This window comes from Cupriavidus sp. USMAA2-4, from assembly GCF_001854305.1.
Taxonomy (GTDB): domain Bacteria; phylum Pseudomonadota; class Gammaproteobacteria; order Burkholderiales; family Burkholderiaceae; genus Cupriavidus; species Cupriavidus malaysiensis.
In genome coordinates this window covers 332,316-388,338 of the sequence record NZ_CP017748.1, presented here as the reverse complement: position 1 = coordinate 388,338, position 56,023 = coordinate 332,316, and the positions used below count along the sequence as shown (strand labels likewise).

Genomic DNA, 56,023 nt, shown 5'->3' with positions numbered 1-56,023 from the left:
GTGCCCGCCCGGGCCGCGGAAGGTGACCTCGTAGCGGTGGCTGCCGGTGCCCAGCGTCAGCACGCGGCCGCCCTCGCCCGGCTCGAGACCGACCATGCCATCCAGGTCGCGGTAGTCGCGGAAGACCGCTTTCATGCCGCGCAGGTTGCCCAGCTCTTCTTCGCCGACGTTGCCGACGAAGACCAGATCTCCCACGGTGCGGACATGGTTGTCGTTGAGCACCTTGAGCCAGGACAGCAGCACGGCCAGGCCGCGCGTGTCATCCGAGACGCCGGGCGCATAGAGCCTGCCGTCGCGCGGCTTGACGGTGACGTCCGTGCCGGCGGGAAAGACCGTGTCGAGATGGGCCGAGATCAGCAGCCTGGGGCCGTTGCCGACGCCCTTGCGCACCCCGATCACATTGCCTTCGGCGTCGATGCGGGCATCGGCCAGCCCGAGTGCCTTCAGGCGCGACAGGAAATACTCGGCACGCGCGTGCTCCTTGAACGGCGGCGCCGGGATCTCGGTCAGGGTGGTCAATTCGCGCAACGTGCGCGCGTCGTCCGCCTTGACGTCCGCCAGCACCTGCTTGAGCAGCGGCGCCGCGCTCAGGGTGGTGTAGGTCTTCTCCACGGCCGGCGAGACCGGCGCCAGCGGGATGTTCTGCGCCTGCGCCGCGGGCACGAGCACGGCAAGCATGGCGAGCGCGGCGAGGGCCGGCGCGCGGCGGGAAGTGGCTGGGGCGATGCGGGGGCAGGCAGGCATGGTGGGCGGCGGCTCCAGGGTGGGGAATGGCGACGACACGCCGGCGAACCCTGGTGGCGGGCCCTGCCGGTACCCGCCTATTCTGCCGCAGCCGGCCGCTTCGGCGCGGCGCCGGCGCCACACCGTTGCGCCGACGGTACAGGCCCTGACAAGTCCGTACCGCCCCCCCTAAGTCGCCTCAGCGCGCCTCAGTGCGCCGCGCGCGGCAGCACAGGCTTCACCAGTTGCCGGTAGCGCGTCAGCGCCCACAGCGGGAAGTAGGCGGTGTAGCCGTGGTACTTCAGGTAGTAGATGCGCGGGAAGCCCGGCGCGTTGTGCGAGGGGTGCCACCACAGCCCGCCCTTCTGCTGGCAGCCGAGCAGGTAATCGATGCCGCGCCGCGCGGCCGGCGCATGCGCCTCGCCCACGGCGAACAGGGCCAGCAGCGCCCAGGCCGTGCAATTGGGCGTGCTCTCGCCGCCGTTGGTCCCCGCCAGATGCGGGGCGAAGTAGGTGTCGTTGGTCTCGCCCCAGCCGCCGTCGGCGTTCTGCACGCGCAACAGCCAGTCCACGGCCTTGCGGATATAGGGCTGGCGCACGTCCTCGCCAACCAGGGCCAGGCCCGCCAGTACGCTCCAGGTGCCATACAGGTAGTTGGTGCCCCAGCGGCCCCACCAGGATCCGTCGGCGCGCTGGGTCCGGCGCAGGTAGTCGACGCAGCGCGCCACCGCGTCGGCATGGCGGGCGCGCTCCCCGCTCAGGCCGAGGGCCAGCAGCACGCGGCCGGACACGTCCTCGGTGGGGGGGTCCAGCAGGGCACCGTGGTCGGCGAAGGGAATGCGGTTCAGGTACTCCCGGTCGCAGTTGGCGTCGAAGGCGCCGAAGCCACCGTTGCGCGACTGCAGGCCGACCATCCACTCCACCGCGCGCTCCACCTGTTGCGCATAGCGCTCGGGCTGGCCCAGGCGCCGGCCGTGCACCGCCAGCATGGCGGCGACCACCGCGCTGTCGTCGATGTCCGGGTAGTACGGGTTGGCGTACTGGAAGGCCCAGCCGCCCGGCTGCACCGTGGCCGGGACGTGGTCGGCCCAGTCGCCGCGCAGGTCCTGCACCTGCCGTTGCGCCAGCCAGTCGTAGGCGCGCTGGATGGCATCGCGGGTACGCTCGCCGCCGCCGGCGTGCTGCAGGGCCATGATGCTCCACGCGGTATCCCATACCGGCGACAGGCAAGGCTGGCAATAGGCCATGCCGTCGGGGCGGTGCACCACCAGCTTGCGGATGGCCGCCAGGCAGGTGGCGCGCCGCGGGTCCGACTTCGGGATGCCGAGCAGCACCATCATCTCGTACCAGTACACCATGGGCGGGAAAATGCCGCCGAGGCCGTCCTCGCCGTTCATGCGCTCGACGCACCAGGCCTGCGCGCGCTCGATGGCGCGCCGCCGCAGCCCGGCGGGGATCATCGGCTCGATGCAGCGGGCCAGCCGGTCGACCACCAGGAAAGCCTTGCGCACCAGCCCCTGGGTCGAAAAATAGCGGCGCTCCTCCTCCGGCGGCGTGACGAACAGCTCGCGGATGCTGACACGGTGCGGATTGGCGGCCTTGGCCCGCATGGAGCACAGCACCGTCAGCGGCACCAGGGTCGAGCGCGCCCAGTAGGCCATCTTGTCGAGGTGCACGGGCATCCAGCGGGGGAACAGGATCAGCTCGACCGGCACGAAGGGAGTGGCGCGCCAGGGCACCTGCTCGAAGGTGGCCAGCAGGATGCGCGTGAAGACGTTGGCGCGCGCCGCCCCGCCGGCGGCGAGGATCGCCTCGCGCGCCTGCACCATGTGCGGCGCGTCGGCGGCATCGCCGGCCGCCTTCAAGGCGAAATAGGCCTTGACGCTGCACGAAATGTCGAGCGCGCCATCGTGGTACTGGTCCCAGCCGCCGTGGCGGTCACGGCGCTGGATGGCGCGCAGGTAGACCGCCATGCGTGCCTGCAGGTCGGTGTCGATTTCATCGGCGAAGTGCATCATCAGGATGTACTCGGCCGTGATGGTGGCATCGGATTCCAGTTCGAAACACCAGTGTCCGTCGTCTTGCTGATGGCCCAGCAGGGCTTCGCGCCCGGCGTCGATGGCCGCGTCCAGGCGGGCTTCGGCGCGCGCCTCGCCGCCATGGCCTGCGCTCGCCGGCCCGCGCACCGGCTCACGCGCCAGTTCCAGGGTCGCGCTCATTGCTGCCCTCCCCGCGTCATCCCGTCGAGCTGGCGCAGCACTTCGGCGCGCAGCGACGGCGGCATCGACTGGTTGCCGAGCAGGTCCGACAGCCACAGCCCGTCTGCCGCCAGCCGGCAGATCATCAGCTGCGCCGCCTGGGCGTCCGGCAAGGGATCGGGGCGCGTGATCTCGGCGATGCGCGGCAGCCAGCGCTCGCGGGTGTCGGCGTCGGTCAGCATCAGCGCCAGCAGCAAGTGCAGATAGCTGGCCGTGGCGGCCTGCGCCGCGTCATGCAGGGTGGCGTGGATATAGGCGCGAGCGGCTCGGCCGGCGGGCTCGGCATCGGCCTCGCTGGCGGTGGCCACATCCTGGCTGAAGGTGTCGACGGCCTCGTCGAAGAGCGCGTCCAACAGGGCCTGCTTGCTGGGGAAATGGTGCTGCAAGCCACCCTTGCTGACACCGGCGCGGGAGGCGACGGCATCCAGGGTGACGGCGCGCAGGCCGGCTTCCAGGGCCAGTTGCGCGGCCGACTGCAGCAACTGCGGGCGCAGCACGTCCGGCTGCTTCTTTCTGCGGTGGGCTTCGGTCATAGCGCGCGATCATACCATCCGGACGGATTGTTTCACCATTGCGGACGAAGCGATGACATGCGCCGGTGCGGCCGCACCGGAACACGCGCCAGGATCAAGCGGCCGTCACCGGATCCTTGCGGCGGAAGGAAGCCTGGGCGGTGGCGATCAGCGTGCCCTGCCCGTCCGTCAGTTCCGCATTGGAGAAGAAGACCCGCCGCCCGCCGCCCACGCGCCGGCCCACCACCTGCATGGGCTCGAGCCGGGCCGAGGCGACGTAGTTGACGTTCAGCGAGATCGTGGTCGCCGCGCGCCGCTGTCCGTTCTCCGGGAACAGGCCGGCATAGCCGGCGGCCGCATCGAGCAGCGTGGCCAGGATGCCGCCCTGCACCACGCCGGTATTGTTGAGATGGCTCGCCTGCGGGGTGAAGGACAGGCGGACGAGGTCAGGCTGCCAGTCGACAATCGCGACTGCCAGGGACTCGAGATAGGGATTCTCCAGGGCGTGGGGGATGCTGGGGGCGTGTGAATCGGACATGAGTCTGCACTGCGGAACGTAGGAAACGGGCCCGACCGGGCACCGGGAGCCCGTATCTTAGCCGCCCTCGCCGGTTCGAGGCGCGCCGCCGCGCACTGGGATGGGCGGCATGGAGCATTCCGGCGCGCCGCAAAGACAAAACCCCTCGCAGCGTTTGCTGTCGAGGGGTTTTGCGGGAGGGAGAGCCTGGCGATGACCTACTTTCACACGGGTAGTCCGCACTATCATCGGCGCAAAGTCGTTTCACGGTCCTGTTCGGGATGGGAAGGGGTGGTTCCGACTCGCTATGGTCACCAGGCATAAGGGGTTGCTGCGCCGGGGTTGAGCCGTCGCAGCGAATAGGGATGTAGTCTTGGTTGTGAGGTATCGGCACCGTTCTGGGCACACGCGATACGTCAACCAGTGAAACACACTGGTTATAGGATCAAGCCTTACGGGCAATTAGTACTGGTTAGCTTAACGCATTACTGCGCTTCCACACCCAGCCTATCAACGTCCTGGTCTCGAACGACCCTTCAAGGAGGTCAAGCCTCCAGGGAATCCTCATCTTCAGGCGAGTTTCCCGCTTAGATGCTTTCAGCGGTTATCTCTTCCGTACATAGCTACCCTGCGATGCCTCTGGCGAGACAACAGGTACACCAGCGGTACGTCCACTCCGGTCCTCTCGTACTAGGAGCAGCCCCCGTCAAGATTCCAACGCCCACGGCAGATAGGGACCAAACTGTCTCACGACGTTTTAAACCCAGCTCACGTACCTCTTTAAATGGCGAACAGCCATACCCTTGGGACCGGCTACAGCCCCAGGATGAGATGAGCCGACATCGAGGTGCCAAACACCGCCGTCGATATGAACTCTTGGGCGGTATCAGCCTGTTATCCCCAGAGTACCTTTTATCCGTTGAGCGATGGCCCTTCCATACAGAACCACCGGATCACTATGTCCTGCTTTCGCACCTGCTCGACTTGTCGGTCTCGCAGTTAAGCACGCTTTTGCCATTGCACTTTAGGTACGATGTCCGACCGTACCAAGCGTACCTTCGAACTCCTCCGTTACACTTTGGGAGGAGACCGCCCCAGTCAAACTGCCTACCATGCACTGTCCCCGACCCGGATTCACGGGCCAAGGTTAGAACCTCAAACAAACCAGGGTGGTATTTCAAGGACGGCTCCACCGGAACTAGCGTCCCGGTTTCAAAGCCTCCCACCTATCCTACACAGATCGGTTCAAAGTCCAATGCAAAGCTACAGTAAAGGTTCATGGGGTCTTTCCGTCTAGCCGCGGGGAGATTGCATCATCACAAACACTTCAACTTCGCTGAGTCTCGGGAGGAGACAGTGTGGCCATCGTTACGCCATTCGTGCAGGTCGGAACTTACCCGACAAGGAATTTCGCTACCTTAGGACCGTTATAGTTACGGCCGCCGTTTACCGGGACTTCAATCAAGAGCTTGCACCCCATCATTTAATCTTCCGGCACCGGGCAGGCGTCACACCCTATACGTCCACTTTCGTGTTTGCAGAGTGCTGTGTTTTTATTAAACAGTCGCAGCCACCAGTTTATTGCAACCCCTTCACCCTTCTGGCGCAGGCCAGTCAAGCTACCAGGGCGTACCTTATCCCGAAGTTACGGTACCAATTTGCCGAGTTCCTTCTCCCGAGTTCTCTCAAGCGCCTTAGAATACTCATCTCGCCCACCTGTGTCGGTTTGCGGTACGGTCTCGTATGACTGAAGCTTAGAGGCTTTTCTTGGAACCACTTCCGATTGCTTCGCGACGCATGGTCGCTCGCCCCACAGCCTTGAATCCTGCGCCCGGATTTGCCTAAGCGCCTTCTCCACTGCAGGGACCGGGACTTCCAACACCCGGACAACCTTCCGCGATCCGTCCCCCCATCGCATCATACGACGGTGCAGGAATATTAACCTGCTTCCCATCAGCTACGCATCTCTGCCTCGCCTTAGGGGCCGACTCACCCTACGCCGATGAACGTTGCGTAGGAAACCTTGGGCTTACGGCGAGGGGGCCTTTCACCCCCTTTATCGCTACTCATGTCAGCATTCGCACTTCTGATACCTCCAGCATCCTTTACAAGACACCTTCACAGGCTTACAGAACGCTCTCCTACCACGCACTTGCGTGCGTCCGCAGCTTCGGTGACTGGCTTAGCCCCGTTACATCTTCCGCGCAGGACGACTCGATCAGTGAGCTATTACGCTTTCTTTAAAGGGTGGCTGCTTCTAAGCCAACCTCCTGACTGTTTTAGCCTTCCCACTTCGTTTCCCACTTAGCCAATCTTTGGGACCTTAGCTGGCGGTCTGGGTTGTTTCCCTCTTGACACCGGACGTTAGCACCCGATGTCTGTCTCCCGTGATTGCACTCTTCGGTATTCGGAGTTTGCTATGGCGGGGTAATCAGCAATAGACCCCCCAACCATGACAGTGCTCTACCCCCGAAGGTGAGACACGAGGCACTACCTAAATAGTTTTCGGAGAGAACCAGCTATTTCCAGATTTGTTTAGCCTTTCACCCCTATCCACAGCTCATCCCCTAGTTTTTCAACACTAGTGGGTTCGGTCCTCCAGTACGTGTTACCGCACCTTCAACCTGGCCATGGATAGATCATCTGGTTTCGGGTCTACACCCAGCGACTGAACGCCCTGTTCGGACTCGCTTTCGCTACGCCTGCCCTAATCGGTTAAGCTTGCCACTGAATGTAAGTCGCTGACCCATTATACAAAAGGTACGCCGTCACCCGTTTCCAGGCTCCGACTGTTTGTATGCATGCGGTTTCAGGATCTATTTCACTCCCCTCCCGGGGTTCTTTTCGCCTTTCCCTCACGGTACTGGTTCACTATCGGTCGATCACGAGTATTTAGCCTTGGAGGATGGTCCCCCCATCTTCAGACAGGATTTCACGTGTCCCGCCCTACTTGTCGTACACCTAGTTCCACAACGCTGTTTTCGCATACAGGGCTATCACCTGCTATGGCCGGGCTTTCCATCCCGTTCTGCTAACAATGCTGCTAAAGAGTACAAGGCTCTTCCCATTTCGTTCGCCACTACTCTGGGAATCTCGGTTGATTTCTGTTCCTGCAGCTACTTAGATGTTTCAGTTCGCCGCGTTCGCTTCCCTTGCCTATGTATTCAGCAAGGGATGACCCATACGGGCCGGGTTTCCCCATTCGGACATCTCCGGATCAAAGCTCGTTTGCCAGCTCCCCGAAGCTTTTCGCAGGCTACCGCGTCCTTCATCGCCTGTGATCGCCAAGGCATCCACCACATGCACTTGTTCGCTTGACCCTATAACGAGTGTGTCTCAAGCTCGCGCTTGAAACGCTCATTACAGGTTGAGTTCTCGCATTTGTGCCGTATTCCAAGTCATCTTTCGATCACTTAAATACTTTGGTTGATACAATCACAACCCGGTATCGTGTTGGTTACTTCAGCCTCTCATCAAGGCTTCACGACACCTTTACTACATCCCATATTGTTAAAGAACAGCCGAATTTCTTCGCTTGGCAATGCCAAATGCAAGCGCTCGATATCAAGCACTTGCATTTGGCCATGTCCTGGCCGCAACAACAAACAACCGATAAGTGTGAGTGCTCGACTCGGAATGCACGCTCTGGAAAGGAGGTGATCCAGCCGCACCTTCCGGTACGGCTACCTTGTTACGACTTCACCCCAGTCATGAACCCTGCCGTGGTAATCGCCCTCCTTGCGGTTAGGCTAACTACTTCTGGCAAAACCCACTCCCATGGTGTGACGGGCGGTGTGTACAAGACCCGGGAACGTATTCACCGCGGCATGCTGATCCGCGATTACTAGCGATTCCAGCTTCACGTAGTCGAGTTGCAGACTACGATCCGGACTACGATGCGTTTTCTGGGATTAGCTCCCCCTCGCGGGTTGGCAACCCTCTGTACGCACCATTGTATGACGTGTGAAGCCCTACCCATAAGGGCCATGAGGACTTGACGTCATCCCCACCTTCCTCCGGTTTGTCACCGGCAGTCTCTCTAGAGTGCCCTTTCGTAGCAACTAGAGACAAGGGTTGCGCTCGTTGCGGGACTTAACCCAACATCTCACGACACGAGCTGACGACAGCCATGCAGCACCTGTGTCCACTTTCCCTTTCGGGCACCTAATGCATCTCTGCTTCGTTAGTGGCATGTCAAGGGTAGGTAAGGTTTTTCGCGTTGCATCGAATTAATCCACATCATCCACCGCTTGTGCGGGTCCCCGTCAATTCCTTTGAGTTTTAATCTTGCGACCGTACTCCCCAGGCGGTCAACTTCACGCGTTAGCTTCGTTACTGAAGAAATGAATCCCCAACAACTAGTTGACATCGTTTAGGGCGTGGACTACCAGGGTATCTAATCCTGTTTGCTCCCCACGCTTTCGTGCATGAGCGTCAGTCACGTCCCAGGGGGCTGCCTTCGCCATCGGTATTCCTCCACATCTCTACGCATTTCACTGCTACACGTGGAATTCTACCCCCCTCTGACGCACTCTAGCCTTGCAGTCACAAGCGCCATTCCCAGGTTGAGCCCGGGGATTTCACGCCTGTCTTACAAAACCGCCTGCGCACGCTTTACGCCCAGTAATTCCGATTAACGCTCGCACCCTACGTATTACCGCGGCTGCTGGCACGTAGTTAGCCGGTGCTTATTCTTCCGGTACCGTCATCCCTCCGGGGTATTAGCCCAAAGGATTTCTTTCCGGACAAAAGTGCTTTACAACCCGAAGGCCTTCTTCACACACGCGGCATTGCTGGATCAGGGTTGCCCCCATTGTCCAAAATTCCCCACTGCTGCCTCCCGTAGGAGTCTGGGCCGTGTCTCAGTCCCAGTGTGGCTGATCGTCCTCTCAGACCAGCTACTGATCGTCGCCTTGGTGAGCCTTTACCTCACCAACTAGCTAATCAGACATCGGCCGCTCCTATTGCGCGAGGCCTTGCGGTCCCCCGCTTTCACCCTCAGGTCGTATGCGGTATTAGCTAATCTTTCGACTAGTTATCCCCCACAACAGGGCACGTTCCGATGTATTACTCACCCGTTCGCCACTCGCCGCCAGACCGAAGTCCGCGCTGCCGTTCGACTTGCATGTGTAAGGCATGCCGCCAGCGTTCAATCTGAGCCAGGATCAAACTCTTCAGTTCAATCTCTGTGTGGTTCCGCGCAGTTGCCTGCGCAAACCTCGCTCTTTCGAGCGGTCGCTCACTCTCAGAAAACTGACTGGCTCCGTCCGAAGACGAAACCAAACATGTTTACTGTGCGAGCACTGATAACTTGCAAGCTAGAAGACCGGGGTCTTCCGCATTCATTATCAAGCACCCACACTTATCGGTGTTTGTTTGTTAAAGAACCACCCTCTCGGGCCACATCCGGCTTTGCCGGTTTGCGTTGCCGCTGCGTTATGTCTGCAGCGAAGGAACGAGACTATAAAGAATTTTTCGAGATCAATCAAGCGATTTCTAGAATTTCTTTATTCGGACGCCGCACTCATTCGAGCCGCGCCAATCCTGCCATTCCCTCCCCGTCACGCGGTGCGCTGCGAGCGAGGGAGCGAATACTAGTCCCTCGATGACTGACTTGCAAGCCGAAAAATGAAAAGCGTCGCTTTTGACACTTGAACGCCGGGACACCGATCCGGGTGAGAACGGCGCCGGCTGGATGTATCCGACGCCAACAAGCACTGCGAGGACATGGTTTCCACTTCCCTCCGAGACAGGACGCCCGGCATGCCTGGCGCGTTCTCGTCGTCTGCACGCTGGCCTTCACCGTCCGCTTCATGGTCTGGATGATGTCCGGCGTCATCGCCCCTCCTGAAGCAGCCTTCGGCCTGAACGCCACCGAGTTCGGCCTGCTCGCTGCCGCCGTACCCCGTCGCCGAAGCGACAGATCCGCCAGGAAAGGCTGACAGCACATCATTGCCTATCGGCATCGGCGGCATCGGCTCCTGCGTGACGTTTCAAAGAGCAGGAAGCTGAATCCGGTCGAGTACCGCCTCAATATCTGAAGAGTCGACCTGAAGGAGCAATGCACTCCGCCAGGATCATTCTCCCGGCTCCTATGATTCAGAGGCGTTCATCGGGCCTTTCAATTGATGCCAGGCTTCTTTTCACGCGATCAAGGCCCTAGTGCACTTCCTGAATGGGCGCTCTCGCATCACGCTCGATCTGCTTGCGCAATGCCGTGAAGCGCTCCTGCACACTCTCCCCAAAGAGAGGATCGGGGCTGCCTGGAACGGTAGCCGCGACTTCCGCCCAGTCCTGCTCGGTCAGCAGTTGCGCTGCGCGCGGCATGACGTGCCTTTCCTCGGTGGAAAGATGATTGCGGTAGTACACGAGATACATGGCCACAGCCGCTTCCAGGGCCGCGCGCGACGTGATCATATCCCGCTCCGCTTCATTGAGACGGCTCAGGAATTCCTCGCCCACCGTGGCAATCACGCGATGCTCTTGCAGAAGCCGGCTGACCACGATCTGCATGCCGGGATCCCGCTCGACGAGCAGGGCGTACGCGACATCCTCGCGCGGATGGTGGACACGATCGCCAAAGTTCCGCATGTAATAGATGATCTCGCCCATCAAACCATAGTTCGGCTGCGCTCCCCGGTGAAAGGCGATCACCTGCTCTTCCAGCAGATCGAGCAGCGTGGAGAAATGGATATGATCGGCATGCCAAACGGCAAGTTGGTCGGTCATGGCGTGCTCCAGGGAGACTGGTCAGGTAAGCGATCCGGCTCGAAGTTAACTCAACAAACCCCGATTTCAACAGTAGTCCCCCGCCACGTTTTGAGGATGATGTAGATCAACAGTGGGCTTCGCTCATTCCCCGCCCACTTCCGCTGGCGCGTTGCCCCTTGCTCGAATGTCGACAGGCATATCGAACTGACGAAGGCTTCCAGCGCAAGCCGCGGGCGCAACAGCATCTTCCGCCCGCGGGCCGCGAATGGGGCAAAGGACAGTGGCCGCGCCGCCAGGCTCGCGGGCTCGCGTAGTGCAATGAAACACCATCGTCTCGAGACCCGGAGACCCGCCACTCCACGACAGGTCCATTGCGCCGGGCCACCTGCTGCGGCCTGCCCCTGGCGTGCCGTCGGCTCGCCACGCTGGTTGCCCGCCACCGCGCCGGCGCCTGGCGGGCACCGGGTCACTGGTCGATCTCGCGCAGCGCGCCGTTCGTTCGCAACGTCGCGGCAAGCACGGCTGGCCGGGTGGTTGCGTTGATCCACCTTCCACTCAGGCGGCACGTGGACATCCCCAACCTTGGCGGCTCCGACGCCCCCACCCACACACGGCAGCGATTTCCCCTTCTGCGCGGCAGCGACGATGGCATCCCTCGATCCCTGGCATCCTCGCACCAAGAATGATCATTTATTACTACGTAATACGTATTGTTTAATACTTTTCGAAACAATCTTTAGACATAATTATGCTTCTGTCTAACTATTGGCACGGATCGAGAGATCCATCATCGTTGCCACGACCGCCGATGGGCTCTCAGCATCCTCCAGCACGTCCTGTGGCTATGACGATCGAGGCCGCGGTGCCTCGCGCATCCCGCTTGAGCACCCGGCCCCGCTCTTCTTCCCTTACTCGGGCTTCACACCCGAATCGCGGATCACGCGCGCCCACAGCCGCGCCTGCCCTTCGATCCAGGCGGCGAACTCCTCCGGCGAATTGCCATAGGGTTCCAGCCCCTGCAGCCTCATCTTCGCCATCACATCGGGCTGCCGGAGGGCATCGGCGATCGCGGCGTTCAGTTTCTGCACCAGATCCCTTGGCGTGCCAGCCGGAGTGAACAGCGGCACCAATCTACGACGAAGACCGGGAGGTCTCCTCATTCCCGCCAGATCCCGCCACCGGCCCGCACAAATTCACCTAGAGTGATGTCTGATGCGGTGCCACATGGACAACAGCCAGGAGAACAACGATGCAACATGGCCTGATTGCTTGGCTGGTGATCGGTGCGGTCGCCGGATGGCTGGCGGGGGTGCTGGTCAAGGGCGGCGGCTTCGGACTGCTGGTCGACATCCTCGTCGGGATCGTCGGCGCCATCGTCGGCGGCTGGTTGGCCGGCCTGCTGGGCATCTCGTTCGGCGGCGGCATGATCGGCTCGATCATCACGGCGGTGATCGGCGCCGTGGTACTGCTCTTCCTCCTCCGGCTGATCAAACGGGCCTAGGCGCCACCGGCGCCGGCCTCAGCGCGATTCCGTCGCGCGGAAGAGCTGCAGCCTATATCGCCGCAGGACATCGCCTGCATCGACCTCGCTCCGCGGGCATCCTGTTGCCGTCATTGCCATTCACGCTGCCTGCCGAAACTGGCAGCAGCGCGTCTTGTCGTGCTTGATTTCGCCTCGATACTGTATATATTTACAGGTACTGTATGGATATACATGCGCGAGGCCATCATGGAACATCTGGTCCGGGTGCAGAACGAATATGACCGCCAGGTCCTGGCCTGGCTGCGCCGACGCATCGGCGACGCGGCGCTGGCCGAGGCTGCCAGGCGGCTCGGCGGCGAACGCAAGCCATATCTGTCCAGCCTCTGCCGCGCGCTGTCGATCCGGCCACCCGCACGCGTGGATTTGCGAGCCGAGGCGCGGCGTGCCGACCTCGCCGTCGGCGAGCGCTACCTGGCGCGCATCCGCACCATCCTCGGCGCATCCGGACAGGCCTCACGGGCCCATTGAGCGCCAATCGGGCGCCCGTGCCGTGCTCCCGGCATCCGGTGTCAGGCCTGCAGCAGTGACGCAACCGGTACCGGTGCGTGATCGAGGTGGAAGCGGCCGACCAGCGCCTCCATCCGCTCGGCCTGCTCCTTCAGCATCGCGGCGGCGGCGGCTGCCTGCTCGACCAGCGAGGCATTCTGCTGCGTCGCCTGGTCCATCTGCACCACGGCCTGGTTGACCTGGGCGATGCCGCCGCTCTGCTCGGCCGAGGCACGGCTGATCTCGGTCATGACGGTGTCGACGCGGGACACCGCCGTGATCGCCTCGCCGATGGTCTGGCTGGCCTGCTCGACCAGTCCGGCGCCGTGCGCCACGCGCTGCGCCGACTGCGCGATCAGCGCGGCGATCTCCTTGGCCGAGGTACCCGCGCGTTGTGCCAGGTTGCGGACCTCGGCCGCCACCACGGCGAAACCGCGCCCGTGCTCGCCCGCCCGGGCCGCCTCGACGGCGGCATTGAGCGCCAGGATATTGGTCTGGAAGGCGATGCCGTCGATCACGCCAGTGATGTCCTCGATGCGGTGGGAGTCGGCCGCGATGTGCCGCATGGTGTCGAGCAGGTGCCGGATCGCGTCGCCGCCACGGCCCGCGACGCCGGCCGCCTCGGCCGCCAGCGTGCTGGCCTCGCCGGCATGGCCGGCATTCTGTTTCACGATGGCGGTCAGCTGTTCCATGCTGGCCGCGGTCTCCTGCAGCGAGGCCGCCTGCTGCTCGGTGCGCTGAGACAGGTCCAGGTTGCCTTGCGCGATCTCTCCCGCAGCCACCAGCACCTGCTCCGCGCCGGCGCGCGTCTCGCGCACGGTGTCCTGCCAGGAGCGCAGCAGGACTTGCAGGTGGCGCCGGATATCGCTGAATTCGTCGCGCCCGCGCACCACCAGTTCGGCGCGCAGGTCGCCCGCGCCGATCCGCTCGACCCAGGCGGCGATCCCGCGCAGGTCTTCGCCCACGCCACGGCAGAAGCCCGCGAACAGGTAGAAAGCGGCGCCGACGGTGAGCAGCGCCAGCGCGCACATCCACGCCAGCTTGTCCTGCACCGCGCCGATACGCGCTTCCAGCATGGCATGGGCACTGGCGCCGAAGGCGCGATTGGTCGCGCCGATGGCGTCGATGGCAGCGGTGGCCTCGTCGAAATACGCCTTGGCCTCGATGCGGATACCGTCGCGGCCCAGCAGCCTGTCCTTCAGGGTCACCGAGAATCCATCGACCGCCGCCAGGCGCGCCTTGGCCGCCTCCACCTCGGCGCGGTAGCCTGGCGCGGCCGCGCTCACGCGCTCGGCGTCGCGCCTGACCGTCTCCACCGCCTCCTGTATCTGCTCGCTGAGCGCGCCCAGCCCGGCCTGCTGCGCGCTCTCGGCGAAACCGCCCTGGCTGATGATGGCGGTACCGCGGCCGCGCGCCAGCGCGGTGAACTCCGCCAGCCTGGGCATGGTCCCGAGCATCAGGTTGATCAGGTAGTACGACCCCGCATCCGGGTCCAGCGCCAGCTCCGAGCGGTCGCCGAGATCGCCCACATAGAGCCGCAGTTGCCTGACCAGTGCGCTGTGCTGCGCGAACAGGGTGGACGCCGGTGCCTGCAGGCCTTCGGTCTTGAGGGTGCGCCATGCCTCTTCGAGGGCGCCGGCCTGGGCATCGAGGCCGAAGCCGCGCGCGTCGGCCGCGAGCTGCGCCGCCTGCTCTCCGGCACGCGCGTCGGCTGCCTCGTAGGTGGCCCGGAAGGCAACGTTGCCTGCCTGCACCGCCGCGGCGGCACCACGCCGGATCTGCACCTGGCGCATCATCTCCAGCGCACGCTCGACCGCGGCGAGCCCGCGCACCTCGGCGCGCGCGGTCTTCAGCTCGGCGAGCGAGGCCTGGAAGACCAGCGACATGGCGCCGGCCAGCGGCAACAGGAACAAGAGTGCAAGCAACAGCAGCTTGCGCGAGATGCTGAGTGCCGCCATCAGGCGCACCGCGGGATTCAACCATCGGGTCATCGTCATGCCTTGATCAAGCCATCGTCGTGGCTTGTATCGGCAGCATCGGAACGAATTGAAGCAGTTTCACCCACACATTTCAGAAATCGTCAAGATGGTGCAAACACATCCCGATTTATGGGCATGAATCCCCATCCAGGTGCGTGCGCCACCTGGATTTTCGGCAATCCGGCGCAGCGCCTGGCGGACTCAGGCCGGCAGCGATTCCACCGCGCGCCAGGCCTGCTCGACCGCGGCGACCAGCGACGGGCTGCCCCCGCTGTCGGCGCCGGCCAGCGCGACATTGCCCACGCCTGCCCGCGCCGCCTGCTGCGCGGCCGTGCCCGCATCATCGCCATCGACGCTGGAAGGCCGGTAGCTGTAGCCGTGCGACCAGCGGTTGACGGTGATGGCCCGCACCAGTTGCGCCGCGCTGCTGCCGGCAGGCGCGAGCAGCCGGTCGAGCTGGGAGCGGATGGCGCGTTCCAGCTCCACGAACGGCGTGCCGAGCAGTAGCGCGCGTCCGGCGCGGAAACGCTCGCGTGCCCGCATGCCGCTGTCCGGCACCGTCGGCACATAGAGCATGTGCAGCACCACCGGGTCCTGCGGTCGCGCGCCGGGGCCGGCCTCCAGCCACAGGTCGCTGTAGGGCAGCGTCGGCGCATGGATACGCCCGGCACCGAGCGCGGCAAAGGCCTGCCAGTTGTCGAGCGCCACCTTGGTGTAGACCAGCGGCGCCTTGACTTCGTCGCGCAGGGCCGCCCGCTGCGCGGCCGGCAGCCCGGGCATCAGGAAGGGCACCATCATGTTGTAGCCGGCCAGCACCACATGGCGGGCCTCCACGCGGTGCAGGTTGCCCTGCCAGCCATAGGTGACGCGCGCGATGTGGCTGCCCGGCTCGACCGCCACGGCGGTGCTGTTCAGGCGCAGCCGCACCGGCGCGCCATCGCGGTCGAGGCGGTCATAATCGAAGCGGGCCTGCGCCAGCGCCCCGGCGCCCGGCGCGACTGCGGGGATCAGGTCCCTTACCAGGCCGCGCGCGATCGACGCATTGCCATCGGCATGGAGCAGCCGGGATGCGGGCGACTTGCCCAGCCGCGCGTCCGGCGGCACCGCCGGCATGCCGGCCCCGGCGGGCAGGCCGATACCCAGCGCATCCCATATGGAGATGCCATCGGCGTCGAGCGCGTAGCTGTCGTTGCTGCGGCTGCGCAGGAAACGCACGCCCGCCAGCCCGAGGCCCGCCTTGTCGCGCAGGAAAAGCGCATAGCGCGTGCGGCGCAGATAGCCTGCCCGGTCGTCGGCCGCCATGCCCGCGAGGTAGTCGGTGCGCCCTTCGGCCAGCCGTGCCAGGGCCTCGCGATCTGCCGCGGGCAGCGGCGCGGCGGCCAGGAAGCGGCGCACCGCGTCGGGCGCCGGCGGCCCGCCCTGCGCGGCCGGGGCCCCGCCGAAGGGCTGGCCGAAAGGATCCCCGGCCACCAGGCGATCCGCGCCGAAGTGCTCGCGATCGAAGAACACCGCCCGCCCGAGTCCCGAGCCTTGCCAGGGCTCCGCCGCGGGCGCACCCGCGCCCGGGGCGAGCCCGATGCCATCGAGCAGCGTGCGCAGCGCGGCGCTGCCGGCGGCGCCGGCCGGCATCTCGGCGCTGCCGCCATAGCTGACCAGCAGGCGGCCGCGCACAGTGAACTCGTTGCGGCGCGCGTGGCCGCCGAAGTCGTCGTGGTTGTCGAGGATCAGGATGCGCGCGCCGGGTCCGTGGCGGCGCTGGTAGAACCAGGCCGCCGCCAGCCCGCTGATGCCGCTGCCGACCACCACGAGGTCATAGGCCTCGCGCGCCATCACACCGGGATAGCGCACCCCTTCGCGCGCCAGGCTGTGCGCCAGCGTGTAGCTGCCGGGCTGGCTGCCGCGCAGGCCGGTCAAGGCCGGGGGATAGCCGGCCCCGCCGTCACCGGCCTGGGCCGCGCGCAGCCAGCCGGGCGTGAACGCCGTGCCCAGCGCGAGCGCGCTGCCGTTGAGAAAGTCTCGTCGCGTGATGGTCATGGCTCGGCTTGGGTGTCAGCGGCTGGCTTCGGCTTCGAGGCGGATGCCCAGGGCAGCGCGCCGCGCCGCGACCTCGCTGTCGCGCACCGGCGCGGCGCGGTTGCCCCAGCCGCCGCGCACGAAGCCCAGCACGTCGGCCAGTTCCTGGTCGTTGAGCGCCCAGCCGTAGCCGGGCATGTGGTAGTCGGTCGCGGCAGTGTCGACGGCCGCGGTCACGGCGCCGCCCAGCAGCAGGTTGACCAGCGAGGACGGATCGGGGTCGAGTACCGCCGGATTGCCCGCCAGCGGCGGGAACACCCGCGCGAAGCCCTTGCCGCCGGCGCCGTGGCAGGGCATGCAGTACTGCCCGTACAGCCGCGCTCCCGGCGCGTCGAAGCGCCCCTGCAGCAGCGCCTGCGCGGTGGCAGGATCGTAGCGGAACGGCGCGCTCTCCCCGCGCACGCCGGGCAGGCTCTTGAGGTAGGCGGCCATCGCGTCCAGGTCCTGCGGCGTCATATGCTGGGTGGAGGCGGCGATCACGCCCGACATGGGCCCGAAGGATGTCGCATGGATATTGCGCCCGGTACGCAGGTATTCAGCGACTTCCTCGCGCGACCAGCCGCCCAGGCCGCTCAGCTTGTCGCCGCGCAGGTTGCCGGCGGACCAGCCCTCGACGCTGGCCCCCGCGAGGAAGCTCTGGCTGCGCTCGTCGCTGCCCTGTTCCGCATGCAGCAGGCCGCGCGGCGTATGGCAGGCGCCGCAATGTCCCACGGCCTGCACCAGGTAGGCGCCGCGGCGCCATTGCGCGTCGCCGCCCGCGACGGCCGCGCGTGGCGACGCCCTGTCCGCCGGCGCTTCGAGGAAGAACAGGTTCCACACCACCAGCAGGGAACGCATGCCGAAGGGCCAGCGCAGCTGCGGCGCGGGCTGGCGCTGGCGCACCGGCCGCACTTCGGCACGCAGGTAGGCGTACAGCGCCGCGACGTCCTCGGCCGTCATGCGCGCGTAGGAGGGATAGGGCATGGCCGGATAGAGCCGCTTGCCGCCACGCGCCACGCCCTGGCGCAGCGCTCGGTCGAACTCGGCCAGCGAGTAGGCGCCGATGCCGGTGTCCGCGTCTGGCGTGATATTGGTCGACGGGATGGTGCCGAGTCCCGTGCGCAGGACCACACCCCCGGCAAACGGCGCGCCGCCCGGCGCCGTGTGGCAGGCCGCGCAGTTGGCGATGCGCGCCAGGTAGCGGCCGCGCGCCACCTGCGCCACCGCATCGGCGGGCGCCGCGGCCGCGCCGTCGCCTGCATGCGCCTGCGGCGCCGCCAGCAGCAGGGCGAGCAGCAGCACCAGCAGGGCGTCAGGAAAATGCTTGCGCAGCAAGGCGCGCAGCGATGGCATGCGCCGCGGTCGGTTTGCCATGGAGTTGTCTCTGCCCCCGGTTCTTCTTGTTATCTTGTCGTCTTGTCCTGCCGCCTTCCGGACCGCCAGCCGCATGCCGCGGGGATGCGGCAGGCCGCCCTCAGGCGTGCGCCACCGCCCAGCGTGCCAGCATCAGCAGGCACAGCACCAGCACGCCGGCCAGGGCGATGCCCGTGGCCAGCAGGTGCACAGGCTTCAGGCTCTGCAGGTCGCGCTGGTGTTCGCTGCCACGGCGCAGGCCGAGAAATCCCCACAGTACGGCGCTGACCAGTCTCAACGGATGCATGACGGCTCCTTGTTCCAATGCGGCGGACCGTCCGCAGGGCACGGATACGGATACGCCCCTGCGCGCTATTCTGCCGCGCCGCCGGCCTCGGGAACAGAATCAGTTCTGCCATAATCTTGCGTATCAGATCGCAGGCAGGGCGCCTCGTCGTCCCCTGCTCCGCCCCCCTTGCTCCCATGAAGCGCTACGAGGAACTGGCCGAGATTCTCGCCCGCGATATCCGCGCCGGCAACCTGCCGCCCGGCACCCGCATGCCGTCGATCCGCAAGACCGTCGCGCAGTACGGCGTAAGCCCGTCGACCGCATTCCAGGCCTACTACCGGCTCGAAGAGCGTGGCCTGGTGCGCGCGCGCGAGCGTTCCGGCTACTACGTGGCCGGCGCCGCCGGCCTGCCGTTGCCGCGTCCCGCCGCGCGCCGCACGCGCCGCGCCTCGACCGAGGTGGACGTGTCCAAGCTGGTCTTCGCCGTACTGGAGGCTGCCGCCGACCAGCGCATGGTGCAGTTCGGCTCGGCCTTCCCGGCTCCCGAGCTGTTTCCCTGGGAACGGCTCGGCAAGTCGCTGGCGCGCGCCGGCCGCGAGATCGATCCCTGGCAGTCCGTCGACGACCTGCCCCCGGGCAATACCGTGCTGCGGCAGCAGATCGCGCTGCGCTATCTCGGCGCCGGCGTGCCGCAGGCGGCCGAGGACATCATCGTCACCAACGGCGCGCTCGAAGCGCTCAACCTGTGCCTGATGGCGGTGGCCCGGCCGGGCGACGTCATCGCCATCGAGTCGCCCGGCTTCTACGCCGCCCTGCAGGCACTGGAGCGGCTGCGGCTCAAGGCGGTCGAGATTCCCGTGCACCCGCAGCAGGGCATCGACCTCGCCGCGCTGGCCGAAGCGCTGCGGCGCCATCCGGTGCGCGCCTGCTGGTTCATGACCCAGTTCCAGAACCCGATGGGCGCCAGCATGGACGAGGCGCGCAAGCGCGAACTGGTGGCGCTGCTGGCGCGCCACCAGGTACCGCTGATCGAGGACGACGTCTACGGCGAGCTCTACTACGGCAGCCGCTGCCCGCTGCCGGCCAAGGCCTTCGACACGCAGGGCCTGGTGATGCATTGCAGTTCCTTCTCCAAGACGCTGGCGCCCGGATTCCGCATCGGCTGGGTCGCGCCCGGCCGATTCGGCGAGCCCATCCAGCGCATGAAACTGATGACCACCCTGTCGGCGGCGGTCCCGGCCCAGCAGGCGCTCGCCGAATACCTGCAGCACGGCGGCTACGACAAGCACCTGCGCCGCCTGCGCCATGTGCTGGAGATGCAGCAGGGCCAGATGCGCCAGGCCATCGCACGCCATTTCCCCGCCTCGGTCCGTGTCTCCCGCCCCGACGGCGGCTATTTCCTCTGGGTGGAGTTCGAGGCCGGCTTCGATGCGCTGGCGCTGCACCGGGCCGCGCTGGAGGAAGGCATCGGCATCGCGCCCGGTCCGATCTTCTCCGCGCGCCAGGGCCACCGCCACTGCGTGCGGCTCAATTTCGGGCAGCTGTGGAGCCCCCGCAGCGAAGCGGCGATCGCCACGCTGGGCCGGCTGGCCGCCGCGCAGTAGCCTTGCCGCGAACGCTGTCCCCGGTCAGCGAGGCGCCGCGCGCAGGCGCCGCTGCAGCCAGTGTTCCAGCCCCTCGAATCCGCCCTGCAGCAGCAGCGCCAGGACGGCCGCCGGGATCGCCCCGGCCAGCAGCAGCACGGTGTCGTTGAGCGCCAGCCCGGTGACGATGCGCTCGCCGTAGCCGCCCGCGCCGACGAAGGCGGCGATGGTGGCGGTGCCCACGCTGATGATGGCGGCGGTCTTCACGCCCGCCAGCAGCACCGGCAGGGCCAGCGGCAGTTCCACGTAGCGCAGGCACTGGGCGGGCGTGAAGCCCAGCGCCATGGCGGCCTCCGACATGCCGCGCGGCACCTGCTGCAGGCCGGTGCAGGTATTGCGCACGATGGGCAGCAGCGCATAGAGGAACAGCGCCACCAGGGCCGGCCACAAGCCGATGCGGCCAAGCAGCGGGATCAGCATGGCCAGCAGCGCCAGCGACGGCACCGTCTGCAGCATGCCCACCAGCGCCAGCACTACCTGGCCCAGCCTGCGCCGGCGTGCGGCGACGATGCCCAGCGGCACTCCGGCCGCAACGGCGGCACCGACCGCGCCCGCCACCAGCGCCAGGTGGCGCCGCGTCAGGCGCAGCGTCTCCGCGTCCAGCAGGGTGCCGGCCAGGCCGGCACGTTCGTGGCGCGCCGTCGCCGCGGACGCCGGCGCATGGCCCGGCAGCGTGGCAACGAAGGCGCCGGCGATGGCCGCGAACGACTGCCCGTCCAGTTCCGCCGCCGCATTCATACCGATCATGCGCGCCGCGTCGATGCGCCCCGACAAACCCTGCAAGGCCTGCCAGGCCCGCGGAAAGCGCCGCGGCACGTCCAGGCGGTACAGCACCACCGCGGCGTAGCGCGGAAAGAAGCCGCGTTCGTCCTGCAGCACGCGCAGGCCATAGCGGCGGATCTTGGCATCGGTCGAGTAGATGTCGATGACGTCGACCTGCCCGGCCGCCAGCGCCTCGTAGGCGATGCCGTGGTCGAGCCCGAGCGGGCGCTGCGGCAGCCCGTAGCGGCGGGCCAGGCCGGGCCAGCCGTCGGCGCGGCCGAGGAACTCGTGCGTCAGGCCGAAGCGCAAGGCGGGATGGCGGGCCAGGTCGCCGAGCGTGCGCAGGCCCAGTTGCTGAGCCGTGGTGTCGCTCACGGCCAGCGCATAGCCGTCCTCGAAACCGAACGGAATGGCCGCCCCCAGGCCGCGCGGCGCGAGCGCGCGGTTGATCTGCTCCAGCCCGGCATCCGGCGGCAGGCCGAGGATCTCCACGGCCACCGTGCCGGTGTAGTCCGGATAGAGGTCGATGCGCCCGGAGGCGAGCGCGGCGAACACGATGGCGGTATTGCCGAGGCCCGCCACATGCTCGGCCGGCCCGGCGGCGCCGGCAGTGCGGGCCAGGATCTCGCCGAGCAGGTAGGACTCGGTAAAGCGCTTGGAGCCGATCCTCAGGGTTTCCCCCAGGGCGGCCGTGCACAGCAGCAGCGGGCACAGCAGGACGCACAGCAGGACCGCGAGCCGGGTCCCGTGGCACGGCGCTGGACTTCGCGGGCGGGAATCCAAGCAGAACACCTCGTCGGCTGGATGGGCGGGGCCGGCTGCCGAACCACGCATGGCGCCGGGCTTGCCGTGCATGATACGCCGCCGCAGAACGCCGCGAGCCATGGGCTGTCCGATACGCCGCATGAGCACATACCGAAATAGTATTTGCATTTCGCATGCTTGCTGGATAAGAATCCAGAAAACGCATAAACCACACAGGACCACCTGTGCCGCCCCCGTGCCAAGGGATGCCCGACGACGGCTCCCGCCAGCGGCGGCCGGCCGTGGTGGCGGGACGGAATACGGAACGGGATAAGGCGACGGGATGGAGATCCGGCAACTGGAAGCCTTCGCGGCGGTGATGACGAGCGGCAGCGTGACAGCCGCCGGGCGTCTGCTCGGCCGTTCCCAGCCCGCCATCACCCGGCTGATCCAGGAACTCGAAAGCGAACTGGGTTTCGCCTTGTTCGCCCGCAGCGGCCCCCGCGTCAGTCCGACCGAGCGGGGCTTCCTGCTCTATGAGGAGGTCGAGCAGGCGCTCGCCGGCCTGCAGCAGGTACGCGCCCGCGCGGCCGAACTGGCCCAGGAGGCACGCCGCTCGCTGCGGGTGGCGGCCACCCCGGCGCTGGCCGCCGGCCTGCTGCCCGCCGCCCTGGCCGGCGGGGATGCGCCCGGCCAGGTCCACCTGACCAGCGTCTCGCCGGAGAAGGTGGTCCATGCGGTGCTGACCGGCGCCGCCGAACTGGGCGTCACCAGCCTGCCGCTCGAACACCGCGGCGTGACCGTGCACTGGATCGGCCAGGCCGCCTGCGTGGTGGCCCTGCGTGCCGACGATCCGCTCGCCGCGCATGCGGTGGTGCCGCTGGCGGCCTGCTCGGGCCGGCGCATCGTCACCATGCACAATCCCTTCCGCCTGCGCCGCCGCCTGGACGCGGCCTTCGCGCGCGCCGGCGTGGTGCCGGCCGCGCTGATCGACACCAACTCCTCGCTGAACGCGCTCAGCGCCGTGCGCGCGGGGCTGGGCATCGCCGTGCTGGAGCCGGTGACGGCGCGCGGCGTGCCGCTGGCCGACATCGTGGTGCGCCCGATCGATGCCGACATTCCCTTCTACTTCGGCGTCATCACGCCCCAGGCGCGACCGGCGGACGCCGCCGCGCAGGCGCTGATCGCCCGCCTGGCCGAAGCCGCGCGCGGGCTGCTGCCCGACTTCGTGCTGCGCGGCCCGGAACAGCACGGCACGCTGCTGCAGAGCCTCTATGGCGACGGCGTGGCCGATGCCGATGCCGAAGACGCCGACGGCGCCACCCCCAACGATCCGGAACCCGAACCCAAGACATCATGACCCAGACTTGCGCCGACGATCTCACCCCGGGCCCTGCCAGTGCGGACGCGCCGGACGGCCTGGCCGCGCTGGAAGCGCGCCTGCGCCAGGACCTGTCCTGGCTCGAACTGCCGGCCAGGCGCTGGACCATGCCGCGCCACGAGCAAGGCGCCGAAGTGCTCGATGTCGCCGTCGTCGGCGGCGGCATGGCGGGCCTGGCGGCGGCGGCCACGCTCAAGCACCTGGGCATCACGGCACACATCTTCGACCGCTCGCCGGAAGGCTTCGAGGGCCCCTGGGCCACCACCGCGCGCATGGAAACGCTGCGCTCGCCCAAGCAGCTGACCGGCCCCGCGCTGGGCTTGCCGGCGCTGACCTTCCGCGCCTGGTACGAGGCCCAGTTCGGCACGGCGGCGTGGGAAGCGCTCGACAAGATCCCGCGCCTGCAGTGGATGGACTACCTGCGCTGGTACCGCCGCGTGCTGGCGCTGGACCTCAGCAATGAACACACCGTGCTGGCGGTGCAGCCCCGCGCCGACGGCTTGGTGGCCCTGCGCCTGCGCACGCCGCAGGGCGAGCGCACCGTGCTGGCGCGCCGCGTGGTGCTCGCCACCGGCCGCGACGGCCTCGGCGGTGCCTATGTGCCGCCGTTCGCGCAGGCGCTGCCGCGCGCGCTGTGGGCGCACTCGTCCGACGCGATGGACTACGCCACCCTGCGCGGCAAGCGCGTCGGCGTGGTGGGCGCGGGGGCCTCGGCCATGGATAGCGCCGCCACCGCGCTGGAGGCCGGCGCCGCCAGCGTCGACCTGTTGATCCGCCGCGCCGACATCCCGCGCGTCAACAAGGGCAAGGGGGCCGGCAGCCCGGGCCTGACGCATGGCCACCCTGGCCTGTCCGATGCATGGAAATGGCGCATCCGCCATTACATCAACAGCCAGCAGGTGCCGCCCCCGCGCGGCAGCACGCTGCGCGTGTCGCGCCACCCCAACGCGCGCTTCCACCTGGGCTGCCCGATCGAGGGCCTCGAGCCCGCCGGCGCCGGCCTGCGCGTGCAAACCCCCAAGGGCGTGTTCGAGCTGGATTTCCTCATCTTCTCGACCGGCTTCCGCATCGCCCTGGAAACCCGCCCCGAATTCGCCGCGATCGCACCCCATATCCGCTTCTGGCGCGACCGCTACACGCCCCGCGCGGGCCAGGAAGACCAGGAGTTGTCCGACTCGCCCGACCTGGGGCCGGCTTTCGAGTTCCTGGAGAACCGGCCCGGCGCCTGCCCCGGCCTGTCGCGCATCCACTGCTTCTGCTACCCCGCCGCGCTGTCGCACGGCACCGTCTCGGGCGACATCCCCGCCATCAGCGAGGGGGCGCGCCGGCTCGGGCAAGGCATCGCCGGCCTGCTCTACCAGGAAGACATCGAACTGCACTACGCGGCCATGGAGGCCTTCGCCGAGCCCGAGGTGTTCGGCGACGAATGGACACCGGCGCCCGCGCCGGGCGTCGCGGAGCAGGCCTCGTGAGCCGCTGGCTGGCGCGCCGCCTGGCGCAGGCCCTTCTGGTGGTGCTGGTGATGACGGTGATCGTCTTCGCCGGCCTGCACGCCATCGGCAATCCGGTCGACATCCTGATCGGCCAGGACGCCGACCAGGCCGACCGTGCCCGCATCATCGCCCAGCTCGGGCTGGACCAGCCGCTGTGGCGGCAATACCTGGCCTTCGTCACCGGCGCGCTGCACGGCAACCTGGGCAACAGCTTCGTCTACAGCGTGCCGGCGGTGGAGCTGATCCTGCAGCGCCTGCCGGCCACCTTCGAGCTGGCGGTGGCGGCGCTGCTGCTGGCGGTGGTGCTGGGCGTGCCGCTCGGCCTGTTCGCCGGGCTCTATCCCCAGCATCCGCTGTCGCGCCTGCTGATGGCCGGCAGCATCGTCGGCTTCTCGCTGCCGACCTTCTGGGTCGGCCTGATGCTGATCATGGCCTTCAGCGTCAAGCTGGGCTGGCTGCCCTCTGGCGGGCGCGGCGAGACCGCGCAGTGGCTGGGCGTGCAGTGGTCCTGGCTGACCACCGACGGGCTGCGCCACCTCGTGCTGCCGGCGCTGAACCTGGCGCTGTTCAAGGTCTCGCTGGTGCTGCGCCTGACCTGCGCCGGCGTGCGCGAGGTGCTGCCGCAGGAGTGGGTGCGCTTCGCCCGCGCCAAGGGCCTGTCGCCGCTGCGCGTGGTGCTGGGCCACGTGCTGCGCAACACCCTGATCCCGCTGGTGACGGTGCTGGGCCTGGAGTTCGGCTCCACCATCGCCTTCGCCGTGGTGACCGAGAACATCTTCGCCTGGCCCGGCGCCGGCAAGCTGATCCTGGACAGCATCAACGCGCTCGACCGCCCGGTCATCGTCTCTTACCTGATGGTGGTGGTGTGCCTGTTCGTGACGCTGAACCTGATCGTCGACATCCTCTACAAGCTGCTCGACCCGCGCGTGCGGCTGGAGCCCACGCCATGAGCACGCCGCAAACGACAACCTCCCCGGCGGCGCCGCCGGCCGCCGCCGTGCCGGCACGGCAGCAGGCGCCCTGGCGCCGCGTGGCCGGGGACTTCTTCGGCTCGCGCCTGGCCCTGGGCGGACTGGTACTGCTGGCCGCCCTGCTGCTGGCCGCGCTGGCCGCGCCGCTGCTGTCGCCGCAGAACCCCTATGACCTGCTCCAGCTCGACGTGCTCGATGCGCGGCTGGCGCCGGGCACGCCCAACGGCGCCGGCACCTACACCTACTGGCTCGGCACTGACGGCCAGGGCCGCGACCTGTGGTCGGCGATCCTCTACGGCCTGCGCATCAGCCTGACGGTGGGCGTGGGCTCGGCCGCCATCGCCGGCGTGCTGGGCACCCTGCTGGGGCTGTTGGCGGCCTACGCGGGCGGCCGCGTCGACAGCCTGATCATGCGCACGGTCGACCTGCTGCTGTCCTTTCCCGCCATCCTGGTCGCGATGATGATGCTGGCCTTCCTCGGCAAGGGCATCGGCAACGTGATCCTGACGCTGGTGGTGCTGGAGTGGGCCTACTATGCCCGCACCGCGCGCGGCCAGGCGCTGGTCGAGAGCCGGCGCGAGTACGTCGAGGCCGCGCGCGGCCAGGGCATCCCGGGCTGGCGCATCGTCACCGGCCATATCCTGCCGAACTGCCTGCCGCCGCTGATCGTGATCGCCTCGCTGCAGGTCGCGCGCGCCATCACGCTGGAGGCCACGCTGTCCTTCCTCGGCCTGGGCGTGCCGGTCACCGAGCCGTCGCTCGGCCTGCTGATCGCCAACGGCTACCAGTTCATGCTGTCCGACGCCTACTGGATCAGCTTCTTCCCCGGCATCGCGCTGCTGCTGACCGTGGTCGCCATCAACCTGGTGGCCGACCGCCTGCGCGAGGTGCTCAACCCGAGGTGGCAGAAATGAGCGCCAGCGCCATGCCCAACCCCGCCGCGACGGCGGCCCCGACGCTCGAGGTGCGCGGGCTGCGCACCCATTTCCATACCCGCGCCGGCGTGCTGCCGGCGGTCGACGGCGTTTCCTTCACGCTGGAGCGCGGCCGCATCCTCGGCCTGGTCGGCGAGTCCGGCTCGGGCAAATCGGTCACGGGCTTCTCCATCATGGGCCTGGTGGACCCGCCCGGGCGCATCGCCGCCGGCGAGATCCGCTTCCAGGGCCGCGACCTGGTCGCCATGCCCGCGCCCGAGCTGCGGCGCCTGCAGGGCAACCGCATCGCCATGATCTTCCAGGACCCGATGATGACGCTGAACCCGGTGATGCGGGTGGAGGCGCAGATGATCGAGGCGGTGCGCGCGCACAGCGGCGCCAGCAAGGCGCAGGCGCGCGAACTGGCGCGCGACACGCTCGGCCTGATGGGCATTCCCAGCCCCGAGGAACGGCTGCGCGCCTACCCGCACCAGTTGTCGGGCGGCATGCGCCAGCGCGTGGCCATCGCCATTGCGCTGCTGCACCGGCCCGACCTGATCATCGCCGACGAGCCCACCACGGCACTGGACGTCACCATCCAGGCGCAGATCCTGTCCGAGGTGCAGCGCCTGGTGCGCCAGCACGGCACCTCGCTGATCTGGATCACGCACGACCTGTCGGTGGTGGCCGGCCTGGCCGACGACGTGGCCGTGATGTACGCCGGCCGCATCGTCGAGCACGGGCCGGTCGACGCCGTGCTCGACCAGCCGCTGCATCCCTACACCGCCGGCCTGATCGGCAGCCTCCCCAGCCTGAACCGCGAGCGCCGGCGCCTGCGCCAGATTCCCGGCATGACGCCGGACCTGCTGGCGCTGCCGCCGGGCTGTGCCTTCGCCGCGCGCTGCCCGCGCGCCTCGGCGGCGTGCGCACGCCAGCCGGAGCTGGAGGCGGCCGGCCCGGCCGCTGCACAGGGTGCCTTGCGCCAGGTGCGCTGCTTCCATGCCGGACAGCCGGCCGCGACGGAGCTGGCATGAACGCGGCAAGCCAACAGAGCATGGCGGCGCAGGCCGCCACGGGAGTCAAGCAGGACATGGCAAGTACGGCAGCACATGCCCCGGCCGCCGCGCCGGGGCCCGACAGCGAAGAACTGGTCCGCCTGAGCGGGATCGCCAAGCGCTTCGGCGAACGCCGCGCCGGCCCGCTCGAGCGCTGGTTGCAAGGCGCGGGCTGGTCGGCGCCGGCACCGGTCACGCACGCGGTGGACGGGGTCGACCTGGAGATCCGGCGTGGCGAGGTGGTCGGGCTGGTCGGCGAATCCGGCTGCGGCAAGTCCACGCTCGGCCGCATGGTGGCCGGCCTGATGCCGCCGTCGGCCGGCGAGATCCGCTACCGCGGCCGCCCGCTGGAAACGCTCGACGCCGCCGCGCGGCGCGCGCTGCGCCTCAAGGTGCAGATGATCTTCCAGGACCCGTACGCCAGCCTGAACCCGCGCCTGCGGGTGGACCGCATCGTCGGCGAGGGCGCGCGCCTGCACGGGCTGGTCGACGGCGCCGGCTTCGACGACTACGTCAGCGCGCAGCTGCAGCGCGCCGGGCTCGATCCGGCGCTGCGCCAGCGTTATCCGCACCAGTTCAGCGGCGGCCAGCGCCAGCGCATCGGCATCGCCCGCGCGCTGGCGGTGCAGCCTGAACTGCTGGTCTGCGACGAGGCGGTGGCGGCACTGGACGTGTCCATCCAGGCGCAGATCCTGAACCTCTTCCTCGACCTGCGCGAGCAGCTCGGCCTGACCTACCTGTTCATCAGCCACGATCTCGGCGTGGTCGAGCACATGTCGGACCGGGTGGTCATCATGTACCTCGGGCGCGTGGTGGAAAGCGCGCCGGCGCGCGAGATCTTCGCGCGCGCCAACCATCCGTATACACGCGCGCTGCTGGCCGAGGTACCGCGCCTGGATGCGCGCCGCAAGACCTTCGCCGCCATCCAGGGCGAGATCCCGAGCCCGCTGGCGCCGCCCTCGGGCTGCCACTTCCATCCGCGCTGCCCGCATGCGCTGCCGCGCTGCCGCGTCGAAGTGCCGCGCCTGCGCGGCATCGCCGTGCAGCACCTGTCCGCCTGCCACCTGAACGACGCCACCTGATGCCGCGCCGTTCGCCATCCACGATCCGCCACGCCACCCAACACGCCCCCGCAACCGGAGTCCGCCCCATGAATCGCCTGCTGCGCGCCACCGGCGCCATCGCCATTGCCACCGCCGCCGCCCTGCTCTGCGCCGGCCATGCCGGCGCCCAAGCGCTGTCGATCGGCTTCGCCGACCCGCTGTCCTCGCTCGACCCGCAACTCAACAACCATGCCGGCGACCGCTCCGTCGACCTGCATTTCTGGGACCTGCTGGTGGAGAATCGCGACAACAAGCTGCAGCCCGGCCTGGCCCAGTCGTGGAAGGCCCTCGACGACAAGACCTGGGAGTTCAAGCTGCGCCGCGACGTGAAGTGGCAGGACGGCAAGCCCTTCACCGCCGAGGACGTGATCTTCTCCTACCAGCGCGCGCGCAGCGTGCCGGGCAGCGTGGCGCCCTTCGCCGGCTACCTGCGCACAGTCGAGTCGGTCAGCGCGCCCGATCCCTACACGCTGCGCATCCGCACCCGCATCGCCAACCCCGACCTGCCGCTGAACCTGGCGTCGGTGCACATCGTCAGCAAGCACGTGGGCGAGAAGGCCGCCACCGAGGACTACAACGCCGGCCGTGCCATGGTCGGCACGGGCCCGTACAAGTTCGTCTCCTATGTCCCGGGCGAGCGCGTGATGATGGCGCGCAACGACGGCTACTGGGGCGCCAAGCCGCTCTGGCAGCAGGTCAACTACCGCTACATCAACAATGGCGCGGCGCGCACCGCGGCGCTGCTGTCGGGCGACGTGGACGTGATCGACAAGGTCTCGGTGGCCGACCTCGCCAAGCTGAAGCAAGCGCCCAACGTCAGCGTCTACGCCTATCCGGGCCTGCGCGTGATGCTGCTGCAGCCGAGCTTCCGTCCCGGCCCCAACCCCTACATCACCGACAACGCCGGCAAGCCGCTGGAGAAGAACCCGCTCACCGACGTGCGCGTGCGCCAGGCCCTGACGCTGGCGATCAACCGCAAGGCGCTGGTAGACCGCATCCTGCAAGGCACCGCGACGGTGGCCAACCAGTGGATGCCGGCCGGCACCTTCGGCTACAACCCGGAGGTCAAGGACATCGCCTACGACCCGGCGCGCGCCAAGGCGCTGCTGGCCGAGGCGGGTTACAAGGACGGCTTCAAGCTGACCATCCACGCGCCCAACGACCGCTATCCGCAGGGCCCCGAGACCGCGCAGGCGGTGGCGCAGTTCTGGACCCGCATCGGCGTCAAGACACAGGTGGAGGTGGTGCCCTGGTCGGTCTACTCGGGCCGCGCCAACAAGAACGAATACGCCGTCAGCATGCTCGCCTGGGGCAACGGCACCGGCGAGGCCAGCTACGCCATGGTCAATGTGCTCGCCACCGTCAATGCCGCCAAGGGCCTGGGCGCCTCCAACTGGGGCCACTACAGCAATCCCGCCGTGGACAAGGCGCTGGAAGCTTCCACCGCCGAGTTCGATGCGGCCCGGCGCGAGGCCATCCTGCGCGGCGCCGCCAAGGCGGTCAGCGATGATGCCGGCGTGCTGCCGCTCTACCACTACCAGAACATCTGGGCCGCCAAGAAGGGCCTGAAGGTGGCGCCCATGACCAGCGACCGTACCGTCGCCATGATGGTGACGCGCAGCGCGGGAGCCGGCAAATGAGGCAAGGCGGCCTGCAGGAACCGGTGCTCGAGGTCACCCCGGCCGATGCGCTGATCGACCAACCCCGCCACATCGTCGTGCACGGGCTGCGTGCCGGCGAGCACGTCACGCTGACCGCCCAGACGACGCGCGGCCGCGGCGTCGTCTGGGCCAGCCAGGCGGTCTTCGCCGCCGACGGCGACGGCACCGTCGACCTGGGGCGCGACGCGCCGCTGTCGGGCAGCTACGCAGGCGTGGCACCGATGGGCCTGCTGTGGTCGCAGTGCCCGCTCGACGTACCCAGCCGTGAACTGTTCCATGCCGACACCACCGAGCCGCTGCGCACGCAGCTGGTGGCGGAGGCCGGCGGCGGCGAGGCCCGTGCCGAACTGGTGCAGCGCCTGGCGGCGTCCGGCGTGACACGGCAAGAACTGCGCGAGGACGGGCTGGTGGGCACGCTCTACCTGCCGCCGGGCCCGGGCCCGCACCCGGCCGTGATGATCCTCAACGGCTCCGGCGGCGGCATCAACGAGCCGCGCGCCGCGCTCTACGCCTCGCACGGCTATGCCGCGCTGGCGCTGGCTTACTTCAAGGCGCCGGGGCTGTCCGACTACATCTCCAACACGCCGCTGGAGTACTTCGAGCGCGGCCTGCGCTGGATGCACGCCAGGCTGCGCCCGGCCCACGGCTTCGTCGCCTTGTCCGGCCAGTCGCGCGGCGGCGAGCTGGTGCTGCTGCTGGGGGCGACCTTCCCCGAGCTGGTCTCGGCCGTGGTCGGCTACGTACCCGGCGCCGTGGTGCACAGCGCGCAGAACGCCGCCGATCCCGCCATCGGGCGCGAGGGCGCGGCCTGGCTGCTGGGCGGCAAGCCGCTTCCCCATCTGTGGGAACACAACCGCACGGCCACCTGGGCACCGTACGACGAAGGCCCGGCACCGCACCGGCATGAACGTGCCATCCTGACCGCGCTGCAGGACCCGGACGCGGTGGAACGCGCCCGCATCGCCGTGGAACGGATCCGCGGTCCGGTCATGCTGCTGTCGGGCACCGACGACGGCTCCTGGCCGTCGAGCCTGTACTCGCGCATGGTGGCCGAGCGCCTGGCCGCGCACGGCCATCCGCACGAAGTCGCCCACCTCGACTTCGCGGCCGCCGGCCATGCCATCCTGTTCCCCTACGTGCCGACCACGCAGATGGTCTACGCCCATCCGGTCTCCGGCCGCATCAGCACCACCGGCGGCACGCCGGCCGCCAACGCCGCCGCCGACGAGGGCTCGTGGAGCGGCGTGCACGCCTTCCTGGTGCGTGCCGTGGCGGCCAAGGCTGCCGCGGCATCGTCGTCGACGCGCCGGCCGGCGTGAGACGGTATCCCCGACCTTGCATTCGAGACGCAGAAGACACCACCACAAACACCGCCATGAGCCAAGACAACGCTTCCCCCGATCTCGTCGACCACCTCGCCGGCCTCGAAGCCGGCAGCGCCACGCATACGCTGCGCCACGCGCGCGCCAAGGTGGTGGAGGCCACCCAGGGCAGCTATGCCGGCCTGTTCGATCCCGCCCTGCCCGGCCTGACGCTGCCGGAGCGGCTGCTGGTGGCGCTGTATGCCGCGCGCCTGACGCCCAGCGCCGAGCTGGCCGCCCACTACCGCGCCCGCCTGCAGCAGGCCGGCGCCGAGCCCAAGCTGGTGCAGGCCGTCGCCGAGGGCGATGCCGAGGCCACCGCGCAAGCTGCCAGCGGCCGCCTGGGCGCCATGCTGGCCTTCACGCGCAAGCTGATCGAGCGCCCGGTCGAGGGCGACGCGGCGGCGCTGCGCGCCCTGCCGGCCGCCGGCCTGTCGACGCCGGAGGTGGTCACGCTGGCGCAGCTGATCGCCTTCCTGTCCTACCAGGTGCGCCTGGTGGCGGGGCTGAAGGCCATGAAGGCCCTGGCGGGCCGCGAGATCCCGCCGGCACCTGCCTTCGTTGCGGCGGCGCCGGTGCCGGCCAGCGTGGCGGGCGCGGTGATCCAGCGCCACGGCTTCACCAACGAGGTGCTGGACTGGAAAGCGTGGCTGGACGTGGTGGCGCTGGAACGCGCCACGCCGGAGCAGATCGCCGTGCTGGAGGAGAGCCATCCGAAGGCCAAGGTGTCCGACTACTACCTGTTCCTGGTCCACCAGCCCGAGATCCTGCGCCAGCGCTCGACCGCCTTCAACGCCATCATGTACGCGCCCGGCGGCATGCCGCGCGCCGAGCGCGAGCTGGCCAGCACGGTGGTATCGCGCCTGAACGGCTGCGTCTACTGCGCCTCGGTGCACGCGCAGCGCTTCGAACAGCTCGCCAAGCGCAACGACGCCATCGTGCAGGTGTTCGAGGACCCGCGCACGGCCGGCACCAGTGCCCGCGAGCAGGCGATCAGCGCCTTCTCCATCGCCCTGACGGAACGCCCCGACCGCGTCGGCGCCGACGACCTCGTGCCGCTGCGCCAGGCCGGCATCGGCGAGGCGGAGATCCTCGACCTGGTCCACTCCATCGCCATCTTCGCCTGGGCCAACCGGCTGATGCTGAACCTGGGCGAGCCGGTGTTTCCGGCACCGGCCCGCTGACGCAGGCCAGCGCATGGGGCGGGGAGAGGAGCCGGGGGGCGCGGATGCCGCCGCCTGACGGTTCGATGTCACATCGGGCGCGGCTGATCCGTCATCAGGGTGTCGCAGCGGCATCGTTGCGGCAGACAGCGGGACGAGGCCGCCGGCACAGGTGCCGGCGGCACCGCTCCGATCCCTCCCAGGTACCCGAATCCATGACCCGATCGCCCGCCTTTGCCACCCCGCCGCCGACGCGGCGGCCCGCTCCCCGTTGGCGCACCCGCGCTGTCCGCACAGCCGCCGCAGTCGCTGGCGCCTGCGCCCTTGCCGTCCTCGCTGCAGGCAGCCGGGCCTGGCAGCAGCGGCAGGATGGCGCCATCGCCACGCATTGGCCGCCGCCTGGCCAGCGCGTGGCGGTCTCCGGCAGGTCCATCCACCTGCACTGCACCGGGCAGGGAAGCCCCACGCTGATACTGGAAGCCGGCATGGCCGGCTGGTCGCAGGACTGGGCCTGGGTACAGGATCGCTTGTCGGCCGGCGGCCGGGTCTGCAGCTACGATCGGGCCGGCTACGGCTGGTCGGATGCGGCCTCGTCGCCACGCCTCGGCCTCGATGCCGTGGCGGACCTGCGCCAGGCCTTGCGCGCCGCCGGCGAAGCACCGCCCTGGCTGCTCGCCGGCCATTCCATGGGCGGCCTGCTGGCCGGCATGCACGCCCGCCAGCATCCGGCCGATGTGGCCGGACTCGCCTTGATCGACGCGGTCGGGCGCGACTACGCCGCGCAGTTCCCGCCCGAGCGCTATGCCCGCTTCCGCAGCGGCCTCGACCGCCTGCTTGCCCTCAGCGATGCCTTGGCGCCGTTCGGGCTGACGCGCTGGCTCGGCCTGCCGGCATCGCTGGTGGCCGCACGCCTGCCCACCGGCACGCGCGCCAGCGCCGTGGCCTGGTCCTTCTCGGCACGCCACTACCGCACCCTGCGCGAGGAGAACGCGGGCTTCGACACGGTACTGCAGCAGGCGCGCCAACTGCCCGCCCTGCCGCACGTGCCTACGCTGGTGCTCAGCAGCGACGTGATGCGTGACTTTCCCGCCGGACTGGAAGATGCCGCGATGCGCGCCGCCTGGCAAGCCAACCAGCAAAGCATCGCGCGGGAAGCCGGCGTGCCACGCGTGGTACTGGAGGGCAGCGGCCACTACCTGCACGTCGACCAGCCCGGCCGCGTCGTCGCCGAACTCTCCGCCTGGCGCGAGATGGCGCGCCGGCAGCAAGCAGGAGCCAGCCGATGAGCACGCCGCTGGCCGGGGCAGCGGATGCGCATCTGGGCCTCTTCGAAGCCCAGCGCGCCCGCCTGCTGGCGCTGGCCTGGCGCATGCTCGGCTCGCGCAGCGAGGCGCAGGACCTGGTGCAGGCGCTGTGGCTGCAGTGGCAGGGCACCTCGCTGGCCGGCCTGGAAGAGCCCGCCGCCTACCTGACCCGCATGGCCACCCATGCCTGCATCGACCAGCTGCGCAGCGCGCGGCGCCAGCGTGAGCACTACGTGGGCGTGTGGCTGCCCGAGCCGGTGATCGAGCAGGCGGACCTGCTCGCGCCGGACGATCCGCACAGCTCGGATCCCGCGGCACGCCTGTCCTATGCGCAGGATGTCTCCACGGCTTTCCTGCTGACGCTCGAACGCCTGACGCCGCTCGAGCGCGCGGCCTTCCTGCTGCACGACGTCTTCGACCTGCCCTTCGAGGAGGTGGGGGCCCGCCTGGGCCGCGATGCCGCGGCCTGCCGGCAGCTTGCCGCGCGGGCCAGGAGCCACGTCCGGCGTGGCTACGTGCGCTGCGAACTGGACCATGCCAGCACGGAAGCCCTGATGCAGGCCTTCGAGCACGCACTGCAGGCGGGAGATCCGGATGCCCTGGCGGCACTGCTGTGCGAGGACATCCAGTTGATGAGCGACGGCGGCGGACGCGCGGCGGCCATTCCCCGCCCCGTGCATGGCGGTGTCACGGTGGCACGCCTGCTGTGCGGTCTGTTCGATGCCTGGCGGCGGCGCGAACCGGCCAGCGTGATGCGGCGCGCGCGGATCAACGGCAACCCGGGCTTCGTGGTACGCGACGCCGGCGGCGGCCTGGCGCTGGCGGCCGCGCTGCATTGGCGGGCCGACAGCCGCCTGGCGCGCGTCTACCTGGTGCGCAATCCGGACAAGCTGCGCGCCCGCGGCTGAGAAGGCGGCCGCTTCAGCACCCGTCGTAGTGCACCGCCAGCCAGACCGTCGGCCGACCGGCCTCGGTCCACGCGACCCGATGGCGACAATGTGCCGGCAGGCGCAGCCAGGTGCCGGGTTGCAGCAGGCGCGGCGCGGCCTCGCCTTCGATCTGCACCGCCGCACTACCCTCCAGCAGCAGCACCCATTCCTCCTGCTGGCTGTCGTACCAGAAGCCCGGCGGGCTGGCCTGCCCGTTCGAGACGATGCGCTCGATCTTCAGCCCGCGGCGCTCCAGCAGCGCCGTGAACACTTCATCGGCCGCGCCGACCGGCACGCCGGCGAACAGGTTGCCCTGGTCTGCGTCCATCGCTTGCTCTCCCCGGGCCGGCGCGCCGGCCGGCCGATCGCTGCCTTCCGCTCACTCAGTCGCCACCGCCGGGCGCGATCACGTCGCGCGCGCCGTTGCGGCCCATCGGCGAGACCAGGCCCGCCACCTCCATCTGCTCGATCAGGCGGGCCGCGCGGTTATAGCCGATTCGCAGCTGGCGCTGCACCGCCGAGATCGAGGCGCGGCGCGAGGTCAGCACGAAGGCCGCGGCTTCGTCGTAAAGCGGATCGCTCTCGCCGTCGCCACCCTGCCCGCCTTCGCCGAACAGGTCGGCGGCACCCTCCGGCGCGTCGCCGGCGAGGATGGTCTCGTCGTAGTCGGGCTCGCCGAACTGCTTCCAGTGCTCGACCACGCGGTGCACCTCATCGTCCGCCACGAAAGCACCATGCACGCGCTGCGGATAGCCGGTGCCCGGCGGCAGGAACAGCATGTCGCCCTGGCCCAGCAGCGTCTCGGCACCCATCTGGTCGAGGATGGTGCGCGAATCGATCTTGGAGGAGACCTGGAAGGCCACGCGCGTGGGGATATTGGCCTTGATCAGGCCGGTGATGACGTCCACCGAGGGACGCTGCGTGGCCAGGATCAGGTGGATGCCGGCGGCGCGCGCCTTCTGCGCCAGGCGCGCGATCAGCTCCTCGATCTTCTTGCCGGCCACCATCATCAGGTCGGCCAGTTCGTCGATCACCACCACGATCAGCGGCAGCGGATTGAGCGGCTCGGGCGCATCCGGCGTCAGCGAGAACGGATTGGGCACCTTCTCGCCGGCCGCCGCCGCGGCGCGGATCTTCTGGTTGTAGCCGGCCAGGTTGCGCACGCCCAGCGCCGACATCAGGCGGTAGCGCTTTTCCATCTCGCCCACGCACCAGTTGAGCGCGTGCGCGGCCTGCTTCATGTCGGTGACCACCGGCGCCAGCAGGTGGGGGATGCCCTCGTAGACCGACAGCTCCAGCATCTTGGGGTCGATCATGATCAGGCGCACGTCTTCCGGCGTGGCCTTGTACAGCATCGACAGGATCATGGCGTTGACCGCCACCGACTTGCCGGAGCCGGTCGTGCCCGCCACCAGCAGGTGCGGCGCGCGTGCCAGGTCGGTCACCACCGGATTGCCGGTGATGTCCTTGCCCATCGCCAGCACCAGCCGCGAGGCGTGCGACTGGAAGGAGGCAGCACGCACGACCTCGGACAGCCGGATCATCTGGCGCTTCGCATTGGGCAGCTCCAGCCCCATGCAGGTCTTGCCCGGGATGGTCTCGACCACGCGGATCGAGGTGACGCCCAGCGCGCGCGCCAGGTCCTTCATCAGGCCGACCACCTGCGCACCGCGCACGCCCATCGCCGGCTCGACTTCGAAACGCGTGATCACCGGCCCGGCCGAGGCACCGACCACCGCCACCGGCACCTTGAACTCGGCCAGGCGCTGCTCGATCAGGCCGCGGGTCTCGTCCAGGCGCGCCTGCGGCACGTGCTCGATATCATCGCCGGCGGCTTCCAGCAGCTCCGCCGGCGGCAGGCGGTAGTCGACCACGCGGGGCGGCGCGGGAGGGGGCGGCGGCACCGGCGGCGCCGGCGGTTGCAGCGAGACCACCCGTCCCACCACGGCCGGCAGCACGATGCGCGGCTTGCCGGCCGGCGCGCTGGCCTGGCTCAGCAGGGCATTGGCGTCGAAGGGTTCGGCCTCCTCGTTGCCGGCCGCATCGGCGGTGGAATCTTCGGCCGTGTCTTCGGCCGTGTCTTCGGCCTCGTCTTCGGCCTCGTCTTCGGCCGCTGCGACATCGGCTGCTTCATCGCCGGTGGCCTGCGCCATCGGATCGGCCGCGTCTACCGGTGCCAACGGCTCGGCCGCCTCGGGTGCTTCGGCCGGATCCGCCGGCGCCGGGGCTTGCGCCGCCTGTTCGGCCGCGTGCGCTCCCGCGGCTTGTTCCACGGCTTGTTCCGCGGCTTGTTGCGCGGCGGGTTCGGTGACTGGCTCTGCGGTAGCGCCCGGCGCCTCGAGCGCCTGCTCGGCCGCTTCGGCCTCCAGCGCCACTTCGGCTTCCGCCGCCAGCATCTGGTCGGCCATCGCGACGCCCGCCGTGGTCGCATTCTCGGCAGCCATCGTTGGCAGCAGATCGAGCACGGTTACGGCGTCGTCCGGATCCGGCGCCTGCGCGGCCGCGTCGATGACGGCCGGCATCTGCGCTGCTTCGTGCGGGTCGGCCGGAGCCGCATCGGCCGCCGCCGGCGCCGTCTGCGCGTCGGGATGCACTTCGGCGGATACCGGCTCGGTTGACGCCGACACGACTGCCGGTGCGGTAGTGCTGTCGACTGCGACAGGCTCCGGCGCCGGTTCCGGTTCCGGAGCCGGCGGCGACACCACGCCTGCCTTGTCCGCCTCGCCTACCCCGCCCGGCGCCGCGCTGGCGACGGCATCGGCAGTCGTGGCCGGCGGCGCCTCGACGGATGCCGCCATCCCGTCCGGCAGGATCGGCTCGATCACCACCGGTGCCTCGGCCGGCCCGAGTGTCACGGCAGCCGCTTCCGGCGTCACGGCCGGCTCCGCCGCCGTGGCCTCCGCCGGCACCGGCGCGGACACCATGCTGTCGGCATGAGGGAGCGGCTGCGCGGTCACCGGATGTGGCTGCCCCGATCCGGCGGCAAGCGCACGCAGTTCTGCCAGCAGGGTCTCGGCCTCCTGGCGGATGGCAGCCAGGGCAGCGGGGTCGGGCAAGGCGGGACCATCGTCGGTGGCTGCCGCGCCTTCGTCTGGTGCTGCCGGTACCGCGGCAGCCTGGCCTGCGGACCCGGTGCCGGCCGCACCGGTCGCCGGGGATGTGTCCTGCCCGACCGGCTCGCCTTGGCCCGCCGGGCTCTCAGGCGCGGCCGCACCATCGGACGCGTCGCTCGCCGACTTGGTAGCGGCAGTGGTCGCGGCGGTGGTTATCGTTGCGGCAGCGGCGGGGACCTGGCTTTCGGCCATGCGGTCCGCAGCCGGCGCCTCGGCCGTTGCCACCGTTGCCGCCGCAGCAACAGCGGCCGAGGCAGCCGCGCCGCTGGCGGTGCTTGCCGCGGACGCTGCCTGCGCCCCGGGCAGGGTAGTGGCCCGGCCCTGCAGGCCGAGCTGAGGCTGGTGGAAGGGACTGCTCACCACGGTGCCGCGCGTGGCGGGCTGCGCAGTCGTCGGCGCCGGGCGGGTGATCGGAGCCTTGGCGGCTTGCCCGGCTGCCGGCGCCTGCGACGCCCGCGCAGGCTGGGCAGTCTGCGCCGGCTTGCGCGCCTGGCCCTGGACTTGCGCAGCCGCCGCGTTGCGCGGCGCCAGCGCCGCGCGTGCGGTCGCGGCACCTATGGCAGCCGGGGCCGCAGCCTGGGAAGTCGGCGGTGCGGCAGGCTTCAGCCGCGTAGGCGCGCGCACTCCGGGTGCAACCCCACCTGCCGCGGCGCGCTCGCCGGTGCCGGGGGCACCAGGCGATGGCGCCTGCTGCAGCCAGATCTCACCCGGCTGCGGCGGCGATTCGCGCGTGCGCGGCGGCGGTTGCCAGACCGGCTGACGGCGTGCGGAGACCGCCTCGAAACTCTTGTGGCGCTGCGTCGGTTCGTTCCAGCCCGGCGCGCGATCTGCCGCCGACGGCACATAGCCGCCCGCATTGCCGGACTCGCGGTAGTCCGGCTCGCGCGGCGCGGGCCCCGGCCGTTCGTCCGGCTCGGCCCGCGCGGGCCTGGGCTGGCGCAGGAACAGGCTGCGCCAGCTTTCGCCGAACACCATCGGCGCGGCCAGCGCCAGCACACCGAGCATCAGCAGCAGCGCGCCGGTCCAGCCAACCGCATGGCTGGCCAGCCCTGCCAGCGCGTGGCCGGCGGCGCCACCGCCGGTCTCGCTGCCCTGCGCCGCCGTCAGCGCTTCGAGCGAAGCGCTGGCGCACAGCACGATCGAGGTACCGACGGCCACGCGCAGCGAACCGGGACCGAACACGCGCTCACGCGCCAGTGCGCGGGCGCCCAGGCGCCAGAGCAGCGGCAGCAGCCACAGGATGGAGAATCCGAACCAGCCTAACACCATCGTTACCTTGTCTTCTTCAGAACTACGGGCAGCGATTGTAGCGGGTATAGGCAGGCGGCTGCCCGGACCTCGCCTATGCTGGGTATGAAATATCGCAGAATAGAGGCTACGACAACGCCGCCGGGGGGGGTACCCCGCCCGCGGCGCCGGCCCATCCCTCCCCCATGCCGAACCCCTACGCCACCCTTGCCGTCCTCGTCGTCGACGACCACCCCTTCCAGCGCGCCGCAGCCGAGCTCCTGCTGCAGCGCCTCGGCGTTACCGACGTCCGCTGTGCCGCGGACGGCCGCGAAGCCGTCGACCTGCTGGCCACCCTGCCCTTCGACCTTGTGCTGTGCGACATCGACATGCCTCGCCTCAACGGGCCGCAGTTGATGAGCGAACTGAGCCGGCGCGGGGCGCAGGCCTTCGCCGGACGGGCGCCGGCCTGGTCGTGGATGAGCGCCGTCGACGAGGGCATCCTGGCTTCGCATGCCGACCTGGCAGGCGCGATCGGGCTGCCGCGCGTGCATGCCCTGCGCAAGCCCTTGTGCGCGGAATCGCTCGACGGCATCCTGCAGGATGCCGTGGCGCTGCGCAGCCAGGATGCGTCCGGCGCACCGCCTGAGCTGCCGGACGACCGGCAATTGCTGGACGCTCTGCGCACGCGAAGCGGCTTCTTCATCCTGCTGCAGCCCCAGGTCCGGATCGACACAGGCACCCTGGCCGGCGCGGAAGCTCTGTGCCGCTGGCAGCACCCGGACTTCGGGCTGGTCCCGCCCGACCACTTCATCGCGCGGCTCGAAGCGCTTGGCGAGACCGACGCCATCTTCTCGCTGGTCACCGAGCGCTGCCTGGCGGTGCAGGCCCGCCTGCAAGCCGGCGGCGCCAGCGTGCCGCTCAGCATCAATGCCTCGGCACAGACGCTATGCAGCAGCGGCATGCTTGAACGCTTCGATGCCCAGGTCGCCGCCAGCGGCATCCCGCGCGGGCTGCTCACCGTCGAACTGACCGAGACCTTCCCCGTGCACGACGCCGTCACGCTGTCGGTGGCGCTCAACCGGCTGCGCCTGATGGGTTATGGCGTGGCCATGGACGATTTCGGCGTCGGCATCACCACCCTCAAGCTGCTTGCCGACCTGCCTTTCACGCAGATCAAGCTGGACCGCTCGTTCGTCGGCAACGTCGATGGCAACAGCCAGCGGGCGCTGATCTGCCGCAGCATGATCGCGCTGGCGCGCGAATTGAACCTCGAGTGCGTCGCGGAAGGCGTGGAAACCGAGGCCCAGCGGGAAGCGCTGCTGGCGCTTGGCTGTCCTGTCGGCCAAGGCTACCTGTGGTCGCGGCCGCTGTCGGAGGATGCCTTCGTCGGTGACGTCCTGAGCAGACGCTGATCCACCGCCTCATGCGAAAGTCCCCCGATCGACAGCGCCTTCGGGCCGCAGGCGACGTTGCCAAGGCTCGCCATCGCCGTGCGATGGCTGCGCGTTGCGCCTGACCCGCGACCTTGAGGCACCGCCGCTCGGGGACGGTTTCTCTGACGCAATCGCCTGGCGTCTCGATAAGACCAAGGCAGCGGTCGACTAACACGAAGTGCCAATGGGCGCTGACGACAGCGCCCATTATGCTCGCTCCAGGTTGCCATCCGGACGAAGACACCGATCGTCGGCCCCTGTCCCGGGCCGCCCCGACACGGCGCTGCCGTAACAGCTCGTGCCGGCAGCAACCCTATTCTCGTCCGCAACAGGAGCCATTCCATGTCGAACCCGAAGCTTGAAGTCCTGACCCCGCAGAACAGCCAGCTGATCTTCATCGACCAGCAGCCCCAGATGGCGTTCGGCGTCCAGTCGATCGACCGCCAGACCTTGAAGAACAATGTGGTGGGCCTGGCCAAGGCAGGCAAGATCTTCAATATCCCGACCACCATCACCACGGTCGAGAGCGAGTCCTTCTCCGGCTTCACCTACCCCGAACTGCTCGATGTCTTCCCCGGCCAGAAGACCCTGGAACGCAGCTCGATGAACTCCTGGGACGACCAGAAGGTGCGCGACGCCCTGGCCGCCAACGGCCGCAAGAAGATCGTCGTCTCCGGCCTGTGGACCGAGGTCTGCAACCTCACCTTCGCCCTGTCGGCCATGCATGACACCGACTACGAGATCTACATGGTGGCCGACGCCTCCGGCGGCACCAGCAAGGAAGCCCACGACTACGCCATGCAGCGCATGATCCAGGCCGGCGTGGTGCCCGTGACCTGGCAGCAGGTACTGCTCGAATGGCAGCGCGACTGGGCGCACCGCGACACCTACGACGCCGTGATGCAGCTCGTCAAGGAGCACTCCGGCGCCTACGGCATGGGCGTGGACTATGCCTACACCATGGTGCACAAGGCACCCCAGCGCACCGCCACCACCCACGAGTCCATCGCGCCGGTGCCGGCACGCTGATCGCCGCGCCGCCGGCAGCCCACGCCTCAACGGCGTGGTGCCGGTGTCCAGCCATCTCATCCATCTCATTCATCCAGGATTTCGAGCCAACCTACAGGTGGCCCTGACCATGCAAAAAGAAGACACCCAGGACTCAGGTCAACACATCCATACCTCGCGCCGGCAGCTGCTGGTCGGCAGCACCGTCGGCGTCGCGGCCGCGTCAGTGGCTTCTATTGCCGCCCTGACGCCCACCGCCGCGGAATCCGCGCCAGCCGGCAGCCGTGCCACGAAGCAGGACCACTACGTTGCGGCCAAAGACGGCACGCGCATCTTCTACAAGGACTGGGGTGCAGGCCGCCCGGTGGTGTTCTCGCACGGCTGGCCGCTCAATGCCGACGCCTGGGACGCCCAGATGCTGTTCCTGGTGCAGCACGGCTTCCGCGTGATCGCCCATGACCGTCGCGGCCATGGACGTTCGGACCAGCCCGCGCAGGGCAACAACATGGACACCTACGCCGACGACCTGGCCGCGCTGCTGGATGCGCTCGACGTCAAGGACGCAACGCTGGTCGGCCACTCCACCGGCGGTGGTGAAGTGGCGCACTACATCGGCCGTCATGGCACGAAACGTGTGGCGAAGGCGGTTCTGATCGGCGCGGTGCCGCCGATCATGCTCAAGACCGCGGCCTATCCGAACGGCCTGGCGATGGAAGTATTCGATGGTATCCGCAAGGGCGTGGCGGAAAACCGCTCGCAGTTCTATAGAGACCTGGCCACGCCATTCTTCGGCTTTAATCGGCCCGGCGCGAAGGTCTCGCAAGCCACCATCGATGCCTTCTGGGCGCAGGGCATGACCGGTGGCATCCTGGGCCAGTACGCCTGCATCAAGGAGTTCTCGGAAGTGGACTACACCGAGGACTTGAAGAGAATCACCGTGCCGACGCTGGTCCTGCACGGTGACGACGACCAGATCGTGCCCATCGACAATTCGGCCCGCCTCTCGGCCAAGATCCTCAAGAATGGCACGCTCAAGGTCTATCCGGGAGCGTCGCACGGCATGTGCGTGGTCAACGCCGATCAGGTCAATGTCGACCTGCTCGCCTTCCTGAACGCCTAAGCTGCCATTTTCGGTCCTTTGGCCGTGCTGGCAGTACAGGTGAAGGCCGGTTTCGTCCTCGCCGCTACGGCGGCGGATGGCCGGCTTTCCTCGCAGCTTCGGCCAGCCTAGTGGCCCCGGCAGCGGCGCCACTCCCCGGGACTCGTGCCCACGAGCCTGGTGAACGTCCGGGTGAAGTGGCTTTGATCCGCGAATCCGCATAGCAGGGCGATCTGGCCGAGCCGGAACGCCGGCTTCTCGAGAAGTTGTTTTGCCCGCTCCACGCGCTGGAGCACCAACCATCTGTGGGGCGGCATGCCGGTAGAACTGCGGAAAGCCCGAGCAAAATGCGCGCGCGACAAGTTGCACGCTTCTGCCAGCAGCTGAAGCGAGATGTCGCCTTCCAGGTTATTCATGATCATCTCCTTCGCTCGAGCCTCCTGCCACGGCGCCAGGCGCGTATGCACCTTCCGGCTGGCGACGTGCACCCCCCCGTAGTAATGGACGAGATGGACCCGCAAGGCCAAGGCCATGTGGTCCACGAAAAGCGTCGATGCCCGCTCGGGATGTTCAAGGGCAGGAAGCAGCGCGAGGCTCAGCTGATGGACAACGGGGTCTGCGACACTCAAGTGCGGCGGGCAGCGGAGGTGCTCCACCTCCTTGATGCCCAGATCCGCGGAAGTCTCTCGAAGAGCGCTCTGCGGTATATAGAACTGCATGCAGTCATAGGGACCGATCAGATCCGCCATCCACAGGCGTTCGAGATCGTGGATGGCCAGGTATCCTGCGCCATATTCGATATACGGGGCCTCCTTGCCAGCCACCCAAAGCCGCTGCTCACCAAATGGACGAAGCTGGAGAACCGCAAGGTAAGCATGCTCATGTTCGTAGCGGTCAGTGAGGCCGGAATTACGGTGATCACTGCGGACCCTGGAGATTCCGATCGGCGTGTAGCGCAGTGAGCGGGTGACGATCGATTGCTTGGTCTCCCCCGGCATGTACTCGGAATGCCTCCAGCCGGAACCGTGCTCTTCGGTGTGCATCTCTCGTTGCAAAAAAAGCAGCAGATTTTGCCATATTGCCGGAAGCTGCCACGTCTCGGAATGCTGGCGAAAGAATGCTCCCTGCACGCTCGACCTGCCCGCGGAGAGCCGCCGGGTCGGCTGCGGCATACGGTACCCGCATTTTCCAAGCGCTACCCTGGCGTGGGCCGCATCTGGTACAGGCCTCCCCATCGGAAATGGCACACTTGCACACTTGGTAACCGCCGGAGGGGTGAACCTCGGGCTTGCCACTGCCCTCAGTTCCTGCAACCGGACGCTCGCCAAGGCGGCGCAAGCGCGCGGCGTCGTACAGGTCACCGCGCCGGCGCCGACCGCCGACCGCCGATTGCCGACGACCTGGCGCACAACCTTGCGAAACCCGTGCGCCGGCACGAGACGATGCTGCTGGCGATCGCCTGCGATAGGCGCCTGGCGGTGGAAATGCCGCCTGGGGACGCACTGGCGCGGCTGGGGCGGCCGCTGTTTCCGAATGCCGTGTCGATGAGCCAGACCCACCCCGACAGTGTGCGAATCCTGGTCATGCGGGAAACGTGAGGGGGTGCTTGGCACCGCGACACAGGCACGGGACCGGTTCCACAAAACGATCTGCCGTTCGATCAGGGAGGCGCCCGAGCATGCGCGGAAGGTCCTAGTCGATGGGCGGCCCGATCGGCGGCTCGATGGCCGGGCGGGCAGGCCCGGTCAGAGCACCCGCACAAGCTGTGCGCGCAACGGCCCGGCCGCCAGCGCGCACTAGTTCCAGCGCCCCGCGGCCCCGCCGAAGCTGAAACGGCCGGCGCCCAGCAGCAACACGGCCACTCCGCCGGCAAGGTACAGCGCCTGCAGTTCGAGCGCCCAGCCGCCGGTGGGCGACATCTCGCCGAACTGCTTCATGTGCACGAGGCCCAGCGCGAACAGCATGTTGATCACCACGACCAGGCCCGCCAGGCGGGTCCAGATGCCAAGGATCAGCAGGATCGGCGCCACCACCTCGCCGATATAGACCAGGTAGGCCACCGCTTGCGGCAAACCCGCCTGCTGCACCATCTGCACGACGAAGCCAGGCCCGCTGATCAGCTTGCTGATGCCGTGGCAAAGGATCAGCGCGCCCAGCACGATGCGCAGCACCGCCTTGCCAAGATCCTGGGAAGCTTGCGAACTGCTCATGGCCTGCTCTCCTTGCCCGCTCAGGGCGGCGATGGACCGGTTGGCGCCGGCCGGCGTGCGCTCGCGGGCGCACGCTGACAGACGCCCTTGTACCTTAATGCGGCATGGCGTGAAGGTAAAGACGCCAGGCGCCCACGCCGGCGTCGCAGCGTGGTGGCGGCGCCACGTCTCAGGTATCGATGGGGCGGTGCATGCCCGGCGGCCCGCCGATCGGCTGCATGCCGGCCCGGTATGCGGTCTCCGGCAGGATTTCGGCCAGAAAATCCAGGAAACGGCGCAGCGCGGGAGTCATGCCCTTGCGTGAAGAGAATACCGCGTGCAGGGTGCCGACCGGCATCGCCCACTGCGGCAGCAGCAGTTCCAGATCGCCGTGCTCGATCGCTTCGCGGCAGAACATGCGCGGCAGCATGGCGACGCCGACACCGGCGATGGCCGCCTCGCGCAGTACCGCGAACTCGTCGGTGACCAGGCGCGGATCGTAGCTGATCTGGATCGACTGGCCGTCGGCGCAGGACAGCGTCCATACATGCTTGCCGTCATGCGGCTGCTGCCCCACTCCCGGCACGCCATTGAGCGCCTGCGGGGTACGCGGCCGCCCGATCCCGTCGAGCAGGCGCGGGCTGGCCACCAGCATCACCGGGCTCTCGCCGAAGGTGCGCACCACCAGGCTGGAATCATCGATCACCTCGCGCACCCGCAGCGCCAGGTCGAAGCCTTCGCCGATCACGTCGACGCGGCGGTTGGTGGCCTCCAGTTCGATGCGCACCGCCGGATTGGCCTGCATGAAACGGCCGATGGCCGGCGCCAGCAGGCTCTGTGCGATCGGCACCGGGCAACTGACGCGCAAGGTCCCGCCAGGCTGCTCCCGTGCCAGCTCGATCACCTCGCGTGCTGCCTCCGCCTCTTTCAGCATGGCATTGCAGCGCTCGTAGTAGGCCTCGCCCACTGGCGTCACGCGGACCTGGCGGGTGGTACGGCGCAGCAGCTGCATCCCCAGTTCCTTCTCCAGTTGCGCGATGCGCCGGCTCAGGCGCGATTTCGGCACGCCCGTAGCCCGGCTGGCCGCGGAAAAGCTGCCATGGCGCACCACCTGCGCGAACAGCGACAGGTCGTTCAGGTCCTGCATTGGTCGGCTCCTCGTCGGCTCATGCCTCGTCTCTCCCCGGTCAGCCTGGCTTCCCGTTCCATTGATAGAACAATAATTTCCATTTTGCCTCACTACCGGCATCAATGGCGAGGCTCTATCTTTCCTACATCCAACCCCGACCACCTTGTGGAGCCAAATCATGAACATCCTGCAAATCGATTCCAGCGTCCTCGGCGACCATTCCGTTTCGCGCAGCCTGACCGCCAAGGTGGTGGCCGACCTGCGTGCCAGCCACCCGGACGCCAAGCTGACCGTGCGCGACCTGGATCAGGACGCACCCGCGCACTTGTCCGGCAACCTGCTGCCCGTGCTGGGCGGCCCCAAGGACGGCCTCAACGCGGTGCAACAAGCCGAACTCGAACGTACCGAAACCTGGCTGGCTGAATTCCTCGCCGCCGACGTACTGGTGATCGGCGTGCCGCAGTACAACTTCAGCATCCCGAGCCAGCTCAAGGCCTGGATCGACCGCATCGCGCAGGCCGGCCGCACCTTCCGCTACACCGAGAACGGCCCTGTCGGCCTGGCCGGCGGCAAGCGCGTGATCGTAGTGTCCTCGCGCGGCGGCGTGCGCCAGGACGATTCGAAGCTCGACCTGCACGAACAGACCGTCGACGTGGTCCTGCGCTTCCTCGGCATCACCGACATCACCTTCGTCCGCGCCCACGGCCTGGCCTTCGGCCCGGAAGCCCGCGAGGCCAGCATCGCCGCCGCCCGCACCGAAGTGCAGGCCCTGAACGACGGCGCCGCGCTGGCTGCCTGACGCCAGCAGCTGCCTGACGCCAGCAGCTGCCGCCCGGCCGGCACGCGCCGGCCCTCTCCGGGCAGCCGCACCCCTCTCCGATCCCCCGCCACCGCGGCTCGCGGTCGCGGGGGATCGCGTCTATGATGGAGCCAAGAGACGGCGGCGCGCCTGCCGCTGCCCCGCCGGCATCACGGGCGGGGCCTGCCGCGGCGCACCCCAGCAGGCAATCCAGCGTCCGTTCCAGGCACGGCGCCCGCACGCGGCGGGCGCTGCGCGCCTTCGTTACAGCGGCCTGGCCGTGGCGGCCATCGCTTCTGCCGCTGGCCCTCAGCCAAGTCCGAGTCCGGGAGCCCGCATGCCATCCGCCCTGTTGCCTGCCAGCGCCATCCCTCCGCCGCACGAAGCGCACTTGCTGGCGCGCTATCGGCATATCCGCGCCGCCACCGAGACGCTCGCCGCCGACCTCAGCGATGCCGACGCGACCGTGCAGTCGATGGAGGATGCCAGCCCGGCCAAATGGCACCTGGCCCACACCGCATGGTTCTTCGAGGAATTCGTGCTGGCCGCGCGCCTGCCTGGCTACGCGCCCTACGACGAGCGCTTCCGCTACCTGTTCAACTCCTATTACGAGGCGGTCGGCGCGCGCCATCCGCGCCCGCGCCGCGGGCTGCTGACACGCCCCACGCTGGATGAAGTCCTGGCCTACCGCGAAGCGGTCGATGACGCCATGACGGCCTTGCTGGCGACGGCGCAGACCGATGCCGAGGCGGCGCTGATCGAACTGGGCCTGCATCATGAACAACAGCACCAGGAACTGCTGCTGACCGACATCCTGCACCTGTTCGCGCAGAATCCGCTGCGCCCGGCCTATGCGCACGAACTGGCAGCGGCGGTGGTCGCGGATCCGCGCCCGGCCCCCGAGTGGATCGCCTTCGAAGGGGGTGTGGCGTCGATCGGCCATGCCGGCGACGACTTCGCCTTCGACTGCGAGGGACCGCGCCACAGCGTGCTGCTGGTGCCTTACCAGCTCTGCTCCCATCCGGTCAGCAACCAGCAATGGTGCGAGTTCATCGACGATGGCGGCTACCAGAGCGCCGGCCTGTGGCTGTCGGACGGCTGGCGCTGGGTCGGCGAACAGGGCGTGCAGGCACCCCTGTACTGGGAGGAACGGGACGGCGCCTGGTGGCAGATGAGCCTGCGCGGCATGCATCCGGTGGACCCCGACAGCCCGGTCACCCACATCAGCTTCTACGAGGCCGAGGCTTTCGCCCGCTGGGCCGGCCGGCGCCTGCCGACCGAGGCCGAATGGGAACACGCGGCGCAGAAGCTGCCGGCCACCGGCAACTTCGCGGAAAGCCATGCGCTGCGGCCGCTGCCCGATCGCCAGAATACCTCGGGCGTGCTGCGGCAGATGTTCGGTGACGTGTGGGAATGGACCGGCAGCGCCTACCTGCCCTACCCGGGTTTCCGGCCCCAGGCCGGCGCGGTGGGCGAATACAACGGCAAGTTCATGAGCGGCCAGATGGTGCTGCGCGGCGGGTCCTGCGTCACGCCGGAATCGCACATCCGCGCCAGCTACCGCAACTTCTTCTACCCGCACCAGCGCTGGCAGTTCACGGGACTGCGCCTGGCCGACGATCTGTGAGCCGCCGGCCGGGCGGCGCCATGCCTTACTTGCCGGCGCCCGCCTTGGCAGGGGCCGCCATCGGCAGGTCCGGATAGAGCTTCTGCCAGCGCGACTTCAGGCCCGCGGCGATCTCGTCCTGGTGGTAGCGCTCGGCAAAATCGATCACCGTCATGCCCTGCTGGTTGCGCAGGCGCATGTCGGCGCCCTCGTCGAGCAGCAGCTTGACCGTCTCGATATGGCCGCCGCGCGCCGCCATCATCAGCGGCGTGGTGGCATTCGGGCTCTCGGCGTCGATGTAGGCCGAATGGTCGAGCAGGTACTTGACGATCCCGGTGTTGCCATTGGTCGCCGCGTAGTGCAGCGGCGTCCAGCCGGTCTTGTTGATCTCGACCTCGTACTGCTCCACCAGCAGCTTGACCACGTCCGGCTCGTTGAGCAGGCAGGCCATCATCAGCGGCGTCTCGCCGGCGGCATTGGCCTTGTCGAAGTCGATGGCCTTGGCGGCCGACAGCGTCTTGATCACCTTGGCCGACTTCTCGCGCACCGCCACCACCAGCATCGGATCGCCCTTGGCATCCACCTGGTTGGGGTCCATGCCGCGCGCCAGCAGCTTCTGCACCGCGTTGACGTCGTCGAAGACCACGGCCTTGCGCATGTCGTCGACCGGCGTGGCGGTGGCGCAGGCCACCAGGGAGCCGGTCAGCAGCATGGCGCCGACGGCGCGCCGGAATATCTTCAGGTCAGGCATCGGGATTCCTTTTAGTGTGCTTGAAGAGGCGGAAGAAATTATCGCTGGTCTGCGCCGCCACCTCTTCCACCGGCACGCCGCGCAGCTTGGCGATGAACTCGCCCACGTGGCGCACCCAGGCTGGTTCATTGGTCTTGCCGCGGTAGGGCACCGGCGCCAGGTACGGCGAATCGGTCTCGATCAGCATGCGGTCCAGCGGCACCTTGCGCGCGGTCTCCTGCAGATCGGCCGCGCTCTTGAAGGTAACGATGCCGGAGAAGGAGATATAGAAGCCCTCGTCCAGCGCCTGGCGAGCGATGTCCCAGGTCTCGGTGAAGCAGTGCATCACGCCGCCGGCCTCGCGCGCGCCCTCTTCGCGCATCACGCGCAGGGTGTCGTCGGCCGAGGAGCGGGTATGGATGATCAGCGGCTTGCCGGTCTGGCGCGCGGCGCGGATATGGGTGCGGAAACGCTCGCGTTGCCATTCCATGTCGGCAATGCTGCGGCCGTTGAGCCGGTAGTAATCCAGCCCGGTCTCGCCGGTGCCGACCACGCGCGGGTGCGCCGACAGCGCGAGCAGGCGCTCCAGCGTGGGCTCCTCGCCTTCCTCGTAGTCGGGGTGCACGCCGACCGAGGCGTACAGGTTGGGATGCTGCTCGGCCAGCGCGAGCACACGCGGGAAATCCTCCAGCGTGACGGCAATGCACAGGGCATGCGACACCTGGTTGGCGCGCATGTTCTCCAGCAGCTCGGGCAGGCGCGCAGACAGGTCGGGGAAATCGATGTGACAGTGGGAATCGACGAACATGATGAACAGGCGCTGGTCAGTCCGCCATCAGGCGGTGGCCGGGGATAAGAAGGTCGCGCTCGACACTGCCGGGCAGCGCGGCGCGCGACAGCTGCGCTTCGCACCAGGCCTGGCGCGAAGCCGCGCTGACCGGTTCGGTGCCGGCGGTCACCATGCGCGCGGGCACGGTGCCGTTGTGGATCTCGGCGATGGCGGCCGGGTCGTCCTGTCGCGCCATACGCATGGTAAGCATGGTAAAGCCGGCTTGCGTCATAGAAAGCAAAGGTGAGGCGGTGAGGCGGCGGGCCGCCATCGTGGCGGCCCGCTGACAAGCTTACAAGGTCTGCGAGGGCCGCCCCGACACGATCGCCTTGCCGAGGATTTCCTCGATGGCCCGGCGCAGATTGCGGCCGTTGTCGTCGTCGGGGAAATGGATGCCGACCCCCGGGGTCTTCATCGGCGTGCCCGGCGGCGTGACCCATGCCACCTGCCCGGCGATCTGGAAACGCTGCGGCCGGTCCAGCAGAGACAGCACCAGGAACACCGTCTCCCCCAGCCGGAAGGCACGGTTGGCGGGCACGAAGATGCCGCCGCGCGCCAGGAACGGCATGTAGGCGGCATACAGGCCCGCCTGGTCCTTGATCGACAGGGACAGCACGTTCGGGCGTCCTTGGGGACTGCCTTGCGTCCCTCCTGCCGCCCCGGCCGTCGTCCCTCCTGTCGCCCTGATTCCGGTGGGCGCGCCTTCCGGCGCGGCCGCCGCGGCAGCCACGTTCATGTTTGACCCCTTGTTCATCGCGGCCCCTTTTTGCTGCAGGCCTTATTGAAAGAGCTGGCGGTAGTCCAGGAATACCGCTTCCATCACCAGCCGTGCCGCCAGCGGATGGTTCTCGCTGCGGCGGTGGCCGGCCAGGTGCCCCAGGAAACCCTGCAGGCGATGCGCATCGGTTGCCGCCGCGCAGCGGGCCAGCGCAGCGCCTTCCTTCGGGAAGTAGCGCGGCACGCCCTGCGCCAGCCGCAGATTCAGCAGATCGTACGTCCAGCGCTGCACGATGCCAAGCATGACCGGCACCGGCAGTTTCTGCAGGTGCTCGGCGGCGGCCAGCGCGTCGAAGCCAGCGCCCGCCCCGAGCTGGCCGACCAGCCAGCGCTGCAACGGCATCTCCTCCGCCTCGGCGGCGTGCAGCGCCGTCAGCGGCGCGCCGCCGGCCAGCGCCAACTGCGCCTGGGCGTCCGGCACGCCTTGCGCTTCCAGCCAGGCCAGCGCCTGGGCCGGCGCCGGCCGGTGCGCGGCGAACTGGCGGCAGCGCGACAGGATGGTCGGCAGCACGCGGTCGAGGCGGTCGGTGACCAGCAGGAACAGGGTCGACGGCGGCGGTTCTTCCAGCGTCTTGAGCAGGGCATTGGCGCCTTCGGTCTGCAGCGCGTCGAGCGGATAGACCAGCGCGACCCGCATGCCGGCGCGGTGGGTGCCGACGCCGACCGCCTCGATCAGCGCGCGCACCTGCTCCATGCGGATGATCTTGCTGGGCGCCTTCTTGCGGCCGCCCTCCTCGCCATCACCCTCGGCGCCGCCTTCCAGCGCCTCCGGCCGCACCACGCTGAAGTCGGGGTGGTTGCCCTGGCTGAACCAATGGCACGCCGGACAGCTGCCGCAGGGCTGGCCGTCGGCGCGCGGCGTCTCGCACAGCAGGCCCTGGGCGAAATGCAAGGCGAGATCGCGCTTGCCGATGCCCTGCTGGCCGTGGATCAGCAGGGCCTGGGGCAGCCGCCCGCGCAACGCGGCCAGCTGTTTCCAGTCTTCGGTCTGCCAGGGATAAAGCATGTGAATCAAGCCCTTGGAGGAGAAAACTCAGGTGAAGTCCCGGCCAGGTCCGCCGGGAAGGATGGCGCGCGGCCGGCTGGGCGGAGCGCCAACCTTACCATGGACTGCACCCCGTACCGGGCTGGCCGTTGCCATCGTTTTCCTTTGGCAATCAAAGCGTTGCCAGGATCTGTTCAAGCTCCGCGCGAATCGCTTCGATACTGCGCGTGGCGTCGACGATGCGGAAACGTGCCGGCGACTGGTGCGCCCGGCGCAGGTACTCGTCACGCGTGCGCGCGAAGAAGGCCCGCGACTCGGCCTCGAACTTGTCGGGCTCGCGCGCGCCGGCCAGGCGCTCCGCCGCGGTCTCCAGCGGCACATCGAACAACAGGGTCAGGTCGGGCTGCAGGCCGGCCTGCACCCAGGCCTCCAGGACTTCGAGGCGCGCCGTGGGCAGGCCGCGGCCGCCGCCCTGGTAGGCGAAGGTGGCGTCGGTGAAGCGGTCGGACAGCACCCAGTCGCCGCGCGCCAGGGCTGGCTCGATCACCTCGGCGATATGCTCGCGGCGCGCCGCGAACATCAGCAGCGCCTCGGTCTCCAGGTGCATCTTGCGATGCAGCAGCAGCTGGCGCAGGTCCTCGCCAAGCGGCGTGCCGCCCGGCTCGCGGGTGCTGACCACCTTCGCGCCCGCCGGCAGGCGTGCCGCGATACGTTCGGCCAGCCAGGGAATATGGGTGCTCTTGCCGGCACCGTCGATGCCTTCGAAAGTAATGAATTTTCCGCGCATGAATGCGATATCAGCGAGTCTTGCCGCGCTGGTACTGGTCGACCGCGCGGTTGTGTTCGGGAAGCGAGTTGGAGAACTGGCTGCTGCCGTCGCCGCGCGCGACGAAGTAGAGCGCATCGGATTGCGCCGGCGTCATCGCGGCCGCCAGCGAGGCCAGGCTGGGCAGGGCGATCGGCGTGGGCGGCAGGCCGCTCCGCGTGTACGTATTGTACGGGGTGTCGGCCTGCAGGTCGCGCTTGCGCAGGTTGCCGTCGAAGCGCTCGCCCAGGCCGTAGATCACGGTCGGGTCGGTCTGCAGCAGCATGTTCTTGCGCAGGCGGTTGATGAAGACCGCCGCGATCATCGACCGGTCGGCCGCCTGGCCGGTCTCCTTCTCGACGATGGAAGCCATGATCAGTGCATCGTAGGGGCTCTTGTAAGGCAGGCCGGACGCGCGCGCCGCCCAGGCGTCGGCGAGCCGCCGCTGCATGGCACGGTAGGCGTGCTTGTACAGTTCCAGATCGCTGCTGCCGCGGGTGAACAGGTAGGTATCCGGGAAGAACAGGCCTTCAGGCGCACTTTCCGGCGCGCCGATCGCGCGCATCAAGTCCGCATCGGACATGCCGCGCGTGTCGTGCTTCAGTGCCGGGCTGGCATCGATGGCGGCCCGCATCTTGCGGAATTCCCAGCCCTCGATCACCGTCACCACGTAGTGCGTGACGTCCCCGCGGGCGATTTTCTCCAGCACCGACAGCGGCGTGGCGCCCTGCTCGAAGGTGTAGCCGCCCGCCTTCAGTTCGCCGCCCTTGCCGGTCAGCCGCGCCAGCAGCAAGAACAGGCGCGGGTCCATGCCGACACCGCCGCGCGCGATCTGGCGGCCGACGCTGGCTACGCTGGAATTGGGCTGGATGATCACTTCGAGGGGCGACCCGCTCAGCGGCAGGGGATGCCTGGCCCACCAGGCGAAGGCACCGGTGGCGGCAAGCGCGAAGACCACGCAGGCCGCGGCCAGGCGTACAAGAACTCGTTTCATGTGAGGAATGCTGGCGGCCCGGGGGCCGCGCGGCCGGCTCCCGCCCGCTCGGCGGCCGCCGGCCAAAATGGCGACAGCCTCATATAATACCGGGAGCCCTGCTCCGCCACGAGCCCGGCCGCCCACCGGGCGCCGTCGGCGCCCCTTGCGCGGCGCCGCGCGCCCACCTGCCGCCAAGGCTGCAGGCGTGCGGTCCGCTCGTGCGGACCAGCCCCGATGCCACGCCCGGCGGGCCAGCCAGCCCGCCGCGGCAAGCCTGTTGCCACACCGATCCGCCATGCCTACCCCTACCCCGGACCTCGCCCATTCCGCCCCGCTCGCCGAACAGTACGAAGCCCTGCGCCAGCGCGGCATCGTCTGCGCCCCGGCCGGCCTGGGCCTGGTCCGCGTCGCCGGCGACGATGCCGCGACCTTCCTGCACAGCCAGCTCACCAACGCGGTGGAAGACCTCGGCGCCGGCCAGGCCCGCCTGGCCGGCTACTGCTCGCCCAAGGGGCGCCTGCTGGCCAGCCTGCTGATGTGGCGCGATGCCGACGGCATCGTGCTGCAGCTCGCGGCCGACATCGCCCCATCCGTCCAGAAGCGGCTGTCCATGTTCGTGCTGCGCGCCAAGGCCAAGCTGGCCGATGCCGGCGCCGCCCTGCGCGTGCTCTGCGTGGCCGGTCCCGAAGCGGCCCGCGCGCTCGCGCAGGCCGGCCTGCCGGCGCCCGAGGGCGTGTGGGACAGCGCCGGCGGTGCCGCAGGCGCCACCGTGATCCGCCTGCCGGACGGCGCCGGCCAGCCGCGCTGGCAAGTGGTGCTGGCGACCGACCAGGCCGAGGCCGTGCATGCCGCCCTGGCCGCCACGCTGGCGCCCGCCGGCAGCGCGCTGTGGGACTGGCTGGAGATCCGCGCCGGCCTGCCGCGCATCGGCGTGGCCACGCAGGAGCAGTTCGTGCCCCAGATGATCAACCTCGAACTGATCGGCGGTGTCAGCTTCCGCAAGGGCTGCTACCCCGGCCAGGAAATCGTCGCGCGCAGCCAGTACCGCGGCACGCTGAAGCGCCGCATGTGGCTGGTGCAGGGCGACGGCGAGCCGGCGGCAGCCGGCGCCGAGGTGTTCCGCCCGCAGGAGCCGGAGCAGCCGTGCGGCATGATCGTCAACGCCGCGCCGTCGCCCGAGGGCGGCTGGGACGCGCTGGCCGAGCTGAAGATCGACGCCGCCGCCGGCGCGCTGCATGCCGGCAGCGTCGACGGCCCCGCCCTGGCGGTGCTGCCCCTGCCCTACGAGGTGCCGCTGCCCGGCGCCGAGCAGGCAGCGGGCTGATCCCACCCGGGTCAGCCAGCCAACGCAACGGAGCGCCAGCCATGAGCGATCATCTCTACGTGTATTTCCGCGTCGACGACGTGCAGGCGGCCGCCGCCCTGCCGCAATGGCACCGCTGGATGGAAACCGTTGCCGAGGCGACCGGGATTGGTGGTACGCTGATGCGCAGGCCGGAGACCCGTGCCGGCCTGCAGACCTGGATGGAGTGCTACGCGGACGTGCCGCCCGCCTTCGCCGACACGCTGGCCGGCTTGTGGCTGCAGAGCGGCCTCCAGCAATGGGTCAGCGGCGAACGCCAGGTCGAGCATTTCATCGACCTGGACCGGCTCTGACGCGGCGGCAGCCGGCGCGCGGAGCGCGGAGGACGGAGCAGAAGGAAGCGATATGTGCCTGATAGTGGTAGCCTGGCAATCCCATCCGGACTATGCCCTGGTGGTGGCCGGCAACCGTGACGAGTTCTATGCGCGCCCCGCCGCTCCCGCGCACTGGTGGCAGGATGCGCCGCAGGTGCTCGCGGGCCGTGACCTGGCCGAGGTGATCGGCGAGGCCGGCACCTGGATGGGCATGACCTCCGGGGCCCGCTTCGCGGCCCTGACCAACTACCGCGCCCCCTCCGAGAAACGGACCGACACCCGCTCGCGCGGCGAGCTGGTGGCCGGCTTCCTGCGCGGCGAGAGCGGCCCGCACGCCTACCTGGACACCGTCTCGCGCGAACAAGGCGCCTACAACGGCTTCAACCTGCTGGCGAGCGACCTGCGCGAACTCTGGTGGTACAGCAACCGCAGCGCCACGCGCCGCCCGCAGCGGCTCGCACCCGGCATCTATGGCGTCTCGAACGCCTTGCTCGACACCCCCTGGCCCAAGCTGCGCAGCCGCGTGGGCGCCCTGGCCGAGGCACTGGCCGCCGACCCGGGCCAGCCCGGCGCGAGCGCCGAGCCCTACCTGCAACTGCTCGCCGATGCACGCCAGGCCGCCGACTTCGAGCTGCCGCAGACCGGTGTGTCGCAAGAGTGGGAGAAGCTGCTGTCATCGGCCTTCATCCGCTCGCCCGCCTATGGCACGCGCGCCAGCACCGTGCTGCGCG

Annotated in this window: 46 protein-coding genes, 3 rRNA genes and 1 pseudogene (2 of these 50 only partly in view); 24 read left to right on the top strand and 26 right to left on the bottom strand. The window is 68.7% G+C overall.

The genetic code is table 11. The annotated features are described in order from the left end of the window. The 7 genes from BKK79_RS01800 to BKK79_RS01770 all read right to left on the bottom strand — a co-directional run. A protein-coding gene (locus tag BKK79_RS01800) for a M20/M25/M40 family metallo-hydrolase (protein ID WP_071036936.1) crosses the window boundary here: on the bottom strand, positions 1-744 show its 5' portion. 627 nt of this gene lie to the left of the window's left edge; 744 of the gene's 1,371 nt are visible here — the first part of the coding sequence; the start codon lies at positions 742-744; its stop codon lies off the left edge, out of view. A 188-nt stretch (positions 745-932) separates the two neighbouring features. Next, positions 933-2,942: a squalene--hopene cyclase gene (gene shc / locus BKK79_RS01795; protein WP_084084404.1), complete on the bottom strand. Its 2,010-nt coding sequence runs from the start codon at positions 2,940-2,942 to the stop codon at positions 933-935. Then, positions 2,939-3,514 (bottom strand): TetR/AcrR family transcriptional regulator, encoded by a 576-nt coding sequence (locus tag BKK79_RS01790; protein ID WP_071012753.1) that lies wholly within the window; start codon positions 3,512-3,514, stop codon positions 2,939-2,941. Before BKK79_RS01790 ends, shc begins: the two co-directional genes overlap by 4 nt. A gap of 94 nt (positions 3,515-3,608) precedes the next feature. Then, positions 3,609-4,031 (bottom strand): PaaI family thioesterase, encoded by a 423-nt coding sequence (locus tag BKK79_RS01785; protein WP_071036935.1) that lies wholly within the window; start codon positions 4,029-4,031, stop codon positions 3,609-3,611. Positions 4,032-4,215: 184 nt separating this feature from the next. Continuing rightward, positions 4,216-4,329, bottom strand: a 5S ribosomal RNA gene (gene rrf, locus BKK79_RS01780). 122 nt (positions 4,330-4,451) lie between these two features. Beyond that, positions 4,452-7,330: ribosomal RNA gene (locus tag BKK79_RS01775) — 23S ribosomal RNA — on the bottom strand. Positions 7,331-7,659: 329 nt separating this feature from the next. Next, a 16S ribosomal RNA gene (locus tag BKK79_RS01770) occupies positions 7,660-9,191 on the bottom strand. Together the 16S, 23S and 5S rRNA genes form the textbook arrangement of a ribosomal RNA operon. Before the next feature lie 536 nt (positions 9,192-9,727). Here BKK79_RS01770 and BKK79_RS41415 point away from each other — a divergent pair. After that, positions 9,728-9,907 (top strand): annotated as a pseudogene (locus BKK79_RS41415) (hypothetical protein); the annotation flags it as partial. Between the two features lie 262 nt (positions 9,908-10,169). Here the strand turns inward: BKK79_RS41415 and BKK79_RS01765 are convergent. Together BKK79_RS01765 and BKK79_RS01760 are read right to left on the bottom strand one after the other, a co-directional pair. Further along, complete coding sequence (locus BKK79_RS01765; RefSeq protein WP_071012756.1) at positions 10,170-10,739, bottom strand: hemerythrin domain-containing protein; 570 nt, start codon at positions 10,737-10,739, stop codon at positions 10,170-10,172. Positions 10,740-11,629: 890 nt separating this feature from the next. Then, positions 11,630-11,881 (bottom strand): tripartite tricarboxylate transporter substrate-binding protein, encoded by a 252-nt coding sequence (locus BKK79_RS01760; RefSeq protein WP_084084402.1) that lies wholly within the window; start codon positions 11,879-11,881, stop codon positions 11,630-11,632. Between the two features lie 89 nt (positions 11,882-11,970). On the opposite strand from BKK79_RS01760, the gene BKK79_RS01755 reads away from it, so the two are divergent. Both BKK79_RS01755 and BKK79_RS01750 read left to right on the top strand, forming a co-directional pair. Continuing rightward, positions 11,971-12,222, top strand: coding sequence for a GlsB/YeaQ/YmgE family stress response membrane protein (locus BKK79_RS01755; protein WP_071036933.1), 252 nt, complete (start codon positions 11,971-11,973; stop codon positions 12,220-12,222). 228 nt (positions 12,223-12,450) lie between these two features. Beyond that, a complete protein-coding gene (locus BKK79_RS01750) occupies positions 12,451-12,732 on the top strand; it encodes a hypothetical protein (protein WP_071016343.1) in 282 nt (93 codons plus the stop codon). Positions 12,733-12,773: 41 nt separating this feature from the next. On the opposite strand, the gene BKK79_RS01745 is transcribed toward BKK79_RS01750, so the two are convergent. From BKK79_RS01745 to BKK79_RS01730, 4 genes are all read right to left on the bottom strand, one after another. Then, a complete protein-coding gene (locus BKK79_RS01745; RefSeq protein WP_232346254.1) occupies positions 12,774-14,747 on the bottom strand; it encodes a methyl-accepting chemotaxis protein in 1,974 nt (657 codons plus the stop codon). A 183-nt stretch (positions 14,748-14,930) separates the two neighbouring features. Next, the gene (locus BKK79_RS01740; RefSeq protein ID WP_071036931.1) at positions 14,931-16,763 is read right to left on the bottom strand and encodes an NAD(P)-binding protein; all 1,833 of its coding nucleotides are present in this window, start codon (positions 16,761-16,763) and stop codon (positions 14,931-14,933) included. Between the two features lie 15 nt (positions 16,764-16,778). Further along, on the bottom strand, positions 16,779-18,134 hold the full coding sequence (locus tag BKK79_RS01735) for a cytochrome c (RefSeq protein WP_084084400.1): 1,356 nt from the start codon (positions 18,132-18,134) through the stop codon (positions 16,779-16,781). Between the two features lie 121 nt (positions 18,135-18,255). Further along, a complete protein-coding gene (locus BKK79_RS01730) occupies positions 18,256-18,441 on the bottom strand; it encodes a DUF2970 domain-containing protein (protein ID WP_071012766.1) in 186 nt (61 codons plus the stop codon). Positions 18,442-18,617: 176 nt separating this feature from the next. Here BKK79_RS01730 and BKK79_RS01725 point away from each other — a divergent pair, with 176 nt between their 5' ends. After that, positions 18,618-20,027, top strand: coding sequence for an aminotransferase-like domain-containing protein (locus BKK79_RS01725; RefSeq protein WP_071036930.1), 1,410 nt, complete (start codon positions 18,618-18,620; stop codon positions 20,025-20,027). Positions 20,028-20,051: 24 nt separating this feature from the next. Here the strand turns inward: BKK79_RS01725 and BKK79_RS01720 are convergent, their stop codons facing one another. After that, complete coding sequence (locus BKK79_RS01720) at positions 20,052-21,683, bottom strand: ABC transporter permease/substrate-binding protein (protein WP_232346252.1); 1,632 nt, start codon at positions 21,681-21,683, stop codon at positions 20,052-20,054. Positions 21,684-21,915: 232 nt separating this feature from the next. On the opposite strand from BKK79_RS01720, the gene BKK79_RS01715 reads away from it, so the two are divergent. From BKK79_RS01715 to sigJ, 11 genes are all read left to right on the top strand, one after another. Beyond that, a complete protein-coding gene (locus BKK79_RS01715; protein ID WP_071036929.1) occupies positions 21,916-22,932 on the top strand; it encodes a LysR family transcriptional regulator in 1,017 nt (338 codons plus the stop codon). Continuing rightward, on the top strand, positions 22,929-24,425 hold the full coding sequence (locus BKK79_RS01710; RefSeq protein WP_071012772.1) for a flavin-containing monooxygenase: 1,497 nt from the start codon (positions 22,929-22,931) through the stop codon (positions 24,423-24,425). Before BKK79_RS01715 ends, BKK79_RS01710 begins: the two co-directional genes overlap by 4 nt. After that, the gene (locus BKK79_RS01705) at positions 24,422-25,396 is read left to right on the top strand and encodes an ABC transporter permease (RefSeq protein ID WP_071016348.1); all 975 of its coding nucleotides are present in this window, start codon (positions 24,422-24,424) and stop codon (positions 25,394-25,396) included. The genes BKK79_RS01710 and BKK79_RS01705 overlap by 4 nt, the downstream gene beginning before the upstream one ends. Further along, positions 25,393-26,331: an ABC transporter permease gene (locus BKK79_RS01700; protein ID WP_071012773.1), complete on the top strand. Its 939-nt coding sequence runs from the start codon at positions 25,393-25,395 to the stop codon at positions 26,329-26,331. The genes BKK79_RS01705 and BKK79_RS01700 overlap by 4 nt, the downstream gene beginning before the upstream one ends. Further along, complete coding sequence (locus tag BKK79_RS01695) at positions 26,328-27,365, top strand: ABC transporter ATP-binding protein (RefSeq protein WP_232346251.1); 1,038 nt, start codon at positions 26,328-26,330, stop codon at positions 27,363-27,365. Before BKK79_RS01700 ends, BKK79_RS01695 begins: the two co-directional genes overlap by 4 nt. Positions 27,366-27,421: 56 nt before the next feature. Continuing rightward, on the top strand, positions 27,422-28,468 hold the full coding sequence (locus BKK79_RS01690) for an ABC transporter ATP-binding protein (RefSeq protein WP_071038386.1): 1,047 nt from the start codon (positions 27,422-27,424) through the stop codon (positions 28,466-28,468). Between the two features lie 68 nt (positions 28,469-28,536). Further along, entirely contained in the window at positions 28,537-30,129 is a 1,593-nt protein-coding gene (locus BKK79_RS01685) for an ABC transporter substrate-binding protein (RefSeq protein ID WP_071036928.1), read from the top strand. Next, positions 30,126-31,469, top strand: coding sequence for an acyl-CoA thioesterase/bile acid-CoA:amino acid N-acyltransferase family protein (locus BKK79_RS01680; protein ID WP_071036927.1), 1,344 nt, complete (start codon positions 30,126-30,128; stop codon positions 31,467-31,469). The genes BKK79_RS01685 and BKK79_RS01680 overlap by 4 nt, the downstream gene beginning before the upstream one ends. A gap of 56 nt (positions 31,470-31,525) precedes the next feature. Next, on the top strand, positions 31,526-32,695 hold the full coding sequence (locus tag BKK79_RS38680) for a CMD domain protein (RefSeq protein ID WP_083384060.1): 1,170 nt from the start codon (positions 31,526-31,528) through the stop codon (positions 32,693-32,695). A gap of 194 nt (positions 32,696-32,889) precedes the next feature. Then, positions 32,890-33,960 (top strand): alpha/beta fold hydrolase, encoded by a 1,071-nt coding sequence (locus BKK79_RS01670; RefSeq protein ID WP_198173300.1) that lies wholly within the window; start codon positions 32,890-32,892, stop codon positions 33,958-33,960. Continuing rightward, positions 33,957-34,886, top strand: a complete 930-nt coding sequence (gene sigJ / locus BKK79_RS01665; RefSeq protein WP_071036925.1) for an RNA polymerase sigma factor SigJ — start codon at positions 33,957-33,959, stop codon at positions 34,884-34,886. Before BKK79_RS01670 ends, sigJ begins: the two co-directional genes overlap by 4 nt. Positions 34,887-34,899: 13 nt before the next feature. Here the strand turns inward: sigJ and BKK79_RS01660 are convergent, their stop codons facing one another. Continuing rightward, the gene (locus BKK79_RS01660) at positions 34,900-35,235 is read right to left on the bottom strand and encodes a cupin domain-containing protein (RefSeq protein ID WP_071012782.1); all 336 of its coding nucleotides are present in this window, start codon (positions 35,233-35,235) and stop codon (positions 34,900-34,902) included. 55 nt (positions 35,236-35,290) lie between these two features. Beyond that, on the bottom strand, positions 35,291-39,289 hold the full coding sequence (locus tag BKK79_RS42045; RefSeq protein WP_084084396.1) for a DNA translocase FtsK 4TM domain-containing protein: 3,999 nt from the start codon (positions 39,287-39,289) through the stop codon (positions 35,291-35,293). 164 nt (positions 39,290-39,453) lie between these two features. On the opposite strand from BKK79_RS42045, the gene BKK79_RS01650 reads away from it, so the two are divergent. The 3 genes from BKK79_RS01650 to BKK79_RS01640 all read left to right on the top strand — a co-directional run bounded on the left by BKK79_RS01650 (position 39,454) and on the right by BKK79_RS01640 (position 42,811). Beyond that, on the top strand, positions 39,454-40,662 hold the full coding sequence (locus BKK79_RS01650; protein WP_071012783.1) for an EAL domain-containing response regulator: 1,209 nt from the start codon (positions 39,454-39,456) through the stop codon (positions 40,660-40,662). Between the two features lie 363 nt (positions 40,663-41,025). Continuing rightward, entirely contained in the window at positions 41,026-41,712 is a 687-nt protein-coding gene (locus tag BKK79_RS01645; RefSeq protein ID WP_071012785.1) for a hydrolase, read from the top strand. A 109-nt stretch (positions 41,713-41,821) separates the two neighbouring features. Beyond that, positions 41,822-42,811, top strand: coding sequence for an alpha/beta fold hydrolase (locus BKK79_RS01640; RefSeq protein ID WP_084084832.1), 990 nt, complete (start codon positions 41,822-41,824; stop codon positions 42,809-42,811). 107 nt (positions 42,812-42,918) lie between these two features. Here BKK79_RS01640 and BKK79_RS01635 read toward each other — a convergent pair whose 3' ends face one another. Next, complete coding sequence (locus tag BKK79_RS01635) at positions 42,919-43,962, bottom strand: AraC family transcriptional regulator (protein ID WP_231907908.1); 1,044 nt, start codon at positions 43,960-43,962, stop codon at positions 42,919-42,921. 270 nt (positions 43,963-44,232) lie between these two features. On the opposite strand from BKK79_RS01635, the gene BKK79_RS41050 reads away from it, so the two are divergent. Continuing rightward, positions 44,233-44,388, top strand: coding sequence for a hypothetical protein (locus BKK79_RS41050; RefSeq protein ID WP_197523909.1), 156 nt, complete (start codon positions 44,233-44,235; stop codon positions 44,386-44,388). Between the two features lie 198 nt (positions 44,389-44,586). Here the strand turns inward: BKK79_RS41050 and BKK79_RS01630 are convergent, their stop codons facing one another. Together BKK79_RS01630 and BKK79_RS01625 are read right to left on the bottom strand one after the other, a co-directional pair. Further along, complete coding sequence (locus BKK79_RS01630; RefSeq protein WP_071012787.1) at positions 44,587-45,000, bottom strand: DoxX family protein; 414 nt, start codon at positions 44,998-45,000, stop codon at positions 44,587-44,589. A gap of 169 nt (positions 45,001-45,169) precedes the next feature. After that, positions 45,170-46,126, bottom strand: coding sequence for a LysR family transcriptional regulator (locus BKK79_RS01625; protein ID WP_071012789.1), 957 nt, complete (start codon positions 46,124-46,126; stop codon positions 45,170-45,172). Positions 46,127-46,286: 160 nt separating this feature from the next. On the opposite strand from BKK79_RS01625, the gene BKK79_RS01620 reads away from it, so the two are divergent. Both BKK79_RS01620 and egtB read left to right on the top strand, forming a co-directional pair. Then, complete coding sequence (locus tag BKK79_RS01620; RefSeq protein ID WP_071012790.1) at positions 46,287-46,907, top strand: FMN-dependent NADH-azoreductase; 621 nt, start codon at positions 46,287-46,289, stop codon at positions 46,905-46,907. Positions 46,908-47,244: 337 nt separating this feature from the next. Then, on the top strand, positions 47,245-48,534 hold the full coding sequence (egtB, locus tag BKK79_RS01615) for an ergothioneine biosynthesis protein EgtB (RefSeq protein ID WP_071036924.1): 1,290 nt from the start codon (positions 47,245-47,247) through the stop codon (positions 48,532-48,534). Between the two features lie 25 nt (positions 48,535-48,559). Here the strand turns inward: egtB and BKK79_RS01610 are convergent, their stop codons facing one another. From BKK79_RS01610 to mltG, 7 genes are all read right to left on the bottom strand, one after another. Beyond that, positions 48,560-49,264 carry an ankyrin repeat domain-containing protein gene (locus BKK79_RS01610; RefSeq protein WP_084084394.1) on the bottom strand — a complete coding sequence of 235 codons (705 nt, stop codon included), beginning with the start codon at positions 49,262-49,264 and terminating at the stop codon, positions 48,560-48,562. Then, positions 49,257-50,051: a TatD family hydrolase gene (locus tag BKK79_RS01605; protein ID WP_071012793.1), complete on the bottom strand. Its 795-nt coding sequence runs from the start codon at positions 50,049-50,051 to the stop codon at positions 49,257-49,259. Before BKK79_RS01605 ends, BKK79_RS01610 begins: the two co-directional genes overlap by 8 nt. Positions 50,052-50,067: 16 nt before the next feature. Further along, positions 50,068-50,283 carry a hypothetical protein gene (locus BKK79_RS42110; RefSeq protein WP_335582908.1) on the bottom strand — a complete coding sequence of 72 codons (216 nt, stop codon included), beginning with the start codon at positions 50,281-50,283 and terminating at the stop codon, positions 50,068-50,070. Between the two features lie 81 nt (positions 50,284-50,364). Further along, a complete protein-coding gene (locus BKK79_RS01595) occupies positions 50,365-50,808 on the bottom strand; it encodes a PilZ domain-containing protein (protein WP_071012796.1) in 444 nt (147 codons plus the stop codon). 42 nt (positions 50,809-50,850) lie between these two features. Further along, positions 50,851-51,855 (bottom strand): DNA polymerase III subunit delta', encoded by a 1,005-nt coding sequence (locus tag BKK79_RS01590; RefSeq protein WP_071036922.1) that lies wholly within the window; start codon positions 51,853-51,855, stop codon positions 50,851-50,853. Between the two features lie 151 nt (positions 51,856-52,006). Next, positions 52,007-52,621, bottom strand: a complete 615-nt coding sequence (tmk, locus tag BKK79_RS01585; protein ID WP_071012800.1) for a dTMP kinase — start codon at positions 52,619-52,621, stop codon at positions 52,007-52,009. 10 nt (positions 52,622-52,631) lie between these two features. Further along, positions 52,632-53,633, bottom strand: coding sequence for an endolytic transglycosylase MltG (gene mltG, locus BKK79_RS01580; RefSeq protein WP_071012801.1), 1,002 nt, complete (start codon positions 53,631-53,633; stop codon positions 52,632-52,634). Between the two features lie 277 nt (positions 53,634-53,910). Between mltG and ygfZ the strand changes: the two genes are divergently transcribed. The 3 genes in view from ygfZ to BKK79_RS01565 are tightly spaced (at most 52 nt apart) and all read left to right on the top strand, a layout consistent with a single transcriptional unit that may run on beyond the window. Further along, positions 53,911-54,939, top strand: coding sequence for a CAF17-like 4Fe-4S cluster assembly/insertion protein YgfZ (gene ygfZ, locus BKK79_RS01575; protein ID WP_071036921.1), 1,029 nt, complete (start codon positions 53,911-53,913; stop codon positions 54,937-54,939). A 41-nt stretch (positions 54,940-54,980) separates the two neighbouring features. Beyond that, the gene (locus tag BKK79_RS01570; protein ID WP_071012805.1) at positions 54,981-55,271 is read left to right on the top strand and encodes a DUF4936 family protein; all 291 of its coding nucleotides are present in this window, start codon (positions 54,981-54,983) and stop codon (positions 55,269-55,271) included. A gap of 52 nt (positions 55,272-55,323) precedes the next feature. After that, a protein-coding gene (locus tag BKK79_RS01565) for an NRDE family protein (RefSeq protein ID WP_071012806.1) crosses the window boundary here: on the top strand, positions 55,324-56,023 show its 5' portion. It continues 128 nt past the right edge of the window; only the first 700 of its 828 coding nucleotides appear in the window; its start codon is at positions 55,324-55,326; its stop codon lies off the right edge, out of view.

What these genes read in the sequence shown, in the direction of transcription:
- shc (WP_084084404.1), bottom strand. Translation starts at nt 2,942, where the DNA reads ATGAGCGCGACCCTGGAACTGGCGCGTGAGCCGGTGCGCGGGCCGGCG.
- BKK79_RS01790 (WP_071012753.1), bottom strand. Translation starts at nt 3,514, where the DNA reads ATGACCGAAGCCCACCGCAGAAAGAAGCAGCCGGACGTGCTGCGCCCG.
- BKK79_RS01785 (WP_071036935.1), bottom strand. Translation starts at nt 4,031, where the DNA reads ATGTCCGATTCACACGCCCCCAGCATCCCCCACGCCCTGGAGAATCCC.
- BKK79_RS01765 (WP_071012756.1), bottom strand. Translation starts at nt 10,739, where the DNA reads ATGACCGACCAACTTGCCGTTTGGCATGCCGATCATATCCATTTCTCC.
- BKK79_RS01760 (WP_084084402.1), bottom strand. Translation starts at nt 11,881, where the DNA reads ATGAGGAGACCTCCCGGTCTTCGTCGTAGATTGGTGCCGCTGTTCACT.
- BKK79_RS01755 (WP_071036933.1), top strand. Translation starts at nt 11,971, where the DNA reads ATGCAACATGGCCTGATTGCTTGGCTGGTGATCGGTGCGGTCGCCGGA.
- BKK79_RS01750 (WP_071016343.1), top strand. Translation starts at nt 12,451, where the DNA reads ATGGAACATCTGGTCCGGGTGCAGAACGAATATGACCGCCAGGTCCTG.
- BKK79_RS01745 (WP_232346254.1), bottom strand. Translation starts at nt 14,747, where the DNA reads ATGACGATGACCCGATGGTTGAATCCCGCGGTGCGCCTGATGGCGGCA.
- BKK79_RS01740 (WP_071036931.1), bottom strand. Translation starts at nt 16,763, where the DNA reads ATGACCATCACGCGACGAGACTTTCTCAACGGCAGCGCGCTCGCGCTG.
- BKK79_RS01735 (WP_084084400.1), bottom strand. Translation starts at nt 18,134, where the DNA reads ATGCCATCGCTGCGCGCCTTGCTGCGCAAGCATTTTCCTGACGCCCTG.
- BKK79_RS01730 (WP_071012766.1), bottom strand. Translation starts at nt 18,441, where the DNA reads ATGCATCCGTTGAGACTGGTCAGCGCCGTACTGTGGGGATTTCTCGGC.
- BKK79_RS01725 (WP_071036930.1), top strand. Translation starts at nt 18,618, where the DNA reads ATGAAGCGCTACGAGGAACTGGCCGAGATTCTCGCCCGCGATATCCGC.
- BKK79_RS01720 (WP_232346252.1), bottom strand. Translation starts at nt 21,683, where the DNA reads ATGCACGGCAAGCCCGGCGCCATGCGTGGTTCGGCAGCCGGCCCCGCC.
- BKK79_RS01715 (WP_071036929.1), top strand. Translation starts at nt 21,916, where the DNA reads ATGGAGATCCGGCAACTGGAAGCCTTCGCGGCGGTGATGACGAGCGGC.
- BKK79_RS01710 (WP_071012772.1), top strand. Translation starts at nt 22,929, where the DNA reads ATGACCCAGACTTGCGCCGACGATCTCACCCCGGGCCCTGCCAGTGCG.
- BKK79_RS01700 (WP_071012773.1), top strand. Translation starts at nt 25,393, where the DNA reads ATGAGCACGCCGCAAACGACAACCTCCCCGGCGGCGCCGCCGGCCGCC.
- BKK79_RS01695 (WP_232346251.1), top strand. Translation starts at nt 26,328, where the DNA reads ATGAGCGCCAGCGCCATGCCCAACCCCGCCGCGACGGCGGCCCCGACG.
- BKK79_RS01690 (WP_071038386.1), top strand. Translation starts at nt 27,422, where the DNA reads ATGGCAAGTACGGCAGCACATGCCCCGGCCGCCGCGCCGGGGCCCGAC.
- BKK79_RS01685 (WP_071036928.1), top strand. Translation starts at nt 28,537, where the DNA reads ATGAATCGCCTGCTGCGCGCCACCGGCGCCATCGCCATTGCCACCGCC.
- BKK79_RS01680 (WP_071036927.1), top strand. Translation starts at nt 30,126, where the DNA reads ATGAGGCAAGGCGGCCTGCAGGAACCGGTGCTCGAGGTCACCCCGGCC.
- BKK79_RS38680 (WP_083384060.1), top strand. Translation starts at nt 31,526, where the DNA reads ATGAGCCAAGACAACGCTTCCCCCGATCTCGTCGACCACCTCGCCGGC.
- BKK79_RS01670 (WP_198173300.1), top strand. Translation starts at nt 32,890, where the DNA reads ATGACCCGATCGCCCGCCTTTGCCACCCCGCCGCCGACGCGGCGGCCC.
- sigJ (WP_071036925.1), top strand. Translation starts at nt 33,957, where the DNA reads ATGAGCACGCCGCTGGCCGGGGCAGCGGATGCGCATCTGGGCCTCTTC.
- BKK79_RS01660 (WP_071012782.1), bottom strand. Translation starts at nt 35,235, where the DNA reads ATGGACGCAGACCAGGGCAACCTGTTCGCCGGCGTGCCGGTCGGCGCG.
- BKK79_RS42045 (WP_084084396.1), bottom strand. Translation starts at nt 39,289, where the DNA reads ATGGTGTTAGGCTGGTTCGGATTCTCCATCCTGTGGCTGCTGCCGCTG.
- BKK79_RS01650 (WP_071012783.1), top strand. Translation starts at nt 39,454, where the DNA reads ATGCCGAACCCCTACGCCACCCTTGCCGTCCTCGTCGTCGACGACCAC.
- BKK79_RS01645 (WP_071012785.1), top strand. Translation starts at nt 41,026, where the DNA reads ATGTCGAACCCGAAGCTTGAAGTCCTGACCCCGCAGAACAGCCAGCTG.
- BKK79_RS01640 (WP_084084832.1), top strand. Translation starts at nt 41,822, where the DNA reads ATGCAAAAAGAAGACACCCAGGACTCAGGTCAACACATCCATACCTCG.
- BKK79_RS01635 (WP_231907908.1), bottom strand. Translation starts at nt 43,962, where the DNA reads ATGCCGCAGCCGACCCGGCGGCTCTCCGCGGGCAGGTCGAGCGTGCAG.
- BKK79_RS41050 (WP_197523909.1), top strand. Translation starts at nt 44,233, where the DNA reads ATGCTGCTGGCGATCGCCTGCGATAGGCGCCTGGCGGTGGAAATGCCG.
- BKK79_RS01630 (WP_071012787.1), bottom strand. Translation starts at nt 45,000, where the DNA reads ATGAGCAGTTCGCAAGCTTCCCAGGATCTTGGCAAGGCGGTGCTGCGC.
- BKK79_RS01625 (WP_071012789.1), bottom strand. Translation starts at nt 46,126, where the DNA reads ATGCAGGACCTGAACGACCTGTCGCTGTTCGCGCAGGTGGTGCGCCAT.
- BKK79_RS01620 (WP_071012790.1), top strand. Translation starts at nt 46,287, where the DNA reads ATGAACATCCTGCAAATCGATTCCAGCGTCCTCGGCGACCATTCCGTT.
- egtB (WP_071036924.1), top strand. Translation starts at nt 47,245, where the DNA reads ATGCCATCCGCCCTGTTGCCTGCCAGCGCCATCCCTCCGCCGCACGAA.
- BKK79_RS01610 (WP_084084394.1), bottom strand. Translation starts at nt 49,264, where the DNA reads ATGCCTGACCTGAAGATATTCCGGCGCGCCGTCGGCGCCATGCTGCTG.
- BKK79_RS01605 (WP_071012793.1), bottom strand. Translation starts at nt 50,051, where the DNA reads ATGTTCGTCGATTCCCACTGTCACATCGATTTCCCCGACCTGTCTGCG.
- BKK79_RS42110 (WP_335582908.1), bottom strand. Translation starts at nt 50,283, where the DNA reads ATGCTTACCATGCGTATGGCGCGACAGGACGACCCGGCCGCCATCGCC.
- BKK79_RS01595 (WP_071012796.1), bottom strand. Translation starts at nt 50,808, where the DNA reads ATGAACGTGGCTGCCGCGGCGGCCGCGCCGGAAGGCGCGCCCACCGGA.
- BKK79_RS01590 (WP_071036922.1), bottom strand. Translation starts at nt 51,855, where the DNA reads ATGCTTTATCCCTGGCAGACCGAAGACTGGAAACAGCTGGCCGCGTTG.
- tmk (WP_071012800.1), bottom strand. Translation starts at nt 52,621, where the DNA reads ATGCGCGGAAAATTCATTACTTTCGAAGGCATCGACGGTGCCGGCAAG.
- mltG (WP_071012801.1), bottom strand. Translation starts at nt 53,633, where the DNA reads ATGAAACGAGTTCTTGTACGCCTGGCCGCGGCCTGCGTGGTCTTCGCG.
- ygfZ (WP_071036921.1), top strand. Translation starts at nt 53,911, where the DNA reads ATGCCTACCCCTACCCCGGACCTCGCCCATTCCGCCCCGCTCGCCGAA.
- BKK79_RS01570 (WP_071012805.1), top strand. Translation starts at nt 54,981, where the DNA reads ATGAGCGATCATCTCTACGTGTATTTCCGCGTCGACGACGTGCAGGCG.